Genomic DNA, 57,671 nt, shown 5'->3' on the forward strand with positions numbered 1-57,671 from the left:
GGACATAATGTCAGCATGATATACGGCAGTATGCCTCCTGAAAATAGAAAACGGCAAATAGAATTATTCAATCGCGGTGAAACATCAGTTGTCGTTGCCACCGATGCGATTGGAATGGGATTGAACTTGCCAATACGCCGCATCGTCTTTCTTGAAAATGAAAAATTCGACGGGACACGAAGAAGAAGATTGACTTCTCAAGAAATCAAGCAAATCGCAGGCCGAGCGGGTAGAAAAGGGATTTATGACACGGGGAAGGTAGCATTTACAGCAGAAATCAAAATCATGAATAAGTTGCTGGAACAGGTAGATGAGCCAGTTCAAACCTTCACAATCGCCCCAACCTCTGCTGTATTTGAACGTTTTCAAAAATATTACCGGAACCTGGGGACATTTTTCGAAATGTGGGAGAGGTTTGAGCCTCCTAAAGGCACGAAAAAGGCTTCGCTATCGGAAGAAAGGGAGCTTTACGAACTGATACGGGATACAGAAATCGAAGCTCGTTTTTCTTTAATGGATTTATATGGTTTCCTGCATATTCCTTTTTCGGCAAAAGAACCAAGTCTGATCAGACAGTGGCTGGAAACGGTCGAAGCGATTGCCGAGAACAGTGACCTTCCTGAACCGATCATCAAGACAAGGAATCTTGAGGAATTGGAGCTATCTTATAAAGCGATAGGTCTTCATCTTTTATTTTTATATCGGATGGGTAAGCGTACGGAAGCTGTTTATTGGGAGCGTATCCGTGAAGAAATCAGTGATGGCGTTCATGATCAGTTAAAAGATGAAATGTTGAATTATCAAAAAAAATGCAAGCGCTGTGGAAAAAGGCTGCCTGATGACTCACGTTTTCAAATATGTGACGCTTGTTATCATAGAGGGATTAGAAAGACGCACAGATTCAATTAAACGAATTCTTTTAATAATAACCCGAATACATTGCATTCGGGTTATTGGTGTTTGAATAAATCACTTAGTCGTTCGTTTCAGTTTAGCAATAAACGCTGCTTGCCGCTTCATTCGTTTATCCGCTTTCTTGTCATGCACCACTAGGATTGCATGAATTAATCCAGGGACATAAAAAAATAGTGTGAGGACCAAATTAAGCACAGCCTGAATGGGTTTACCGGCCAATAAAACCGCTAATGGAGGGAAAAGAATCGCAATTAAATAAAGAATGGTGAACACTCTCCAATATAATGTTTTTTAACTGACTTCGGTTTGTTTCTCTTAATGGTTACTTTACTTTAAATGAGCAGCAATTTGGTTACTGATGTTCCATTTTCCTGATGATTCCCCTTGTTATCGCCTTGATAAATATATGCTCAAGAGCCCGATTCATACCTACTGAGCAATCTGGCTCAAAGAAGCAGTCTTTTACCCCGATATAGGAGGGACATGGTTATTCATCGTTTTTGCTGCCATCGGTCAACGTGTCGCGTTTTTGTGTTAGAATAATCAGAATACTAACTGACGAAAGCGGGAGATTTATGAAAAAAAAGATAGGCTGTTTGCATGCACACTATACAAATGTAGAATACATAGAAAACGCATTCTCGAAATTCGATATTGAATGGCTTCATTTTGTAGATCCGGGATTGATGCAACGGGTGTCAACGGATGAAAATTTTAATTATTCGGATGCTCAAAAAAAGGTTAAACAACAGGTCGAATGGATTGCCGAATGTAAAGTGGATGCCATCCTGATAACTTGTACAAACTATATTGCTTTATTAAACGAAGAACAACTATCTTTACCCATGCCCATCATTAAAATCGATGAACCATATTTTGAGCAAATTTGCCAATTGCAGCAGCCGCAAATGATATTATTCACGAACCCTGCCACTGTTGAAGGAACGGTCAAACGTTTAACTGCACATGCTGAAAAATTTGGGACTGTGGATTTTGAAGTCATCATTATCGACAATGCCTTTGAATTCATTATGCAGGGATTGGGAGAAAGATATAATCAGGAAATCATGAATTATTTATCCCAGTTTAAAAACAAAAATAGACGGCTGTCTGTAGCTCAACTATCAATGGTCGAAGCGGCAAGGAGATATGAACTTCAGACAGGACAGACAGTTTTAAATCCATTGCATGCATTGGTTGATTCCATGATCGATCAACTAGAACTAAGTTCCTTGAGTGGCGTTTGAATACGAGGAAGTATTTTGCCCATGAACGGAATGATTGTTAAACTCAAAAAATGTCTTTGGGTATGAAAAATTCATGAATGATCTGGTTAAATCACAATGCAGGGATTTCGAAGATAAACTCGAAAAAAAAGCGAGTTTGACTGCCGTTTTTTATTTAGGCTCTTTTCGTAAAGATTGTTGTTTTTAAAACGAAACTATTTAAAGTTGATTGGAGCGGAAGTGCGAGACTCCTGCGGGAGCAGCGGGACAGGTGAGACCCCACAGGCGTTTACGCCGAGGAGGCTCACCGCCCGCACCAAGGAAAGCGAGCATCTGGAGGGGGAATCAACCACAACTCACTACCTGGTATAGCAACAAAGTATGTGAAAACAGCCTTTATTTAAAAAACGTTCCAGTTAATTTCAGAAATCCATTCCTTTCCGACTACTGTCTGCCAAGCCGCATCAAAGAGGCTGTGGTGTCCCGGCTAGCCAGTAACTCTACAGGAGTGTCGCAAATTTGTTCAATCCAATAAGGATTATAGTAAAAAACATGATGAAGGATAATCTAGTCTTATTATATATTTTAGGTAGAACCCCATTTTACAAACTGAAATCCCTATGCAGGGATTTTTTTATGCCTTTGTACGGATTTGTTCTCGGATGTTTTCAAGTTCTTCGAGGGATAGATCCGTGAGCGAATTTTTAATTTCTTCTTCGACCCGTTTTCGGTCAAGCTCCCTATATTCGCTCCACCAATCCCGCAGCCCTTCGGTGTTTTCGAGAAGATATTCTATATCTATTTCTTCTTGCTCATCATCTGATAAATATCGCATGACTGCACCTAATAATCGATTGAGTTTAGCTGCTTCACTTTCCTTATCAGGTGAAGCGGGGGTATCTTTCACTTCTAAATCATCTTTAGCAGGAACATTCCGAGGTGTCATAATATCCTCCTGTTTTTAATACTAGTGTGCCTAAAAAGGGTGATTTTCAATAGATGTTTTTCGTATTTGTTGAAATTTAAATAAATTTCAACAAATACCTCGTTAGAATATATAAGAAATATCATCATCCTTTAATTGGTTCAAAAAGTAGTCAGTTGGTAAGGGGGAAGGATAATAAAAGGAATAGCTAATGCTATTCCTTACAGTTTGTAGACAAAAGGGGTACGGAATTAATAAAATCTGAGCCCCTTTTGAAATTTCCTCTGAATTTCGCCTAAAGTTATGAGATTGGGGCTCTACGAGCGCACTATGTTAGGCCATTTTTGGACCTCGCCATGTTCAATTGGCCATCTTCTTTAAATTTAATGGCAGCCTCTATTTTACGAACCAAATGGTTCGGTGGCACCAGTTGATCTAAAGTAATCAATTCAAGTTGATCTCGCTGAATAGAATCATGTTTAGAAGGCATCCTCATCACCTCAGGTTTTAATACTTAAAACAAAACTCACTCCAGGCAACAGTATCTATCTAAAAGGTAAGACAAAGTTGATTGGAGCGGGTGTACGAGACTCCTGCTTAGAAAAGCGCGTCTAGGGGAGACCCCGCAGGCGAAAGCCGAGGGCCGACCGCCCGCCGAAAGCGAGCCTTACGTTTCAATCAACGTCCAAATTGTACTAGCCATAAAAATGGACAACCTCGATTTTCATCGATAATCTGAAAGGAAAAGCTAATGCTATCCTTACATCAAGCGACTATTTTTCTGCATTCTTCTGCGCATCACAAACAAGCCTCGGCACATTTTTGACACTGTTCATGATCGTGTTTTTTGCATTCATTTCCGCAGCTTTCACAAATCTTGACACAAACTTTAGCCAACCCTGAAATAAACGGGGTTCCTCTCCCTATCGCCTGTGCTAAAAAAGAGCAAGTATCTGCACATTCCCGATCCAAGCGAATGCATACCAGCATCATGTTTACATGTTCTTCTTTTAAGCATGCGTCGTAACAATGATTACACGCCCTTACTATTATCCATTAAACTACCCTTTAAACTTCATTTGGGGAAAGGTAAATGGTTCTTTAAAACTGATCGGACAAGTAATGGACTATAGGGAATGAATGAAAGGGACAATGCATAAATTTAAATGAAAGGAGTGGATATATGAAAATGTTCATTAAATTAAGTGTTGCCAGTGTCTCCGGAGCCGTCGTGTATTTGATATATAATGTCAACCAGACGCTGCGTAAAGGAATGGGAACGCTCGAAGAGACAAATAAGACACTGGAAGAGGTAAGAAATGCCGTCCATGGATTGACGCAAGAGTCCAAACAACTGATCCACTCTGCCAATCAAATTACTGCGGATGTAAAAGGGAAGATGGAAAATGTAGATCCATTGCTGGAATCCGCTCAAGATGTTGGGGAAATGATTCATAATGTAACCAATACCATGAAAGAAGCCAGTTTGGAAGGCCGCCCCAAGGATTTATCCACACCGTCAGCTCCTTCAACTCGAACTAAAGCTGGGGGGGTTCAAATAAAACTCAAATAGAATCATCATTTATCTTTAAAAACAGGCACCCCGGGATTCACTAACCTATTATAAGCAATCGTGTCTACCATTTAATTCAGAGGGGGAGCTTTATCTTGATTATTCAATATAGTGTGGCTGCAATCGCTTTAGCCTTCATTTGGTTGGTCGTATTTTTGATAAGTACACTTCATAAGGGAATGGTCACAATAGGGGAAGCCAATCACACATTGGTTGAGGTGCGAAATGCCATCCACGATTTATCCGGCGAATCGAAACAACTATTGCAAACTGCAAATGAAATCACCGAAGATGTAAAAGCTAAAATGAAAACGGTTGAACCATTATTGGATTCTGCTCAGGACGTTGGTGAAGCGATACATTCGGTTACAAACTCTGTTAAAAAAGCTACTAACGGCTTCCGTACAGAGTTTTCCCCGAAAAAAATCAATGCTATCAAACCCAAAAGCCAAATTAGATAAAAAAGAAAAAAATAAAAAAAATGAAAAGACACTGCCGGGTTTTGGAGTGTCTTTTTTGATGGTATGTATAATAGCCGTACTCTTATGCCTCATTTGGATATTGTTAGTGGTTTATATCTATAAGACCCATTTCTCTCATACAGATCTCTTAACACCCTGTATGAGAATATGGAACAAACATAAATGTTGTATGTTTTGTATGGATTGTAGGACAAGCAATTATTTTTCTGTCTTGTCACCTGTAGAGTGACTGGATGTTTTTGAATCACTGGTATGCTTGACGCCTTTACTAACATATGGTTTGGCGCTTTTTTTCTTGTTGGCACTTGTTTTCCAACGATTCCAGCCCTTCTTGCCCGTTCCAGTGCCCGTACCTTTACCCGTTCCGCTCTTAGCCTTAGCTTTACTCATGAAATCACTCCATTACTATTGTATGGTTAGTTTAAACCATTTTACTTGATTATTACCCAAGTATGTTGAAATATACAGTAACGAAGGTGATATGTACAGGGAAAGGCTCAATATTTTTAATCTAAATCTTTATAAACCAATAATAGCAAGGTTTTTTCCGTGTGCGGAACTTGCTTTTGGCTTCACTTTATCGATATCGATCTTGATTTCGTCAGTAAGATGCTTATGCCGATTTTTTTGCAAATGGTCAAGTAGTGCATGAAGGTTAATAATACCGCACCAGTGTTCATTCCTAAAATGATTCCTCCCATATTAAGAGAAGCCTGTGACCCTAGGATATACATCATTAAAAAGGCAACAATATGGGACCATACGGTATGGATGAAAGCATCTTTCACTAAACCCAGGCCGATGAGATAGGCTTGCATGGGAATGACAAAAAAATGAAAAAGGAAGTAAGGACATAATAATTTTAAATAGTATGCGGCAGAAGTTGAAGAAAAAAAGAGGGAGGTCAAAGGTTCCGCAAAGAAATAAATGAAAAACACGGCCGGAACTCCATACAATACGGTGAAAGACATCGATCTTTGCAATAAAACCCTCAATTTTTCTTTATCCTGCCTCTTGTATGCATTCGAAACATTCGGAATGAGCATGATCATTAAGGAATGCGCGATAAAGGCTGGAAAGAAGCCAATCGTCATTGCAACTCCAGTAAGCATCCCAAAATGCTCTGTAGCCACTACCGCACCGAATCCTGCCGAGAGAAGGGCAGTGTGGATCAAAAAAGGTTGGATGGCATTTGTTATCGCATGAAAGATCCTTAACCCCATGGTGGGCAGAGAAACCGCCAATAACTTTTGCCGTGCAAGTTTACCGGTTGTCCGTGAGTTTGTACCGCGCCTCATGATCCGCATTTGAAGAATCAAAAGGTTGATCAAGTAAAGAAAAACGAGGAACTCACTGCCAATCAAAACAAAAAAGGCCATCAATAATGACTTTTCCTGGTTAAAATGAAATAAGTTAAAGATGAGGAAAAGCAAGCCGAATTGAATGATATCTTTTAAAAAGTTGGAAAAGGCAATCTTCCCCATTTGCTGGACACCCATGAAATAGCCTCTTGCAATCGACGAAAAGGCAACTATTGGGATCAGTGTGATGAGCAGCCATTTAATATAGGGATGGTATTTGTCCATTATGGATGAGAAGGAAAGTATGAAAGGCATGACTACACACATTACCAATACGACGACTGCAGCCATCTTAAGTGCATGAATGATAAGATTATAATGCATGGTCTGTTTATTTTCCGCAACGAATTTTGAGATGGAAATATGTAATTCAAGGCTGGCGATCACATATATCAAAAAGAAAATTGGCAATATGGACATATAAAGCCCCATGCCCTCTTCGTGTAATTCCCTGGCTAGGAGCATGTTCACTAAAAATTCGATACATTCACCAAAAAACGCTGCGACAATCAAGATGAGCGTTCCTTTATAAAAAGATTTCATGTTGGTCCACTCCTAACAAGGTGTTTGTATAAAGATATGAGACATGCCATGGAATATTCATGAGGAACTGCAGATCACGGCTATACAAAATGCGATTATGCCTATGGCAATCCTTATTAATCGCTGTTGAAAGATAAAAAATTAAATAAGGGTAAGCTCGGGAAATGGAATGAATCGATTTGGTTACAATCATTTCTAATGGGAAAATCATTAGCCATGACATTTATCAAAAGGCTTCATACGGTGATATTCCAATCGAGGGCTTTTTTGTTGCCATGTTTCCTTTGTCGAAAGTGTCAGAAGAACATAAGAGTGGGACACGAATTTCGCTTTGAAATTCAAGCTTTATTTTGCTATCCTTTAGCAGAGGGGATGATCAATATGAAATTCACATCTATTAGTCAATCAAATATAGATGAATTGTGCATTGCGTTTGAAAGTTGTCTTACGAAACATGACATTACATTTAAATATGTAGATATGATGGAGGATAACGGAATCATATCGTTTATTTTTTGTGATGACCCGGAAAATGCGAGATCTGTCGACATGGAAAGTGAACGCTTCATTGGATTGGACACCGATTACATAGCCAAGGAAATTTTAGAGCCAATCCTGCCTAAATTAAAGGAATTTGCACAATATAAAATCATCGATTAAGATGATTTTTTTTGTTTTGATATTTGGTTTTTATTGCCCAGATGGAGCTTGAAATTTAACTTCCTATTTATATACAGGGGTGGTTAGGGGAACTAAAAAAGCTGGAAAGCGGTTCACCATTGGGTAGCTGGCAGGAATGGTGACTAAATAAAAGAAATACCCTGGGTGTGTAAACATCCAGGGTATTTCTTCTTTGAAAAGCAATCTTGATGGATTGTAAAAATCGCTTTTCACCACTTACTATACTTCGCAGCGTTCTGGATTAAATGACCATTTTTTTACCGGCATTTAATTCAACTTCCTGCTTAGGCGTTTCTATGGTCTTGTTTTTCTTCACTCTAAAGTGATAAACCGCATAACATCCAAGGAAGAATGTTCCCCCGCAATACAGGGCCATTCGCTGCTCAGGAACAAATGCTAAACTGATCATGACGATGCAGTTTGTTGCTAAAGCAAGAATGGGGATGAATGGGTATAGCGGAACTTTGAATTTCAGATTTTCTATCTTTCCACCTTGGCGGGTATATGATCTTCTAAAAGCAAGAAGACTAGCAGATATGGCAATCCAGCCAATTTGTGCACCTAATCCTGCAAGGGAGAGAAGAAAGACAAATACTGTGTCTGCAGCCACTACACTAGAAAGTAAAGATAAACCGGCAATCGCCAGTGTAATGAGCAGGGCATTAAGCGGAATTCCTCTCTTATTAACCAAACCGAGTTTCGGACTTGCCATGCCTTCCCTTGAAAGCGAGTAGAGCATACGTGTCGCAGCATAAAGGCCGGAGTTCGCCACTGACAATAGTGCTGTAAGAATGATGAAGTTCATGATGTCAGCTGCATACGGAACCCCGATACTATCCAGTACAACAACGAATGGACTTTCTGAGATACCTGCTTTTTCCCTTGGAATCATCGCCGAAAGTACAGTGACCGAAAGAACAAAGAAGAAGAGGGTTCTCCACACCGTTTGTTTGATGGATTTTGGTATGACCTTTTCCGGGTTTTCACTTTCTCCAGCGGCAATTCCGATTAACTCTGTGCCCTGGAAGGAAAAGTTCACTGTAATCATTGTGATGAGCAGGGCCGATATCCCATTAGGAAAAAGACCCTCAGCGAAAAAGTTTGAGAAAAATGGTGTCTCTTGTCCACCTTTCATATCAATCAAACCAAACATAGCAGCACCGCCAACGATGATGAACAGAATGATGGCCAATACTTTTATGCTGGAAAAAACAAATTCCGATTCGCCAAATGCCTTTGCTGATAAGGCGTTTAGTGAAAAGATGAGAAAAGCAAAGATTGCACACCACATCCAAACGGGTGATTCAGGGAACCATCTTTGCATAAGCTGGCCTGCCGCCAGAAACTCCAAGGCAACTGTAACTGCCCAACCTAACCAGTAAAGCCATCCAATGGCAAACCCGGTGCCAGGACCGATGAACTTTGTCGCATATGTCTGAAACGAACCGGAAACAGGCATCGCAACGGATAGTTCACCTAGACATAGCATCGTTAAATACATGATGAAGCCGCCGACTATGTAAGAGAGGATAGCGCCGAAAGCTCCTGCTTCATGAATGGTATAGCCCGAACCGATGAAAAAGCCCGTACCAATACATCCCCCTATTGAAATCATAAATAAATGTCTTGCTTTCATGCTCCGTTTTAATTCATTTGGTTGATTTTCTGCTGTTTTCATTGAAAAACTCCTTTACCTGATGGGTGCAAACGGTTTCATTTATGTTGGGACGTTTTTAGGGAATTTGTGTTCTTACAAGTCTAATAGCTTAGAATCTGATTCTTAGATGATGTCGAATTCCCTCCGAAAAGAGATTACTTCTGCATTAAAGAAGCATGATTCAAGGAACATAGGTACCTATGCAGAATTAATTTCGAAAGCGCCGCTTAATAAAGAAAGAGAAGCCAAGCGTCAGGAAACTAGGGATGTAAATTGATTCAAATCGATCATCCGCCAATGGAGGAAGAAGCTCATAAACGAAGTATGGGCTTTTTCCTATGGAGTATCACTTTAAAGAACTCTCTATCTTTCTATCAAAAACAAAGTGTCCGATTATTTAACTTGAGCCAATAAATCAGGAGTGATATGTTCTTCCGCTCCATAAAGTAATTTTTCCCCAAGCAATGAGCCCATTAATGCGACAGCAACTTCAGCCGTTTTATTATGCTCGTCCAATATTGGGTTTATCTCAACAAACTCTGCCGATGTAATGATATTAGCTTCAGCCAGCATTTCCATGGCAAGATGGCTTTCACGGTAACTAATGCCTCCCATTACAGGCGTACCGACCCCAGGTGCATCATCTGGATCAAGACCATCAAGGTCAAGTGATAAATGTACAAGATCCGTACGTTTTTTCAGATAGGCGATCGATTCTTCCATCACTTTTGTCATACCCATTCTATCAATCTCATGCATCGTATAGACTTTAATTCCTTTTTCCCTGATTAACTCTTTCTCACCTTGGTCTAAAGAACGGGCACCAATGATGACAATGTTCTCTGGTTTGACCTTTGGAGAATATCCGCCGATGTTAGTCAGTGCAGGGTGGCCAAGACCCAAACTTACGGCTAGGGACATACCGTGTATGTTTCCTGATGGGGAAGTTTCGGCAGTATTTAAATCCCCATGTGCATCATACCATATTACCCCTAAGTTTTCAGTATGCTTTGCTAAACCGGCTAATGTCCCGATAGCAATGCTGTGATCTCCTCCTAAAACTAAAGGAAAACGATTTGCTTGGATGACTTCATCCACTTTTTGACTCAATTTTTCATTACCTTCTGCTACATCCTGCAGATTCTTTAAATTTGTGTCACTATCACTTTGTGCTCTTTCCTGTATTTCTACTTTAATATCACCTTCATCACGGACAGTATAGCCAATGTTTTCAAGTCTTTCACTTAATCCTGCATATCTGATGGCACTTGGCCCCATATCCACTCCTCTTCTAGTTTGACCAAGATCCATTGGCACACCAATGATTGAAATTTCCTTTTTCATATGTAATTCCTCCTTCGATTTTTCTACCCTAGTATAAGGGTAAAATGATAGATGACTCAACTCGACATTTTTTTGAATATTTATACGATTGAAAAAAGGGTAAAAGTCCTGGGTTTAAATTCCTATTATTGGTTGTTTATGAATAGGATACATTACCGTGTGGGGTATGAAGGGAATTTGCTGAATTCCTTTGAAATCTGCGATTGTTAAGATTTTTATTCCAGGAATGGAAGTGATAGCGTTACCAAACTGAATCGGTGGCCGAAGGAAGATTCTGAAGATATTGAATATATTATACTGGTTACATTTATTCATCAAAATGAGCGGTTTCACCTAAAATGCATGGAAGGATTTTTTATTTTTATATTAAAAAAATTTTTTTGACGTGAGAATAAAGAACTTTTTCTCTAATGTGGTTAACCGCGAGAAACGATTCATTACCAAAAAATAGGATAGATTACTAGAGGAAAGTGCCATTTTGAAGGGTTTGTTTCACAAATACAAAAAAGGTAAAGAGCGGCTGCCTTTTACCTTCCTGTTAAACTATATGTTGGTTTTAAAACCTTTTATGCCATTCCTCATCTTCAAGTGGCACACCTTTGGTACTTATATATTCTACAATCATATTTCCATGTTCAAGAACTTTATCTTTTTTAAGGCCATTGATCATTTCGTTAAAGCGGTCTTCATCTGCATCCTGTTTCTTACGTGAAAGGGTAATCCGGATGGTAGGGGAAACTTCGTAATCTTTATAGCTGGCTGGCTTATTCGGATCAATGTTCAATTCTTTATCGATCCCCTCATCAAAGACCAAGAGTAATTGATTATAATCACCTATTTCTTCTTGAATCTTCTCCCAATCTTCGCTTTCTGCAATATTTTCCATTTCCTTGGATATCAACACGTCACCTAGTTCTTTTTCAACATATGGCCTGATTTCCTTCTCTGCATCATCTTGCCATTTATCAGATAGGAATGTATCCTCCATTTCCCCTGTTTCATCATTAAAGAAAACAAGAAAATGCGTACCATATTTTTCATGTTTCACTTTAGCTGCGTATTCAAAATAGCCCCGGTTTCCCATATTGTCGTATAGGACATCATATATTTCGGTTCCTTCATCAAAAGTTTCTTCTAAGTATCTTTCAGCTTGATCCCGGATCTTCTTTTCTTCATCGGGATCTGCTTTCATGCTCTGTGTGAATGAAAACAAAAGGATTACAACACCGACCAAGATGATTGAAAAAACACCTAATAAAGTAAGTAAAATCTTCTTTGTTTTGCTCAAGGAACACCCTCCTGTAATCACTGCTACTTTAAAATAATTCCCATATTATTCTAACATCATTATCACTCATTTTACTATGGAAATTGAGCCTATCTTTTGCCCATTGCGAAATCTAAATTACCTGCCCTCCAAAAGATCGGGATACTTTGTTACAATAAATAAATCCTTAGTACTCTAAAGGGAGAGATTGACTTGGAAACCTATCAAAGAAAAATGAACCATAATCGGGATGAATACAGAAAGTTAAGGTGGAAACAGCATCGTATACAAGTTACAGGTTTATTCGATGCCGTTTTTTCGAAAAAAGCGTTCGTAGATAAAGTGGCTATCGTCGGAGCAGGCAATTGCGATGATTTGGATATAGAGTATCTGGCAACTAAATGCAACTCCATATACCTATTTGATATTGATATGGAAAGTATGGAAAAGGGTACGGCAAATTTGCCTGAACGGACCCGGGAGAAAATTCAACTTATTGAAATTGATGTAACAGGCCTCGATAAAGTGGATTTTAATCACCACCTATCTTCCATGCTGAATCGTGGTGAAACGGCAAAGGGAATTATTCGGTATTTAAAGGATACCGAGAATCGGTTAGGTCAGCTTTCTGAACGTATTTTTGCTAATTATTATAATGATTTTGATATCGTGGCAACGTCCGCCATTTATACTCAACTATTTTATAATTGGGCAATGGAGCTTCTTTCCGATCATGCAAACCACTATCAGAAAAAAGATGCAGAAGAGATGAAGAATGGAATTTTGGATGTAAGGGATGAGATCGTTCGTACAGTGAATCACTCTATATCTAAATGTACCAAGCAAAATGGATTCTGTATTACATGGACTGATATTTTAAAAATCGAACCTGAGTATATGGATACCATTAACGAAGGGCTGAATGCCATCTTTGCATTGGCCTCGAACGTTGGATATGGGGCAGCCTTAATAGGGGTAAAAACGTTTATTGAAAAATTGGATAAAAGCGAATTAACTCTTCGATACTGGCCATGGGATTTTCAAGAAAATAAACAGTATTTGACCATTGGCATTATCGGGAGAAACAATGGGTTGTAATTGAATAATGGCGGGATAGATAAGCAAATAAGCAGCTGGATCTATCCTTTTTTGATTGGTTATAGTCCCCTTAGGAATAGAGGGGGCTGGGGCCAGCAAACCATGGGAATTAAGACGCAATTATATAAAAGGTATAAAAAAACGATGATATTTTTGACTATTTGTCTAATGATTTCACAATCTGGTGTGGATATAATGAATCTGTTGAAAACAGAATATTCCGGTAAGTGGCGGCAGGGACAGCAAATGAAGAGGTGGCAGAACTGAGGGGGAAAAATAAGGAAGGGGTGTGTTGGTTGAAAGCTGATATCGTGTTCATAAACGGCGAAGTCATAACCGTAAATCAAAAAAATGAAGTCACGGAAGCCCTGGCAATTAACGGTGATCGTATCTCGGCAGTCGGAACGAATCAGGAAATCAAGGTATTTATCGGAGAAGAAACAAATGTGATTGATTTGCAGGGAAAGTCCTTACTTCCCGGGTTTATAGATTCTCATATTCATCTTATCTTGTATGGTGTCAATCAATTGGCAGTGAGCTGTAAAGCTGAACATATCAAATCTGTAGAAGATTTGTTAATCGATCTGAAGAAGAAAGCTTCGACGATCCCTAAAGGTGAGTGGATTCGGGCTTGGGGCTTCAATGAGACCTCAGTGAAAGAAAAACGTTATCCAACAATAGCGGAATTGGATGCTATTTCAACAGACCATCCCATTATCGTGAATCGCACATGCAGCCATATAAGCGTGGTGAATAGCAGGGCGCTTGAGATTGCTAGAATTGATGAAAACTCAGAGAATCCAACTGGAGGAATCATTGAAAAGGATGGAGCGGGGAGACTTACAGGAAAACTCATTGAAACAGCAAATATGATAATGGCCGACAGAGCAAGCTATTCAGAAAGTGAACTGTTGAAGGCGGTCAAAATAGCATCGGGACATTTCATTGAAGCAGGCATTACAAGCATTCATGAAGCTGGTGCTCATGGTCCTGACAGTTTCCGTTTAATGCAGCAGGCCATAAAAAATAAGGACATTCGTGTCCGTATCTATGCGATGGTCGGTTCATTGAATAATTCTCATGAATTTGTGAATAAAATGGTAGATTCGGGAGTGATAACCGGAACGGGGGACGAAAGATTCAAAATCGGACCAGCCAAATTGTTTACGGATGGCAGCAGTACCGGTCCGACAATTGCCACTCGTGAGCCTTATACGAGTGATCCTGGTTATTCCGGGATTCTTTATTATAAAGAAGAGGAGATCCATCAAGTATTAGGTCAGGCACATAAAAGAGGCTTTCAAATCACAGTCCATGCCCAAGGAGACAGGGCAATAGAGATGTATTTAAATTGCGTGGAAAAGGCTTTGAATGAATCGCCCAGAAAAGATCATAGACATAGAATTGAGCATGCTGGAATATCTTCACCAGACTTACAAAAAAGGATGAAAGAACTTGGGGTCATCCCAATCCCGAACCCCCCATTTCCTTATGAATTCGGTGATATATATATTGAACATTACGGCAATAGGGTCAGCCATATGTACGCTGCCCGTGATTTTATTGATAATGGCATCCTGGCCGCAGCCGGTTCAGATGCTCCCGTAACTGATCACGACCCTATATTAGGCATACACGTTGCTGTTAATAGAACAAGCAGGTCTGGTATGAAAATAGGTGCGATTCAATCGATTAGCGTATTGGAAGCCATTAAACTATATACATGGAATGGCGCGTTTGCTAGTTTCGATGAAGATGTCAAAGGCAGCCTGGAGGCAGGAAAGCTGGCCGATCTAGTAGTATTGAATGATAGTATATTGAAAGTGGATTCCCAAAATATCAAGGATTTGAAAGTTGAATCGACGATTCTGAATGGGGAGATTCTTTATCATAGGGAAACAATGGTGGAAATATAATCTAGCGTGACTATTCTAAAACAACAAGACCTTCACTTACATTTTTTTGGCTTAAGCGAACGAAGAGGATTTAGCAGGTTATCTAAAAGGGGGATATTCGCTATGAAAAAGCAAAAATTATTAATTAATGGTGAGAGGCTGAGTCGTACGCTAGAGAAATTTGCTGATTTTGGACGCACTGAAAACAACGGGGTCACACGGCTATCCCTTTCCGACGAAGATCGATTAGTCCGTGATTATTTTTGCGCTTGCTGTAAAGAATTGGGTATGACCATTAAGATTGATGATATGGGGAATATTTACGCCACTTTAGCGGGACTTGAAAACAAACCACCTATTGTAATGGGATCGCATATGGATACGGTAAAAAAGGGCGGGCGGTTTGATGGTATCTTGGGTGTAGCTGCAGGCTTGGAAGTCGTGCGTACTCTGGTCGAAAACAATATCCAGCCTAAAATTCCGGTAATGATCGTCAATTTTACGAACGAAGAGGGAGCCAGATTCGAACCTTCCATGATGTCTTCGGGAGTTCTTTCGGGTAAATTCGAAAAATCCGTCATGCTGCAAAAGACGGATAGTGAAGGAACCACTTTCGAAAGTGCCTTGAGTGCCATTGGATATGCAGGGGATCAAGAGTCTCGTTTAAAAGAAGCAACGGCATTTCTAGAGTTGCATATTGAACAAGGGCCCATACTTGAACGGGAATCACTAACGATCGGTGTCGTTGAATGTGTCCTTGGTATGGTTTGCTATGAGATAGAAATTACAGGAGAATCCGATCATGCAGGAACCACCCCGATGAATATGAGAAAAGATGCTTTCTTCACCGCGAATAGTTTGATCATGGAGGCCCGTCAGAAGCTAGGCATGCTTGATGACGATTTGGTTTTTACGATGGGAAGGGTAAATGTGTTTCCGAATATCCATACGGTCATCCCTAATAAAGTGGTTTTTTCGCTTGAAGCGAGACATAAGGATTCCAAAGTCATCGAAAAGGTGGAGGAAGTCATAAAAGGCCTTACTTCTAGAGGTTCAGAAGGCGGCTGCGACATCCAAGCGAAAAAATTGTGGGACAGGGATACCGTGTGGTTCGACAAATCCATTTGCAATTTGCTCGAGCAATCGAGCAATTCATTAGGACTACCATATAATAGAATGGTAAGCGGTGCAGGACATGATGCACAGTTTATAGCCAGTTATATACCTACTGCCATGGTTTTCGTCCCAAGCATCAACGGGAAAAGCCATTGTGAAGAGGAACTTACCACATGGGAAGATTGTGAAAAAGGCGTCAATGTAATATTGGAAACGGTCCTTGCCATCCAGTCATCTTAAGCGGAAATATGGTTTGTTGTATACAGCCAGTACCGAAGGGTGCCATCAAACCATCAGTTCAGCTTGAAAGTCGGCTTGACTGATGGTTATGCATCCGTGTAAGGAAACTAATTAGGGGAGGGTATAATTTGAATGCTATTAAGCTATTGCTTTTTGTTCCATTTATAGGGTTTTTAGGTTTATTGCCCTATGCAAATAAAATAGAACCGTACATATTGGGAATGCCTTTTTTGTTATTTTGGGTTGCATTTTGGATGGTGATGGCATCGATTATATTAATGATCGTCTATAAGTTCGATCCTGATAATAAAGGGAGTGAATCTGAATGAATATCTCATTGCTCATCATTGCAATCTTCTTGGTTCTAGCACTTTATTTAGGGATTAAAGCAAGAAAAGGGAAGGATATGGATATGGAGCAATTTGCCGTAGGGGGCAGGGGCTTCGGTACATTCTTCATTTTTCTCTTGATAGCAGGTGAAATTTATACAACTTTTACATTCCTGGGCGGAAGTGGGTGGGCATACTCAAAAGGTGCCGCTGCTTATTATGTTCCCGCCTATATTTTCTTAGCTTATGTCCTATCATATTGGCTCGTCCCTAAAATATGGAGATATTCTAAACGACATTCCATTATCTCTCAGCCAGAGTATTTTGCATCTAAATATAAAAGCAGGTCAATGGGGATGATCGTTGCTGTATTGGGAAGCTTAGCCCTCGTCCCGTACATAGTCATACAGCTTAAAGGATTGGGTATCATTGTTTCAGAAGCATCATACGGAGCAATTTCACCAGTTGCGGCAAGTGTGATCGGTGCTGTGGTTGTAACTACCTATGTAATGATTTCAGGCATTCATGGTTCGGCATGGACTGCCATACTGAAAGATTTCATGATTTTGGTGGTCGTCATCTTTTTAGGGATTTACATTCCAGTTCATTACTTCGGAGGCATACAGCCAATGTTCGAGACCGTGCAAGCTGCCAAACCGGAAATGTTGGTTTTGGCAGATCAGGGATTGAGTCAGTCCTGGTTTGTGTCCACCGTTTTGCTGAATGCACTAGGATTTTATTTGCTGCCACAAACTTTCATGGTCGTTTTATCGTCCAATGGGGAAAGGACCCTTCGCAAAAATGCGATTGCGTTACCTTTATACACATTGTTGCTGCTGTTCGTTTTTTTCATTGGGTTTACAGCCATCATGCAAATCCCGGGTTTGCAAGGAGCTGATGGTGATCTCTCACTTTTAAGGCTGGCGATACAAACATTCGATCCTTGGGTGATAGGGGTTATCGGAGCTGCAGGTTTATTGACGGCCCTAGTACCGGCTTCAGTCATGCTAATGGCTGCATCGGTAGGTCTGACAAATAGCTTTTTCAAAGTCCTGGTACCTGCTGCGACTGAAACACATCAATTGATTGTCTCAAGGATAATCATTATTGGTATCTCAATCATTGCTTTAATTGTAACGGTTACAGGCGGCGAGGCTTTGGCCATCCTGAATATCATGTCTTACAGTTTAATTACGCAACTGGCCCCGTCCTTGTTTTTCAGTTTGCCAAAAACCAATATAATCAATAAGTATGGTGCGATGGCTGGAATATTGGCAGGTGTCCTGATTGTTTTATATGCGACAATTGCAGATGTGAAGGTTGCTACATTCCTGCCAAATACCCCACATGTAATTAATGATATCAGTACAGGCGTCATAGCTTTGTTGATTAATATACTAGTAACATTCCTTGTAAGTGCCCTGACTAAACAAATCTCCATGCAACAGACCGAGATGAATGATCTGGACAAGATATCCTGATTTCTTTTAAAAGTCTGGAAGACTGATAAAACATGATATGGGAGGGCTTTTGTGAAAATTAAAATAACGGCTTGCCAATTTCGTGTAGAAAAAGTGTCAAATTTCCTTGAATTTCAGGAACAAGTAGAAGACTTGATCACCCAAGTTCCCGAAAACTCGGATTATATCATTTTTCCTGAACTGTTAACTATCGGGTTATCAGCGGCCTTTGGAGAACAGGATGTCTCGTCCGTTATCAGGATCGATGAATATACCAATCAATACAAAGATCTTTTCAGGTCAATTTCAAGAAAAAGAAAACAAGTCATCATTGCAGGCACTCATCTGGAACGCCGCGAAAATGAATACTACAATATTGCTTATATTTTTGATGAAGACGGATCAGTCGTTGAGCATAAAAAGACTCATATCTTTCCTGCTGAAGCGAATTGGCATACTTCTGAAGGCGATGAACTGGAGGTTTATTCCGTGGGTCCGGTTAAGATAGGGATAGCGGTATGTTATGAAGCGGAGATACCTGAAATTTCAAGGATATTATCAGTGAACGGTGCCGACATCATTTTTTGCCCATCATACACATTTACGGAGGCTGGTTTTTGGCGAGTTCGCCATTGCGCACATGCACGTGCAATAGAAAATCAGGTATATTTTGTTCATTGCCCCACAGTTGGTGAACCAGGATCACCCTTGCCGAACGGATATGGCCGTGCCAGTATCCTTAGCCCCTGTGACAGCGCTTGGCCTGCTAATGGAATAGTGGCCGAGGCGGTAATGAATGAACATACCATCATTACCGGTACAGTGGATATGGACGAACTTTATGAGAATCGAAAAAGTGGTGCAGCAACCACCTTCAAGGATCGTAATCGCCGAAAAGATATGTATGCAAAATATGAACCATACGAAGGGCTGAAATGAAGTGTTGGATCCCGAACCATTGTCGTCCGAATGATGGTCCAATAAAGTGCGGTGGTAGGTCAAAAAATGACCCCTGAAACGAGTTCTTTAACTACACCTGGTTTTTCTTCGTGATTCTTCAGTTTGATTGGCGTATTAGTTATAGAACTTATCTATTCTCTGGCCGAAGGAATCGGGAATTGACTTAATATACAAAATATATTGTCAAATGCTTGCTATATATATTAAAATATATATAACCATTTCATATTGTAATAATATAGATAGTCACCCTATTTATACCTGTTATGATGTCTGTAATGGCAGGAGGCACAACAATCATGTTTCAACAGAATACAGTATATATAGTTGGCGAATCGAAGGCACCGTCCAATAATCCAATTACACAGCAATTCAACTGCTTTTTTATCGGGTTCGTCATTGATCGTGATACGCATGAAATAGTGGATGCGGAATGCTCGACCACGATATCGATTACATCACGATTCATTCAATCCATGTTAGTTGGTAAATCCATTCTTCGGCCCGATGAATTGGAGACAGAAATTGAGCAACGGTATTTTGGTTCATCTCAGAAAGCACTGACCGTCGCCCTAAGAAATGCCAGCATCAAATATCAGCAACTTTATAAGTTATAGCTGCTTCTTTTGTCAGTCGCAATTGAAATCCAGCTGTTAAAGAGTGCATACGCGCTCTTTGGCAGCTGGATTTTTCTATGTAGTGCCATGCAATAATTCATTGATGGGGTTAAATAAAATGGAAATTGCATTTAGTTATAAAAGATTAGGAGGTATGGAATATGATTCAAGATGGTGTAATGTTTGTCTGCTTTTTATTGGCATTTACTGCCCTGATTGCGGTTGTGGAGAAAAAGATAGGAGGAAAGTTCTTCAAGTATGTTCCTGGTATTGTCCTTATTTATATTGGAGCGGCTCTGATGAAAACATTCGGGGTCTTTTCAGATAGTGAGTCAGTCGAAAGTGCATATAGCACCATACGGGGGCTCCTCTTGCCTGCCATGTTGATGCTTATGCTTTTGCAATGCGATATGCGGAAAATCATCAGGCTTGGACCAAAGATGCTGTTAACTTTTTTTGCGGCTTCATTCAGCATTATTGGAGGGTTCACTCTTACTTACGTTTTAATGAATGGCTTTTATGCGGAAGGAACTTGGAAGGCATTCTCGGCCTTGAGCGCAAGCTGGACAGGAGGCTCTGCCAATATGGTGATCTTGCAAGGCATACTCGATGTGCCTGAAAATATTTTTGGCTATGCGTTGATCATGGATACTGTTAATTATTCCATTTGGGTCATGTTCTTGTTTTGGCTGGTGCCTCTTGCTGGAAAATTCAAAATTTGGACGAAAGCGGATACATCTTTCATTGATCAGATGACTTCCGAGCTTGAAGCGGGGGAAACCGCCAAGACGGAATTTGGATTCGTGGAATTGATCGGTTTCTTGGCGCTGGCTTTAATTGTTTCAGCAGGTGCAACCAAAATTGGGGAGAGACTGCCGGTACTCGGTGCCGCTGTGAATGGAACCACTTGGACGATCATCATCGCTTCGACCGTAGGATTAATTCTGGCTGTCACGAAGGTTGGACGTATCGCCGGTTCCATGGAAATTTCCAAAGTCATGCTTTATATCGTCATTGGTTTAATTGCTTCCCATGCCGATTTTTCACAGCTGTTTCAAGCACCTGTGTATATTATTTCCGGCTTTATGATTCTATTCTTTCATGGATTGATCATGGTCATTTTGGCCAAAATCTTTAAGTTGGATCTATTTACAATGGGAGTTGCCTCTTTGGCCAACATAGGGGGCGTGGCATCAGCCCCCATATTGGCTGGTGCATTCAACCGGTCGCTAATACCGGTCGGGATATTGATGGCAGTACTTGGCAGTCTTCTGGGCACCTATTTTGGAATTCTTACATCATATATACTCTCAAGCTTTTAAGGAAGGGTTGTTAATATGAAGATTGAAAGTTTACAAGTATCAGTGGAAACCTTGCCACTTATCAAGCCATTCAAGACTGCATTACGCACTGCAATGGAAATTGAAAACATCATGGTTTCCGTAAAATTGGAGGATGGAACGGAAGGTTTGGGGGCTGCAGCCCCTACGGTTGCCATCACAGGTGATTCTACAAAAGGAATCATGACGGTCATTGAAGAAGTAATCACACCACATCTAATTGGCCGCGACATCGAGAATATCAATGCATTGTCTCAGCTGATCCAACGATCCTGTGTAGGTAACACAAGTGCAAAAGCTGCTGTTGAAATCGCTTTGTACGACGCAGTCAGCAAACGATGGCAGCTCCCATTATATCAATATCTTGGCGGTAAATCTAATGTCCTGAAAAATGATATGACAATCAGCGTTGATGAACCTGAAGAAATGGCAAAGGCGGCATTGTCCCTTATCGAAAGCGGATTCTCTACGATGAAGATAAAACTGGGGAAGGATTGGAAGAATGACGTGGAGCGCGTTGCCTGCATTCGTGCTGCTGTTGGCGAACAGGTTATGATCAGGATTGACGCAAATCAAGGGTGGACAACAAAACAAGCGATTTCCATCATTCATGAAATCGAAGAAAGAAAGCTGAACGTTGATTTGGTGGAACAGCCCGTGCAAGCCCATGATATCGAAGGATTGAAAGAAATAAAACGCTCTGTCCAAGTGCCGATCATGGCCGATGAAAGTTTGTTTTCCCCACGTGATGCCATGAAGCTCCTGAATGAACATGCTGTTGATTTCCTTAATATCAAATTAATGAAAACTGGCGGAATTCGACGAGCACTCCAAATCGCAGATATGGCAGAAGCAGCCGGGGTGGAATGCATGATCGGGAGTATGATGGAATCATCCGTTAGTGTAGCGGCCGCGGCTCATCTGGCGACCGCCCATCCAAATATAACGAAGATTGATTTAGATGCCCCATTATGGATTAAGAATGAGCCATTTGAAGGCATTCAATTTATGAAAGATCAACTTCTCATTTCCGATAAACCTGGACTGGGAGTCAAGAGGAAATCCTCTTTTGCTCAATAAAAACAATTTCGAAAGGGTGAATGATTTGAAAAGGTTAACCGTTTTTGTTTTATCTTTATTGGCTTTTGGTATTTTAGTATTCAGTCCCAATGAAGCTAGTTCCAGGGAGAAGCAGAGAATTGCCTATGTTGATGTGAACGTGGCCACTCTTTGGACTGAGCCGGGATTATTAAGGGGAATCGATGCCCCTTCTGCATCGAATCCCGCTGATTTGAATGAATGGATCGGCTCGATGAAATATGAAGACAAGCTGTGGCTTGTAGGTAACCTGGAAACACAAGCTTTATATGGTTCTAAAGTGACGATTCTTGAAGAACGTGGCGAATGGGTGAAAGTAGCCGTTTCCAATCAACCTACACCCCGCAATGATATTGGTTACCCAGGTTGGATGCCGAAGGGACAATTAAAAGACGGACATTCTTTTGAAAAGCAATTTAAACGAGGATTTGCCCTTGTAAATGCCCCAAAGACCTGGCTCTATTCGGATTCGAAACTTCAGTCCAAATTCATCGAAGTCAGCTTCAATACCCGCCTTCCGCTATTGCAGGTGAAAAAAGATAAAGTGAAGGTGATGACACCGGGTAATGGGGCAAAATGGATGGAAAAGCAAGACGTGTCAGTCTATCAAAATGAAAATCAAATACCGGCTCCAACCGGTAAGGACATCGTTGAATCAGGAAAAGGTTTTTTGGGGCTACCTTATCTATGGGCTGGAATGTCCGGTTTTGGATTTGACTGTTCTGGATTTACGTATACGATGTATCACGCTAATGGAATAACGATCCCACGGGACTCTTCCATTCAGGCCCAGCATGGCAAAAAGGTTGAACAAGAAAATCTTCAGCCAGGTGACTTACTATTTTTTGCCCATGATAAAGGGAAAGGAAAGGTCCATCATGTCGGAATGTATATTGGTGACGGCAAAATGATCCATTCGCCTAACAGCTCAACACATGTAAGGATAGATGAAATAAAAACATCGGGATACGGAGAGGAATATGCCGGAGCAAGAAGATATATCGATTGATGCTTAACAAGCTTAAGAGCCCAGTGCTCTTAAGCTTTTTTCATATGTAAATAGATCTTTACTCAGTCTATCGAATGACATAACGATGCTCCGATGAATTTAAAAAAGAATAGTTTAGCATAACCTGGATGTTCCGGATGCCTATAGAGTGTTTTAGTTAATATTAAATGAGATTAAATTATCCATATTTCACTAGTTAAAACCTTAATTCACTATTTCCTCAGTACCTTCGAGGAAAAATATGGTATAATTATTTACAGATATTTCTCAATATTATAAAAGTAAGGGGTTGCCAATGATGATCACTTTTCCAAAACCTGATGTTGAGCAATTTTTACGAACGTTTTCCATTGCTGATTTTGCTGTAAGTCCAGATGAAAAACATCTGGTTTTCAGTACCAATTTGAGCGGCAAGTATAATTTATGGGGAATGGATTTGCCAAACTCCTTTCCTTATCCGCTTACATCCATCGATCAAAGCTGCCAAGGGCTTATATATGATAAGAAGAGCCGGTTTATCATTGCTGGTTTCGATCAAGACGGTAATGAAAATACCCAGTTTTACGGAGTTCCTTTGAATGGAGGTACAATGAAGGAAATCGTTAATCATGAAAATACACGTAATTTCATGCCAAAATTATCGAATGACAGTAAAAAGCTCTACTACACGACATCCAGAGGAAATCCTTCCTTTCTTAATTCCTATTGTTTGGATTTAGAATCAGGACAGGAAAGGCTGGTACTGGAGGGGAAAGATGCAGCGACCTATTTATTTGGCTTCAGCCCGGATGAAGAAACCTTACTTTACTATAAACACTTTGCTAATACATATACTCTTCTCTATGCAAAAAAAGGGAACGAAGATATCCTGCTCACTCCGCCGACAGAGAAACAACACACAGTGAATGATGGGGTTTTTGTTTCGGATTCGATGATATATTTATTGACTGATTATGATTCGGACTTTACCTATTTAGCTTCATACAACCTTGAAACAAACAAGTTCTGTAAAGTTAAAGAATTGGAGAATGAGAGTTTTACTGCCATTACTTATAGTAAAGAGAATCAATTATTATATATAACCAGTCAAAAGGGTGTAGAGGATCAATTATATGAAATCAATCTGCAAAATGAAAATTGGAGAAACATCCCAGTGCCATGCAGTGTCATTAATAAACTTGAAGTTGCTGCATCAGGCACGCTTTACCTATTTGGCATGAGTGCAACCAAGCCTCATAATATCTATAAAAATACAGGTGATGAGTGGGTATCATTAACTAAATATACTGTTCCTGGCGTCGATTCTAATGAATTGGTTGAACCGGACATCATTACCTACCCTTCCTTTGATGGCCGGGAGATCGAATCGTTATTTTTTAGGGCAAAAAAGGAAAATAACAATGGTGAAGTCATTTTTTGGCCTCATGGAGGACCTCAAGCGGCAGAACGGAAGTTTTTTAGAGCTTCATTTCAATTTTTCCTAAATAACGGTTACAGTATTTTCGCGCCAAACTTCCGCGGTTCTACTGGTTATGGTTTGAAATTCATGAAAATGGTAGAGGGAGATTGGGGAAATGGACCGCGACTTGATAATGTAGCCGGCCTTGATTGGCTGATAGACCAAGGGCATGCACAAAAAGGCAACATTCTTTTGATGGGCGGAAGCTTCGGAGGCTATATGGCCCTTCTGCTGCACGGGCGACATGCGGATTATTTTAAGGCGGTTGTCGATATTTTCGGCCCATCCAACCTATTCTCATTTATCAATTCCGTACCTGAAGACTGGAAGCCAGTCATGGACCAGTGGGTAGGAAATCCGGAAAAAGATAAAGAAAAACTAATCGAGTATTCGCCTATCACTTATCTAGAATCCATGATAAAGCCAATGCTTGTCATTCAAGGAGCAAACGATCCCCGTGTCGTCAAAGAGGAATCGGATCAAATCGTTCAAGCGTTGAAGGATAAAGGAAGAGATGTCGATTATATGCTTCTAGAAAATGAAGGACATGGATTTTCCAAAAAAGAAAATGAGATTGCCGTCTATCAAAAAATACTCTCCTTCTTAAAGCGATTCACAGCAGTAACAGAGAAGGTGTAATCCATATTTTTACAACTTAAGAACCCCTGCCGCTCACGTTCAAAGTGATGAAGCAGGGGTTTTTAAGTTTTGGGAGTTAGTAAATAGCTACCAATATGGCGTTTAAAAAAATCATTCCTTTAAAATTCAGAATTCCCCGAATAAACGCTAGTCACCTAGTTATAAAGTGCTATATAATATACGAAAAAGTATTTTTTGTTTAACGGAGTTGATTCGCAATGCCACAGGAATTATCGATATACTTACTCGTAGTTATATTGGCAGGTGCTTTAAGTTTGTTCCTGTGTTTATTTGCACTATTAAAGGTCAAGGATGCACCTGGAGCAAAACCGTATATTATCGTGACATTATTGTCTTCCATTTTTACTTTTTCCTATGCTTTCGAACTTTCCAGTACATCTTTGGAACAAATCTTATTTTGGTTAAGGGTCGAGTACTTGGCCTTGCCATTCATCCCAGTCTTCCTTTTGTTGATGTGCATAGAATATATAGGGCATAGCCTCAAGAAGGTATGGAAATATGCACTCTTCATCATACCGTTCATCACCATTTTCATGCATTATACAAATGATTCTCATCACTTATATTACAAATCAATGCGATTGAGAGGTGATAGTCCTTTTCCAATAATTAAACTGGTGGGCGGCCCTTGGTTTTACGTTCACTCCCTGTTTCTTTTTTTATGTGTGATGATAAGTATAATAATATTGCTAAGGCAGTTGAAAAATTCTTCATTCAGATTCAGGATGCAAATATCAATGATGGTGGCAGGTCTGCTTATTCCTATAATAGCAAATTACTATTATATAAACGGATTAAGCTCATATGGTATCGATCTTGGTCCTGTATCCATGAGTATCACGTTTATCTTTCATGGTGCGGCACTATTGACTTTTCAAATGTTCAATGTAGCACCGATCGCCAGGGAAACTGTTTTTGAAAGTATGAAAGATGGTGTCATCGTTTTAAATCAACAGGGTTTGATTGTTGATTGATAACCAAGGAATGCGCAAAGTCATACCTTTGTTGGATGAACATACTATAGGTAAAACGATTACAAGTGTGCTAAATGGGAATCATCATCTTAAGGAAATAATCAATCTTAAGCAAGACAGTGATTTTACATGCAGCATAAATGGTGATATGGTACATTACCATATTGGTTTTTCACCCGTGTTCAACAAAAGCAACCTGCCTATCGGACAGATCATTACCTTCGCCGACGTAACTGAAAGAGTGCTCATGCTGGAAAAGTTGAAACAACTTGCCAGCTTGGACGGATTAACCCAAATATTGAATAGAACATTTTTCATCAAAAAATCAGAAATTTTATTCGATGCTCTAAGCAGGAAAGGAGGCAGTGTTTCAGTCATCATGTTTGATATCGATCATTTTAAAAAAGTTAATGATAATTTTGGACATGAAGCAGGGGATGCCGTCATAATGCTTGTTGCAAATACAGCAAAAGAATATATTCGAGAAGGAGATCTATTGGGGCGCTATGGTGGTGAAGAATTTATCGTGTGTTTGCCGAATACCGCTTTATCCACTGCATATGAGTTAGCCGATGTTATAAGGGGAAAGGTTTCTGAAAGTATTGCAGAGGTTAATGGAGAGAAGATTTCCATTACCTGCAGTTTCGGTGTGACTCATGCATCAATTGAAGCTGGAGATCGAGGCCATTCCATCCAAACATTGATGCCACGGGCAGACCAAGCCTTATATGTCGCAAAGAAGAATGGCCGAAATTGTGTACAGATCATAGCCTAAGACTATATTGCCTTTCTTTTAAACCTTGAACTTGTTCTAGGTTTTTTTCATTGTGTTCAAGATTCCAGACACATCTTAAGCTGCGTTTGAGTGCCCTATTTTTTACTAGCTCTGTATACTCTATAACCGAGGCTGTTTCCGTAAGAAAAAAGGAGGCGGTAATGTTCGTCCATGACTCGTTTCAAAGATTCATTCAAAGGCTGAAGGGGGCTATTTGAAACTGAAGAATTCATTAATTGCTCTAAGGCGGTACTCGATCTCAAGATATTTACCTCTGAAAACCCGTTTTGTCGGAAGGAATTTAACCATTCGGATTGCATCAATAATTCTCTTAAATGATAAAAGTTCATGATTTCCTTTTTTGAGGCAGAATCAAGGCTGGTTTCCGCTGTCATATCAATGGATAACAAAGTTCCTTTTAGTTTTAGGACCCTGTAAAATTCACTGAGTGATTTTTGGATATCAGTGAATGCAGTCGTTGATTCGGCTATGATCAAATCAAAAGAATTATCGTCAAAAGGCAGTTCTTCTATTGAATGCTCATATAGGTCGATGCTTAAGTTAGCTTGTTGGAATCTTTTTTTTGCATGTTTCACCATTTTAGAGTGATGATCTAGCGCTGATACTCGGCAAAGGAACGTTTTTGCCAAGAAAGCTGTGGTTTGCCCTGTCCCGCATCCGGCATCAAGGATTTTTGACGTATGAGTGATTTTTTCATTTTTTAAGAGCTGCTTAGTCAGTTCAAATCCACCAGGGTGTGCCCCTTCGATGCCAATTATGGCTAGTGCGTCTTGGTATGAATGGTTCATGGAATTGTCTCCTTTGTAAATGTATAAATGTATTTTATGCTTTGGTTTTAAATAGTGATTTAACCATTGACAAGGAATATGGGAAAGACGTTTAAAGGAATGGTGGGTTTTTAAACCATGCAGGCTAGTCCCCGAATGCATACGATGTAGAATCACTAACAAGGGGAGTGTAATATGGGATATCATAATTATTATCATAAATGCAGGCAAGGTGTTGGAAGACCGGTTGAAATTCGTACAAGCAGAGGAACCGTACATCGGGGAAACATACACCGGGTTACGCCGAACCGTGTATATATTCGTCCATTTAACAGTGGCGGAAACCTTGGGGGTTTTGGTTTTGGAGGCTTTAATGCAGGTTATGGATGGGGTGCGGCAAATGGATTTGCCTTTGGCGCAATTGCATCTTTAGTCTTTCTCGCATATCTCTGGTAATGCGAATGATGAAAATTTTAAAAAACCTGACAAATCATCAGGTTTTTTTATTTTGTAGCCATTGGGTGGATTCCTGAAAAAATCAGGAGAATATGTATAGATGTACAACTAAGATAAAGCCGTGAGCTTTGAATGAATTTGGCTTGTTTGCCGAAGTTAAAAAGACCGTGCAAGACGGAATCCTAGGGAATCAATTCCTTTATTGATCAATGACGGTTTTAAAAGTTGCTTTTATTGTATGGAAGCTTTTTTCAATATGGGAATGCATTTCCTGTTCGGCTCGTACCGGATCTCTATTCTGAATTGCTATAAGGATCCGTTCATGATCATCTACAAAATCGGAAAAGTTTTTAAAATGTACTTTTAAAATGCTAGTCCTTATATATAGTATTTTCGTCTTGATAACATCGCATAATTGGATTAATTGGTGGTTGCGGGAAGCAAGATCAATGATATCGTGAAATTCCTGATTTAGTTGTGTAAGCTTTTTTGTATCATTCATATTCACGGCTATTTTAGAGTCATTTATTACTTCGACCAACTTGCTTAATTCCTCGTCCGTGATATTCTGAGTCGCTAATTTAACAGCTAAAGATTCAAGGCTAATTCGGCATTGATATACATCAATAATGTCCTGTACGCTAGGGTTATAAACTGATATGGCCTTACCTTCACGAACCAGTAGGTAATCTTTCAATAACATCTGGAAGGCTTCTCTAATTGTACCCCGGCTAACCCCGATTCTTTCAGCAACCCTGGTTTCGACCAAACGCTCTCCAGGCTGATATTCACCGTCTATAATCATACCCTTCAGAATATGATATACCTGATTATGAAGCAATTCAGTTTTTTGTATTTCTTTCATAATAGTGCCCCCTATGTAACAAATTAATATCTATTTAACAAACGGCCTTCAATTTATCAGAGTTTTTCAATACATAGATATATTTCAATAATAAAAGCTTAAATCCTACTTTAATAGCTCAAATTATAACATAAAAAATGTCAACGGTTAACCGTTGACATAATAATAAATGTCAATTATTATAAGAATTATCAAAAAATTAGGAAAGTTTTTGTTTTAATGAATTGATTTTTATAGAAAGGAAACGTTTATATTTAACCGTAATCTACCTAGATAGAAATATTAAAAAGGGGTGAATGCTCATGGGTGAAGTTATAAAACAGGGTGCGTTGAAGGGATTAAAGGTTTTGGAATTAGGTAGTTTGATAGCTGGTCCTTTTGCCGGAAGATTAATGGCCGACTTCGGTGCCGAGGTAATAAAAGTAGAACCACCAGGAAAGGGGGACCCCATCAGAAATTGGAGATTACTATATGAGGGCACATCCTTATGGTGGTTTGTTCAATCCAGGAACAAAAAAAGTATTTCATTGGACTTACGAAAAACGGAAGCCCAAGAGATCATAAGGGAATTAACAAATGAAGTCGATATTATTATTGAAAACTTCAAACCGGGGACTATGGAGAAGTGGGGGCTTGGCTATGAGGATTTAAAAAGAATTAATCCGAAGATCATTATGGTTAGGGTATCAGGATATGGCCAAGATGGACCGTACCGAAATAAGCCGGGGTTTGGAAGTATTGGAGAAGCAATGGGGGGGATTCGTTATTTAACAGGCTATCCTGATAGGCCTCCAACAAGGGTCGGAGTAAGCTTGGGAGATTCTGTAACTGCATTATATGCTGTTATGGGGGCATTAATGGCTGTATATCATAGAGACCAACCTGGGGGGGAAGGACAATGTGTTGACGTCGCTCTATATGAATCTATTTTCAGTTTAATGGAAAGTGCAGTTCCGGAGTACGACCATTACGGAGTGATTCGTGAAAGAACCGGAAGCACCCTCCCAGGAATTGCACCTTCGAATACATACCCTTGCAGAGATGGGAAATATATTGTGATCGGGGCAAATGGAGATGGCATTTTCAAGAGGCTTATGGATGTTGTTGAAAGGCCTGATTTAAGGGATGACCATAAATTCTCAACTAATGACGGTCGTGTACAGAATGCTGAGTATCTAGATGAAGTGATTGGTGGTTGGACAATCCAGCATAATTTAGCAGATGCCTTGGTATTACTTGATAATTCAGACATACCCGCAGGATCGATTTATAGTGTTGAGGACATGATGCATGATCCACATTTCCTTGCTAGGGAAATGATCTATAAAATGGATGTTGAAGGCCTTGGAAAACTAAAAGTTCCAGGTATTGTACCCAAATTGAGCAAAACTCCCGGAAGTATTAATTGGGCGGGTCCAAAACTAGGAGAGCACACAGAACAGGTTTTAAAGGGGGTTTTGGAACTAGCAGAGGATAAATATGATGAGTGGCTCGCTTCCGGGGTTATTTCAGATCATGAAACTAGTAAGCTGAAAAATAACAGTACAAAATGAGGAGATGAAATAAAATGAACTTACCAAAACGTGTTGAAATCATAGAGTCTGGACCGAGGGACGGAATTCAAAATGAAAAGATCTTTATTCCAACTGACTCGAAATTGCAATTGATACATGCACTAAGTGAGACGGGGATTAAAAGAATGGAGGCTACTTCATTCGTTTCACCCAAACATGTACCACAAATGGCAGATGGAGCCGAAGTTTTTAGAAATATCAACAAACGTGAAGATGTGCAATACATGACATTGATTCCGAATAAGCGGGGATTTGATTTGGCTAAAGATGTAGGGGCAACCAGCTTAGCCTTGTTTGTTGCGGCAAGTGAGACGTTCAATAAAAAAAATGTAAGGATGTCCATTGAAGAGTCCTTATTCCAGTTATCCTCTGTTGTAGAGGAAGCTAAGAATGAAAATATGTTCATACGGTTCCATATCTCAACAGCTTTTTATTGCCCATATGAAGGTCCGGTTCAGGAAGGGACAACCATTGGCCTTGTTCATGCATTAGAAAAATTAAATGTGGACGAAATTGTGCTTTGCGATACAATTGGCAGAGCTAATCCTAAGCAAGTATATCATTTGTTCGGTAAAACTTTGGACCTCTCACCCACAGCGAAAATAGCAGCCCATTTCCATGATACTTATGGTTTATCAAAAGCCAACTCATTAGCAGCATTGCAAGCAGGTATCACTTCTTTTGATACTTCCATAGGAGGATTGGGCGGTTGTCCTTTTGCGCCTGGAGCGGCAGGAAACGATGCAACTGAAGACTTTGTATTCATGCTCCATGAAATGGGAATAGAGACTGGTATTGATTTTGATAAACTCATGCATTGTGTAACTCTGATAAAAAAAATGACGAATCGTACATTGACTGGCCACCTCCACAAAATAGAAAATCCATACTCCCCAGAGAATAACACCAATGATATTGTAAAACAGAACTCTTAACCGTTTTTTCATACAAATAAATATCACTCCCTCCATATAAAGTGCAACTGGCGATTTCTCTTCATGACAAATAATGTAACCGTTTTCTCGGAGCGTTTAAAAGGTTTATAGAATTTTTCTTCAAACCCTTTCGTTTAAAAGATATAAAGGCTACAAATAAATCATTTACAAGGGGATATGTGAATGGCTATTTTAGGGTTTCTGATGATTGGTACATTTCTTTATTTAGTGATGTCAAAACGAGTTTCTGTTTTAATCGCATTTGCACTTGTGCCGATTATATTTGCACTTATCGGCGGTTTTGGGTTGGAAATAGGGAAAATGATGTTGGATGGAATTGCAAAAGTTACACCGACAGGTATCATGATTGGTTTCTCCATTTTGTATTTTGGTTTGATGATCGATAAGGGCTTATTTGACCCAATGATATCCCGGCTCATTCGTTTTGCAAAAGGAGACCCTCTAAAAATAGTTATGGCCACGGCTATCATAACTTTAGTTGTTGCTTTGGATGGGGACGGATCAGCAACTTTCATGATAACAGTCACGGCTTTGTTGCCAATATATAAGAGGTTGGGCATGAGCTCACTTACTTTAGCTGGAGTAGTGGCGTTGGGTGCGGGTGTCATGAATATTATTCCATGGGGAGGGCCGCTAGCTAGAGCAATGGTTTCCCTTGGGGCGGAATCCACTGAATTGTTTAATCCCATCATTCCAGCCATGTTAGCTGGGGCTGTTTGGGTAGTATTTGTATCGTATATATTTGGTAAGAAAGAACGTAAAAGAATAGGCATTATTAATATTTCGAACAAAGGCGATTCAATGGAATCGGGAGAAATCGCGGCAACACTAGAAATGTCATCGAGTCTGCCGAAACTCTATTGGTTCAACTTAATCTTAACCATTTCTTTGATTGTTGCTTTAATAATGGAAATAATTCCAGTTCCCGTCTTATTCATTATTGCGTTCGCCATTGCTTTGTTAGTGAACTTTCCCGACGTGAAAAAACAGCAAGAACAAATTGCTTCACATGCGCAAAGCATGGTTATGGTATGTACTACCATATTCGCGGCTGGTATTTTCACAGGAATTCTTTCAGGAACTAAGATGATTGACGCCATGGCTGTTTCTATGGTTTCAGCCATACCGGATTGGCTGGGAGGACATCTGCCAATCCTGGTAGCCGTGGTCAGTATGCCTTTAAGTTTAATATTTTCCCCTGATGCCTTTTATTATGGGCTGCTTCCAGTCCTAAGTGAGGCCGGGGCAGCCTTTGGAGTTGACCCAATAGAAATTGGCAGGGCTGCTTTATTAGGGAACGGGACAACGGGTTTTCCCTTGAGTCCATTGAATCCGTCTGTTTTTGTCCTCATTGGATTATGTAAGGTCGATTTGGGAGATCTTCAGAAAAAGATTTTTTTCTGGGCTTTTGGCAGTACTATCGTGATGACAATCGTGGCATTGCTTACAGGGGCAATACCTCTTTAAATAAATTAGTTTGGAAATTCAATTAGGGAGTGGTTCAATGTTACCTCTTGAGGGAATTACAGTTGTGTCATTAGAACAGGCAGTCGCAGCTCCATTTGCATCTCGGCAGTTGGCAGACTTAGGGGCACGTGTGATAAAGGTAGAGAGGCCTGGATCTGGAGATTTTGCACGAAACTATGATTCAACCGTTCACGGAATGTCGAGCCACTTTGTCTGGCTCAATCGATCGAAAGAATCCTTGACCCTTGATCTAAAACAGGATGGAGCAAAGATGGTTTTGGATAAATTGCTTTCGGAGGCGGACGTATTCATTCAAAACCTGGCACCCGGTGCTGTTGATCGACTTGGTTTCAGTTCTTCTATCCTCAAAGAAAAATATCCTCAACTTGTGATTTGCGGAATTTCTGGGTATGGTACGTTTGGTCCTTATATGGATAAAAAGGCATACGATTTACTCATTCAATGTGAGGTGGGAGTCGTTTCCATTACTGGAACAGAAGATACTCCATCGAAAGCAGGCATTTCGATTGCGGATATTGCAGCAGGTATGTATGCGTACTCTGGTATATTAACTGCACTTATTTCCCGTTTTAGGACAGGTAAAGGTAAGGTGATGGAGGTTTCAATGCTTGAGGCGTTGGGAGAATGGATGGGATATCCACTATACTATTCTGGGTATGGTGGGACGGATCCGAAGCGAACTGGGGCAAATCACGCAACGATTTATCCTTATGGCCCGTTCCTAGCAGGGGATGGAAAATTAGTATTCTTGGGCATTCAAAATGAGCGGGAGTGGGAAAGCTTTTGTACACAAGTGTTAGAAAAATCTGAATTAATTACAGATAGAAGGTTTCATAGTAATGCATTCCGCGTTTCAAATAGCGGTATTCTCAAGGAAATGATTGACGCTGTTTTTCAAAAAATGAACTCGAGTGAGATAATTGAAAAACTTGAAAAAGCAAAAATTGCGAATGCCCATTTAAATACGGTAGAGGAATTCATCAAACATCCACAATTGAAGGTCCGGGGACGTTGGCGAGAAGTCGATTCTCCTGCTGGAAAATTAAATGCACTCATCCCCCCTGTTACTTTCGATGATTTGGAGCCGGTCATGAATCCTATACCGGATGTTGGCGAGCATACAGAGTCTATCCTAAAGGAGTTTGGATTTGAAAACGAAATCATCGGAAAAATATAAGGCATTCCCTAATGATGGAAAAATGAAAAGGGGTGAAGTTATGATTACTCGGACATGGATGTTCATTCCTGGGTCTGATGAAAAGAAATTAAAGAAAGTGCAGCAATTATGTGCCGATGTATTCATTTATGATTTAGAAGACGCTGTTTCTCCAGAAGGAAAAAAAGATGCAAGAGATTTAGTAAGGAAATATATCAAGGCGAATCAGGAAAAGGAAAATTACATCAGAATAAATGGATTTCACACACCATATTTTTACGATGACTTACTTGATCTAATTGATCTCGGTTTGACAGGAATTGTATTACCGAAAGTTGAGACAAAAGAAGAAATTAGGTCTTTGGATCATTTATTAGTTGAAAGGGAATCAAAAAGGAATCTAAATAAGGGCCAAATAAAAATTGTACCTTTAATAGAGTCTGCTTTAGGATTATATAATTCTTTTGAAATCGCTTCTGCTAGTCAGAGAGTTCAGCAGCTTGCTTTCGGTTCCATGGACTATGCATTCGATATAAATGCAACCATAACGAAGAATGCCCATGAATTGCTCTATGCAAGATCCCAGTTGGTTGTTACTTCCAGGGCTGCGGGAGTTGGACCCCCTATAGACACGGTTTTTGTTGATATAAAAGATCATAAAGGCTTTCTAGCCGAAACCCAGCTTGTTAAGGAGCTTGGATTTCAAGGGAAATTAATCATTCATCCCGATCAGGTCGATCTTGTAAACCAGGTCTTTACCCCAAGTCCTGAAGAAATCGAGGAAGCAGAAAGAATTGTAAGTGCGTTCGAACAGGCATTAGTCAAAGGGGAAGGCGTTTTGCAGCTTAATGGGAAAATGGTTGACCTTCCTATTGTAGAACGTGCTAAGCGTACCCTTCAATCAGTTAATTTATATCAAGCTTGACGTCAAGTTTCGCTCAAGTTCCCACTGGTGCTTGAAGGGAGGAAGTTATTATGAAGAAGATTAGAATTGGTTCGGGTGCAGGATATGCAGGCGATCGAATTGAGCCTGCGATGGAATTAATTCAAAAAGGAAATTTGGATTACATCATCTTTGAATGCTTAGCAGAAAGGACAATAGCCCTTGCTCAGCAGGAGAAAATGAAAAATCCTGATAAGGGGTACAACCATTTACTGAAGTATCGTATGGATAAGGTCTTATCACTGTGTGTCGAGAATAATGTCAAATTAATTACCAATATGGGAGCAGCAAACCCTCTCGCAGCCGTTAAGATCGTTAAGCAACTAGCAGAGGAAAAAGGCATCGGACATTTAAAAATAGCAGCTGTAAGTGGAGATGATGTATATCCGAACATTGGGAAGTACATGGATTGCACAATAATAGAAACCGGAGTCCCCTTGAAAGAGGTGAAGTCTTCCATCATTTCTGCAAATGCCTATATCGGAATTTCAGGAATTGTTTCCGCTTTGCGAGAAGGTGCAGATATTGTAATTACGGGCCGGGTATCTGATCCTTCATTAGTAGTTGCACCACTTAAACATGAATTTGGTTGGCAGGATACAGACTATGAGCTTCTTGGTAAGGGGACAGCCGCTGGTCATTTACTCGAGTGTGGAGCCCAAGTGACCGGTGGTTATTTCGCAGATCCGGGGTATAAGGATGTTCCTGACTTATGGAATGTCGGTTATCCGATCGCCGAAGTACAGGAAAATGGGAACTTTCTTTTAACCAAGCTTGAGGTTTCGGGAGGCATGGTTACTGCTGCTACCGTAAAGGAACAGGTTGTATATGAAATTCATGACCCAACCCGATATCTAACTCCGGATGTTATCGCTGATTTTTCTCAAATAGAAGTGATAGAAAAGGAAACAAACCAAGTGCATATTAAGGGAGTGTCTGGAAAAGAGAAGAGCGGTTACTATAAAACGAGCATCGGCTATTTGGACGGATACATAGTTGAAGCAGAAATCAGTTACGGAGGTTCGGGTTGTTTGGGAAGGTCAAGACTGGCGGAAGAAGTAGTGAGACACCGGTTAATTCAGGCAAATATTGAGATTCAAGAAATGAGATTCGATCATATTGGTTCTAATTCGCTATATGGATCTTCTATATCGGAACCGTTGTATAACAGAGAAAAACTATCGGAGGTACGATTAAGGGTTGCAGCCAGGACAGCTGATAAAGTAGGCGCTAACTTAATCGGCCAAGAGGTGGAAGCTTTATATACTAATGGGCCTGCTGGAGGCGGTGGTGTTCGGGTTAATGTCCAAGAGGTTGTATCCATTGCTTCAATTCTTATTCCTAGCGAAGATATTACAATCGACGTAACGTACGAGGAGGTAGACAAGATTGAAACTCAAGCAAGTCGCTCACTCTAGAACAGGGGATAAAGGAAATATTTCAAATATTTCCGTCATTGTCTATCATATGGAGGATTTTGAGAAAGTAAAAAAACAGGTAACTGCAGCAAAGGTTAAGGATTACTTTCATGAAATAGTGAAGGGTGATGTGGTTAGGTATGAACTGCCGAAAATTGGCGCATTGAACTTTGTCATGCAAAACGCTTTAGGCGGAGGAGTCACAAAATCACTTGCTTTGGATAGACATGGAAAAAGCATGAGCTCAGCCCTAATGGATATGGAAATCGATATGGAAGCTGATGTACATGACCCAAATTATTAATTTTCTTATGAAGGCGAGCCAAATATTCAAGGGCTCGTTTTTTGTATTCCGATATTTTGAGGAAATATTCTTTTGGTATCCACCCTAACATATAAGCTGACACTTCGTTATACATCATTTGATCAAACAATCCGATCGCTACGATAGGATATATGGGTATAGCAAGTGAGGAAGCATTCAAATGCTGCTTGGTTAGTATAAGTTGATGAGCAAAGGGGTGCAGGGCCCCTTTCGCTTTCCGTAAAGTAAGATGGTCATTTAATAAAAATTTGCTGACCTTTGTTCATTTTTTGTTCATAAGTATTTCCTTATAGGAATAAAAATAATAAGTGTTTTAGATACTTTAAATTATGGGGGAGAGCAAATGAACGAGTTTTTGGAGAAAACAGCAAGATTCGAGCATCGGTTTTGGCTGCAAATCTTAGGAGACCATGCCAGGTTCATCCACGAGTCTTTAGCTCCGGTCGAAGTGGAATACATTGAAATTGCCTCAGAATTCATTCAAATTTTTGATACTCTCCTTGGTAAAGCCAATTCGGAAGAAATTTCGCAACTTACTGCCACAGCAGAACAAGAAACATTAAGATTTCGGGAGTTTAAGCTATGTCTTTTAAAAGAGCATCTGGTAGGTAAAATTAAAATACATCTTTCACCTTCATTCATTAATCATATGGTGAACGAATTAGAAGAATATTTAAGATTATTGAAATATTTCAATGCAAATCAAATGCCGCCGGTTTTTCATGAACTTCATCATCATTTGCTTTGGCTGCTAGATGCAGCAGGGCATGCAGGTACAATATCATCCAATATGGATGATGTTGAAAAAAGATTAAAAGAGAAAAGTGAGCAATATAAAAAACATTTTAATGATTTTTATTTAAAAGCTGTTGAAATGGCTGGATTTTTACGAACCAATCTGTCAACATTCCCAGCATTGGAAAAAATGAATGCGGACGTCACATTGGAAATTAAATTCTTCCAGCACTTCCTGCTTGAATTGGAGGAGCTTGACCTCAGTGCGCAGGCTCTTGGAACTTTTTCGCCATTAATGGCCGATCATATGTGGCGTGAAGAATGTTATTATTTAACGAAACTCGCTGAATCGACAGACATGGAAAAGCCAAACTGCGATCCAGCGAAACCGAGGCTAGTCGAATAAAAAAGTACCTCATGGAGCCCTTTCTTTAAACGGGCTCTTTATATGTGCTTTCATTAATGGATGTGATTTATAAAGGAAGTTAATTCCTATCCTTATGTTATACTAGAAGAACTAAAATTAATTATAGAAGTATAGGAGTGCTGAAAGATGTTTGGAAATGCTTCCAATTTGACAGATGGCATTTATTTTGGAGAATCGTTACCACAACAAATCGCTAAACACATTTTAAAAAAAATCATTGAAGGTGAAATAGAAGCTGGAGAGAAAATCGTCGAAGAAGACATTTCCAAAGAATTGAACACTAGCCGTGCACCCGTACGCGAAGCCCTTTATTTATTGCAGGTTGACGGTATTGTTGAGAGGATGCCGCGGCGGGGAACGATCGTCAAGCCATTTTCACAAAAGGAAATCATTGAATATAATGATGTTACGATCGGGTTGATCCAGATGGGCATTGATTTTTCCCAAGGGAAGTGGCATGCAGAAAATAAGCAATCATTACAAAGGCATTTGGAAAGTGCAACCGATGAGTGTGAAAATAGGAATGTAATCGAGTATCAAAAAAGGGCAACACAGATATTTCGCTATATTTTTTCAATCGCTAATAATAAAGCATTATCAAGATTTTTTGAAGAAGCCAGTCATATCCTTATGGTTTTTGCCCAAAGTCAATGGAATACGGAAACGATGGAAAACTTCCATTTCAGATTAAAAATGTCCATTGAGGCCATTCTAGAAGATGATTTCGTTAAAGCAAAAAATGAAATTCATGAAGCCTTGAGTCGTGGAGTGATGTAGAGTCTTTGACTCTAAAACCAAATTGTCGACAATCGACAAAATTAATGTTATGATGTAATCGTATTCAAACAAGAATATCTTCAGCAAGATTAAAGGGAGAAAGGGAGAATATTATGCAAGCATTCGATTTTACAGAAAAAGTAGCAATTGTTACCGGCGGCGGCGGGGGGATCGGCCGGGCAGCATCTATTACACTTTCAGAAAATGGAGCCAAAGTGGTTGTTGTAGACCTTTCCGAAGAGGCTGGCATGCTAACGGTAAATAAAATCAAAGAAAACGGCGGCGAAGCGAAATTCGTAAAAGCCGATGTTACAAAGGAAGCCGATATTAAAAATTATGTCCAAAAAACGATAGATTCCTATGGGAAAATCGATATTTTCTTGAATAATGCCGGGTGGGAAGGCAAAATAATGCCCCTTATCGATTATCCTACTGAGGTTTTCGATCAATTAATGACAATAAATGTACGCGGCGTTTTCTTGGGCTTGAAACATGTATTGCCACATATGATTGAACAAAAAAGCGGGGCAGTCGTGAATACAGCTTCTGGAGCGGGTTTACTGGCAACGCCAAACATGATGGCGTATGGCGCAAGTAAACATGCGGTTCTTGGAATGACGAAAACAGCTGGTGTCGAAGTTGCTCCACATGGTGTCCGGGTGAATGCGGTCTGCCCAGGTGTCGTCAATACAGCTATGATGCGGTCGATTGAAAGCGGATTTGGTCAAGGTGATTCCGCGGCAGCAGAAACGGCTAGAAAACAGTTGGAAGCAACGACTCCGGATGGACGGTATGCTGAGCCTCAGGAAGTTGCAAATCTAATGATGTACTTAGTATCCGATCTTTCCAGCCACATTACGGGTCAAGAACTTGTAATCGACGGAGGGGCCATTTTAATCTGATTAGCAAAAAACATTATTAAAGGGGGACACATACATGAGTTTAAAAGGAAAAGTCATAATAATTACAGGAGCGGGCAGCGGAATTGGTAAGGAAACGGCATATAAATTAGCTGATCAGGGAGCTATTGTCGTAGCGGCTGATTATAATGATGTTGCCGCTAAGGAAACGGCTGAATCTATTCAACAAAAGGGAGGCACGGCATCTTTTGTGAAAGTGGACGTAGCTAAAGCGGAAGAAGTGGAAGCGATGGTCGAAGCAGCAATTGCCAACCATGGCACCATCAATGGCATATTCAACAACGCTGGAATTGGGCTAGTAAAACCATTTTTGGAAATGGATCCAGAATCATACCACAGAGTCGTTGATGTTGACCAACACGGCGTATATTATGGCATGTATTATGCAGCAAGGAAGATGGTCGAGCTTGGTGTAACTGGGGCAACGATCGTTAATACAGCTTCTATATATGGGACGATGGTTTCAATTGGCAGCTTTAATTACCATGCCGCAAAAGCTGCAGTCATCGCCATGACTAAATCCGGTGCCATTGAACTTGCGCAATATGGGATTCGTGTTGTCGGCGTTGCACCAGGTTTCATCGAAACGCCGATCATTGGTGAAGATCAAGAGTTCCTGGACAGTTTGGCACAACTTCATATGAGGAAAAAATTGATTCAGCCAGAAAAAGTTGCTGAAGTTGTAACGTTCTTGTTCTCTGAAAAAGCGGACGCCATTAATGGACAAGTCATCCCTGTTGATGATGGATTCTTAAGCTTTAAAGGATAATAATAATCAAAGGATTTTCGAGATAACTTAAAAAAGGGAGTTTTGACAAATGAGCGAACGATTCGATGACAAAGTTGTAATCATTACTGGGGCAGGATCAGGGTTAGGACAAGCAGCCGCATTGGAATTGGCTAAAGAAGGGGCTAAACTTTCATTAGTTGATTTAAACGATGCATCTTTGGAAGTGACAAAAAAATTAATCTTGGAAATTGCACCAAAATCGGACGTGCTTCTGGTCACTGCAGATGTATCGGATGAAGAAGCAGTAAAGAACTATGTAGACCAAACAGTCAGCAAATATGGCAGAATCGATGCATTTTATAATAATGCGGGTATCGAAGGTAAACAAGCCCCTATGGCTGAATACGATAGCAAAGTTTTCAACAAAGTGACGGACATCAATATCAATGGTGTGTTCTATGGTATGAAATACATTCTGCCAATCATGAAAGAACAAGGATCAGGGGCAGTGGTGAACGTGGCTTCCGTAGGTGGAATTCGTGCTGTGCTTAACCAAAGTGCTTACGTTGCGAGTAAGCATGCTGTTGCAGGCTTAACGAAAACAGCTGCCATAGAATATGGTCAATATGGAATCAGCATAAATGCCATTGCACCAGGAGTTATCTTAACGGCAATGGTAGAAGGTTCATTCAGGCAAATAGGCGGGGAAAATTGGGAAGAAGCAATGGCGGATTTCGTCAGTGTGAATCCTAAGAAACGCTTTGGTAAACCTGAAGAAGTCGGCCGTTTAGTCGCTTTCTTATTATCAGGCGAATCAGAATTCATCAACGGGGTAGTCATTCCGATTGATGGCGGACAATCATCACAATACTAATTAAGTAAAGGGAGTGACAGTATAGGTCACTCCCTTTTTAATCGTATCCTTTTATTTTATGACCAAATGAATTCAAATTTTAAAAATCAGTACATTTATGAAACGATGTGAACCATTAGAATAGTAACGGAACTCATAAAAAACGCCATATTAAGGCGCTTAACAAACATTAAAGAAACCAATCGTTACTTTTCTTTATCATGAAGCTTATCTTCATATTCAGTTTCCAACATACCATACAGACCATTCATTTCTTGTTCATCCGGATCTGCCCCAAACTCGTTTCTATATTTTTTCTTTTTATCATCAAGGATTTCTTCTTTTTCATTCTTCTTGTCCATACATATCACCTCCAACCAATAGGGTGTCTCATTGCTTGATAAAATATGCATGGTAATCTCATTTGCAAAACGTTTTATTGGGTATTCTAAATAGTTATTAGTCTTACTATTTGTTAAGATATAAATATATTAACTTAGAGATATCGGAGAGGGAATGTGAAGAAGAAGAAACGTAAGAAATCAAAGAAAGTTTTTACCATTTTCATCCTGATTTTTGGATTTTTGCTCATTAAGGAGATCATGAAAACCCCCTATTCCGAAAATGTTTCCACATCAGTAAATACGCTTGATTCTTTCGCGAACGTAAAAAAGTATAGCTCACTCCTTCAAGGGGAGTTGGCTAAATACGGACTTGAGGAGCATACTTCGACATTGATTGCTTTGATGCAGCAGGAAAGCCGAGGAAGGGGCGGTGACCCAATGCAGGCATCTGAGTCAGCGGGTCTTGATCCAAATACAATCACAGATCCAACGGAAAGCATTAAGTATGGGGTGAAACATTTTAAGAGGATCAATGAATATGGCAATGAAAAGGGTGTGGATTTTGCCACGATCATTCAAGCATATAACATGGGTATTGGTTATATTGATTTCGTGGCGAATGAAGGGGGCAAGCATAATGAAGAGCTTGCGAAGAAGTTCTCCATGCTTCAGGTCGAAAAGAACCCCAAGCTCTATGATTGCGGCGGGGACAAGGATAATTTTCGGTACCCATATTGCTACGGTGACTACTCATACAGTGCAAAGGTATCTAAGAACATTGAGGAGCTTGGTAACAGTATATCGGCTCAAGCTGATGGTGAGTGAGGGGATCAAAAAGCCTACTGAATGAAGTAGGCTTTTTGTTCATGGGAATGCTACCTCTTTTGCGGAGTTCAAAGAATCAAAACGATTGTCATTTATTTTTCAACCATGGAAGGAGGTCGTTATGTTTATAGCGTTTCCCGGATTCCTCAATGATTTGTGAAAGAAGGATATCAATGGAATCAAGTAAAGAGTTTAAGGCTTGTTTAACAGAACCACTCTCAAATTGCTCCAAGGGCACAGGTAACTCTTCCTCGTCCAAAATAAAATGTGACCCATCCGGAAGCACCATGATATCAATGATCAAATCCTCAAAGGATAACAACTTATCCGCCATATATGTATTTTTTACAATATTAAAATAGGAACCTAAATAATTGCCTTCATTATCTCTCCAAATGTATAAATTATAAGGGCGGTCTTTCCAATAATAAGCTATCGTATAACTTCCAATGGGTATGTTTAATTCTATGGAACCCGCTTTCATCGTGAACGCATCCATGATTTCATGAAAAAGCACGACATGATGATTTTGTGCGTTTAATAGCATACAGGTATGTTCTACAACTAAAGAGTCATAGCGGATTTTTCTTTCAATTATTTCTTTGCCCAGTTGAAGTGGTGTTGTATATATTTTGTCCATCATTTTATTTCTCCCTTAAAAACCATCTAGATCATTATGCGATCATTATGCCATTTGTTTCTTTTCTACTTTGGTAAATATTAAAACCTAATTTCACAAGTACCGAGAAATTAGGCTTTAACTATTTCAAAATCGTTCACTCTTCTGCCTAATCAGAATGTTGTTTATTGGAACTTATCCTTGATACGCCTGCTCTAAAGTTTTAATGTCAATTTTCTTCATTTGGAGCAACGCCTTCATCATTCTTTCCGATTTTTCAGGATTGGAGTCGTTCACCATCTCGGTTAGACTTTCTGGGATGATTTGCCATGACACACCAAATTGATCTTTCAGCCAACCGCACACTTGCGCCTTTTCATCTCCGCCTTCCGAGAGTTTCCCCCAATAATAGTCCAATTCTTTTTGATCCTCGCAATGGATGATAAATGATATTGCCTCTGTGAATTTGAATTGAGGACCGCCATTTAATGCTACGAATGTTTGTCCTTCCAATTCAAATTCCACGGTCATCACAGAACCCATTGTCTTTCCATGAATTTGATTTCCTTCATTTCCATAGCTGGTGATTCTTCCGATCTTAGAATTTTCAAAGATGGATGTGTAGAACTTCGCAGCCTCTTCGGCTTGTGAATCAAACCAAAGGTTAGTGGTGATTTTTTGAATTTTGTTTTTCATGATTTTTCTCCTTTATTGTTTTCATCCTTGCTATTATGGTCAGGAAATGAGAATTGATTCGATAAGATAAGATAAGATAAGATAAGATTAAATACCTGGAAAGTACCCTTTCACTATACACCTTTTATCCTGAACCAAGATAATGCTGTAAAGTTAGGTTGTGTTTTGTGTTTTCCAACCGATCATTTAACTAATCCCCTTAATCCTTTGCTTGTTACAATATCCTTCTCATGGTGATGGAAATACAAAAGGATATAGAAACTTTTCAACCGTGAAAAGTCCTATATCCAAATTCCGTTTCTCAGCTTTCGAAGTTAAATTGCCATTTGATTCCGAATTTATCGGTTAACTGACCGTAAATTTTACTCCAGAATGTTTCCTGCAGCTCTAGACCAACCGTGCCGCCTTCACTTAGTTTGTTAAAGATCGATTTAATTTCCTCCACATCATTACCGACATATGCCAGGCTGATATTATTTCCTTCTACAAAAGGCATACCAGGAAAAGTATCTGAAAACATGATATTGCTACCATTAATAGTAAGCCTTGTATGCATGACTAAATCTTTCGCTTCTTCTGGAAGGGGAAATTCCGGATTAGGCGGTGTTTCCCCAAAGGTCATGATATTTGGTTGTTCCGTTCCAAAAACCTCTGCGTAGAACTCTACTGCTTGTCGACAATTCCCATTAAAATTAAGATATGCATCAACTGACATGTATCCCACTCCTATTTTCTTATTTATTTTTCAATGCTCCCAATTTATTACTTAATGCATGATTACCTTACGAAAAATTCCGGTGGTTCAATTCCAAGGGTTCTAAGATAAATATAACCCTGTCCCCTATGGTGGATCTCATTTTCCAAGGCATATTGAAGTCTATCAAAGTGGCTTTGTGAGGGACCGAAAAAAGGATCTTTTTCAACCACTTCAAGCGTTTCCTTGGTCATTTCCTCCCACAATTTCCTCGTCTCATCCCTTACTGTTTCGCATGTAGATACAAGTTCTTCTTTGGTGGAAATTCCGGCAAAGGAATCTGGAAACTCCCAAACACCCAGTGCAATTCCACGCATATATCCAGTTTCAATGTTCATGATTTCTTTAACCATCTCTGCAAAAGGGCGAAGCTTCCCGGCCGGTGTATAATGAAACAATTCCTTTTCAGGGAAAGCTTCAACCACCCGCAACGTCAAGCTCCTGTTGCCTTCCAATATATTTAACAAACCCTCTTTCGATAGAACCACCATTTTCACTCTCCTTTGAGAAATACTCTGTATAGAAGTTCTGTGAAAAATAGAAAAGTCCTGCAAATTTCTGTATATAAAGATTGCATAGCTTTTTTTAATAAACAATGGAGCAATTCCATTAATGTATAATTAACCAAAAGATAAAGTAAAGGGGAAATGTCATATGTTCGGTTCCTTAAATAAAACTAAATTAATAAAAAATGATTTAAAAGGCATCGCGAAATTAATGTATCAGGATGTGTCAGATGACACTTGGGATCAAGAGAACCTAACAAAGAGAAATTTAGATTTTACTATTGAAAGCACTCGTTATATAGATGCTTATACAAAAAGATTAAGCACTACTCAAATGGGTAGGGAACTTTTAAAGAATCATTTTGATAATTTTGTGGTAAGGATAGGTGCGTATATTGGAGAAGTTATAAAAAGGAATATAAATCAAGATTATAAATGGTATGAATATGATTCTGTATATCATTTTTCTTCTGCACTTGATGAAGTGAATAGGGGCATTAAAACAGAGACGGTTCTTTACTCCAAAAAGAGAGATAGAGTTATAATGCCATTGACTGTGGTAGCTCAACATCTGGAAGGGAATCCGGCACATACAGATTTCTTGGAATATGTAGAAGAAACAATTAAGCAAAGTTCGTAAGAGATATCCGCTTCCCATAGACAATTGTGTTGGTTTTCAAAAACCTTCCCAAAAGAGGAAAAATTCAATTTTTGTAAATATTGATTAAATCTTTCATTTATTATACGATTTAATCAGTTATATTTTCCCAACCAGCCTGATGCTTATACATAAATGATTCAATTAATAACGGAACCAGCAGAAAGGGAGTGAAGCCAATGATTAATAAAGTCGGTCAAATTATGTTATACGTTAATAACCAAGATGAGTCATTGAAATTTTGGACGGAAAAATTCGGATTTAGTGTAATTTCTGAAGAAGATAACGGCCAAGGGTTAAGATGGATTGAAATAGCACCAACAAAGGATGCACAAACGAGTATCATCCTGCATAATAAGGAATTCATTGCTAAAATGCAGCCTGAATTAAATCTTGCTACACCTTCATTAATGTTTTACTCGGATAATCTTGATGAATTATATAAAGACTTTTCGGAGAAGAATATCAAAGTGGGAGAACTTGTAAATATGCCATCTGGAAGAGTCTTCAATTTTGCTGATAATGAAGATAATTACTTTGCGGTCATGGAAAAGAAGTAAATCATTTAGCTAAAGATAAAAAACATCAAAACGACTAGAAAAAATATTTTTAGTCGTTTTGATGTTTTTTGATCAAACTACACTCTTTATGAAACATTTAGTCTTCAGGCCTTGGTCCAGCAGGAAGTCCAGAGTTCTCAACCGTTTTGATCGGCCGAATGGTTATGTCTCCATTCACGTAAATTTGACAAGATAAACGCAAATGATCTTCCATTCCTTTTTCCTCAAAGACCTTTTTTTCTTTATGTGTAACCTCCAAAAAATCACCTGCCAATATTTCCACTCTGCAAGTTGTACACTTAGCTTTCCCACCGCATCGGTGGAGAATATTTATCCCGTTATCTTCCAATGCCAATACTAATTTTTTTCCCATTTCAACTTCAAACGTTCCTTGGTCAAATACTGTTACATAAGGCATCTAATACCACCTCTTATTATAGGATATCTATCAACAGGTCATTAATATATCTATTCTCTTACCTTGTCCATATGACATAAAAAAATGTGAAGTCACTGCTGATTGATAGTAAAGATGAATAATTAATTATCGTGAAGACAAACTTTAAATACATTCATAATTATTAATGTAAAAAGTGATAAATAGAGCTAGGGAAAATAAGCATGGTCTTTTAGTGGGAATTAAGGTCCATTGAATAATTAAAGGGAGGTGCATGCCTGTGAATAATGGACATTGTGATTTTTTACCAATGAAACAAACGTTAAAAGAGGAGATACGCCAAGTAATATCGGCATTACAGGAAAACTTAGAAGCAATGGGTGATGAAAATTATTGTCTTCTTGGGAATTTTGAGAAAATAAAGGATAAATTCATATACATTGATATGAAAGCAGCAACATTTTATTTAAACTGTTATTTGTCACCATTTACTGACAAATATCCCGAATTATCAACTTGCGTTCAAAATTTATCGAATTTGAGACATGGCGGGTTGATTGTGATTCAACGGGGAGATCCCCTTGATTCATTGATTCAACCCGGTATTTCTATAGGGGCGGAGTTAACCCATTCTTTATTGGAATCGATTTTTTTTCCTGGAAATCCACTGCATGATGGTGCCGTTTTGGTTAGTCAAAATCAGATTGTTTCCGCAGCAAATGTCCTTCCGCTTTCAGACATGTCAACAGGGGGAAAGAAACTGGGAACACGCCACCGCTCTGCTTTGGGTTTATCTGAACGGAGTGATGCCCTTGTATTGGTAGTATCAGAGGAAACAGGAAGAGTTTCATTTGCAATGAATGGGAAACTGTACCCAATTAATACACACGGGCCTATATAGAATTATTTAGACAATAAGTCACAGGGTAATTATCATGTTCTAGGTAATTCACCCCTGGAATATTCAATTGCGTAAATAAGTAATCGCTGGATCCTTTTTAGGCTTTTGTAATTTTGCTTATTTTATCAGAATGACAGGTACAGAAAATTTCATGAATTAATCAACCCGGTGATTTTTACCGGGTTTTTGGTTGCTTTTTATATAAAAAAAGGCATATGATAAATAAGGAGTCTCAAGCAGATAAGTTATAAAACGAAAGAGGATTTTACATGATAACCATTAAAAGTGAACGAGAAATAAATTTGATGCATGAAGCGGGCAAACTTCTTGCTGCGACGCATAGAGAAATTGCAAAAATGATAAAACCGGGTATCACGACTTGGGAAATCGAGGAATTTGTCGATCAATATTTGGCAGAGCATGGTGCTACACCTGAACAAAAGGGTTATAACGGTTATAAATATGCAACATGTGCTTCAGTGAATGATGTGATTTGTCACGGGTTTCCGCAAAAGAAAGCCTTAAAAGAGGGAGACATCGTCACGATCGATATGGTGGTGAACCTTAACGGCGGTTTGGCGGATTCAGCTTGGACATATGCAGTCGGAGAAGTTTCCGAAGAAGCTCAGCGCTTAATGGATGTAACCAAGAATGCTCTATATAGAGGCATTGAAGTTGCACGGGCAGGAAATCGTCTCGGGGACATTGGGCATGCAATCCAGTCTTATGCAGAAGGTGAAAAGTTTTCTGTTGTCCGCGATTTTACAGGACACGGAATCGGCAAAACCATGCACGAGGACCCTACCGTCCTACATTATGGTAAGCCAGGTAAAGGTGCCCGTTTAAAAGAGGGCATGGTCATCACGATTGAGCCTATGCTGAATGCAGGAACATGGCATATGAAAATGGACCAAGACGGCTGGACGGCGAGAACGGCAGATGGAAAGCTTTCCGCCCAATATGAACATACCCTCGTCATTACAAAAGAAGATCCGATCATTTTAACGGAACAGTAAGCAAAAAAGAAACGGCCTTATCATAGGCCGTTTCTTTTTTTGTTTTAAACTATTTCACAATAAACCTCGACAGAATATTCGGAATTCTCCTATCCCACAATAGCTCGAATCCAAAAAATTAGTACTAGGCAGTTTGGCATTAAAAACTTTACTATTATGTGGCAGCACAGGATAATAAGGGGAAGGAAGAAATATTTAATTATATACAGTATTAAGGGGGGAATGACTGTGAAGAAAGGGGAGAAACTGTCTGCGACGGTAGAAACCGTGGGGTTGAGCCAGCGCGAATTTTTAACGATTTTCTTACTTCACTCTTTGAGGATAAAAGCGAATTATCCAAGGGCGATTCATCAGGACCTGAAAAATACGTTCACTGGAAAAGTGCATAGCTATGACTATTTATGTAAAATATCGAATACGCTAGTCGAATCCAATCATTTATCATTATATACGAATAAGGGAAGAAATTATTATCAAATAACGGAAAAAGGCAAAGAGCTTTACATATGGTATCAAGAAAATTTCCTGGAACGGTTTTCCGAAGTGAAAAAGGTCATTGATCGCTTCATGTTCGATTTAAGGGGATCTGGTGAAAACCCACCGGTTGTAAATGAGCTTCCAGAAGAATACAGGTCTTATTTCTCGAAAATAATATCGGTGAAGGACCTTGTCCGTTATGTAACTTTAAAAGCCGCTTTCACTAAGAAACCCATTTATATGGGGGAAATTGGCGATTTGCTTAAAAATCAGTTCGGCTGGATCGCTTCAAATGGCTATTTATACGATTTATCTCATGAAATGGAAGAGAACGGCCTACTTGTCGGCAGGTGGGAAAGTGAAAAACGAACTAAACGGTATTTACGAATAACCGATGAAGGACAGCATCATTACAAACAGATTGCGGATTCTGCGGCCTTTCAAGTCCAGGAAATTCAAAAATACATGGCCAGTGTCGTCATGTTCTTAAAAGAAAAGAGTTAAATGATTAGACCAAAATGGAGCCCCTTAATTTGCAAGGAGAATGAAGTTACATGCTTAAATTGAATCGTTCAAGGGTAAATGTTACTTAATATACTTCTTAAAAAGGGGGAATGAGTGATGGCGGAAAAACAAGATGAAATGGGAAGCATATTCAGTTTCATTAAAGGCCAGGTAGATAAGCTCCCAATTTCACAATCGAAAAAGACCAAAATGCTCGACCAGCTCTTAAAGCTTAAAACGATGACTGTGGATGCAAGGGAACCGCGAATTGCTCTTGTCGGAAGAAGAGGGTCTGGAAAATCCTCACTGATCAATGCGATGTTTGGTCAGGAACGACAATATGTCAGTTCCGTTAAATCTGGAACGGGTAAGGGGAAATGGTTATGGTACCCGAGTGATGCCGAACCCAAAATTCGTTTGCTGGACTCACGCGGGCTGGGTGAGAGTGAAGCTCCTACGGAAGAGTTCGAAGAAGATACACCATTGGATGAATTGATAAAAGCGGTGACTGAAGAACAGCCTGATGTGTTTCTTTTCTTGATTAAAGCGAAAGAAGCGGATTCACGTATTGAAGAAGATTTACAAGAATTGGATAAGCTGCGCAAGATTGTTAAAGAGAATCACCATTATGATGTACCTGTCATCTGTGTGGTCACACAAGTGGATGAATTAGATCCGCCACATTATAAACAAGTACCTTTTGATGCCAATCCTAAGAAAAAAAAGAATATTGATGAAGCCATCGCTTTGATGTCAAAACGATTTAAAGAGAGTGAAATACCACTTTTGAACATTATCCCTACTTGTTCGTATATTGATTTTGATGAAAGCGGAAATATTGAATATGATATGCGTTGGAACATAGATTTGCTTTCTGATTACTTAATTGAGGCCTTACCCAGTGAAGCGAAGCTGAAAACTGCCAAAGCGATGCAGAGCCAATTCGTTAAGAAGAAATTCGCGCGGACGATAGTGGGAACGTTTACGGCAATCGCAGGTCTAATCGGTGCAGAGCCAATACCTTTTGCCGATTTTCCCATTTTGACCGGCATTCAGGGTTTGATGATTGTGGTGATTGGTTTTATCGCGGATAAAGAAATCAATACGAAAACGGCAAGTGAATTCATCGCAGCGTTAGGAATCAATGTTGGCATCGGGCTCCTTGTCAGGGAAGGTGTCAGGGCTGCAGTCCGTTTCATTCCAGGAGCTGGTCTAGTCGTTTCCGGTGCGGTAGCGGGTGCCGTCACTTATGGAATCGGGCAAGCCGCGATAGCTTACTTTCTCGAAAACAAGAATATTGATCAGGCGAAGGAGGCATACAAGAACGCGAACAAAGAATATAAAAATGAAGACATTGACTCTTAATGTGCAGATTCGAACCATAAACTACACTAAGGTGATATGATAAAGTGGAGTTAGCAGTTCTGTATCTGCTGCTGGATGGTTCAAGATTTTTGTTTACTAGAGGAGGGATGATCTTCATGTCGTTTTTTCAATCACAGAAGCAAAAAGACTATATACAAAAATTAGAGGATGCGATTCAGTTGTTTTCCGGCCGATCTGAGGCACTTGATGATTCAAAGGGGTTTCCTTATGAAAACATTCAGGAGTTAAAGGAATTCGGATACCCCCAATTAACTTTAGCTAAAGAGCATGGCGGATATGGCGGTTCCTTATATGATTTTCTCCTATGCCAAGAAAAAATAGCTCAATATTGCGGCCCAACAGCCTTAGGAATAGGCTGGCATGTCGGAACGGTACTTTCCTTATCGGAGAAGAGACCTTGGGAAAAAGGAGTCATGAAAGAATTGTATGATGAGGTGTCGAAAGGTGCACTAATCAATACGGCAGCATCTGAGGCTGGAACGGGGAGTCCGACGCGCGGAGGCCGACCGGAAACCATCGCGATCAAAAAGGGTAATCAATGGAATTTGAATGGCAGAAAGACTTTTACTACACTCTCTCCTGTCCTTGATATTTTTCTCGTAACGGCATGGGTTCCCGAGGATGAGCGACTTGGCACATTTTTAGTTCATCGTGAGGTAAAGGGTGTAAGTATAGAAGAAACTTGGGATATGATTTCCATGCAGGGGACAGGAAGTCATGATCTGGTGTTAAATGATGTCAGCCTGCCTGAAAAGTATTATGTCATGAAAAGCAATCCTGGTGAAAAAAGAAAACCTGAAGCGTGGCTATTACATATACCGGCTTGCTACTTGGGAATCGCAGTGGCTGCCAGAAATTACGCAGTCGAATTTGCGAAAACCTATTCTCCGAATAGCTTGCCAGGACCAATCAGGGACCTTCCGAATGTTCAACGTACAATCGGGGAGATGGAACTGGAATTGGGTGAAGCACATCATTTCCTCTACTCTGTCGCAGAAAAATGGGTGCGGCAGCCTGAAGATCGTGATGAATTATCGAAGCAATTGGGGGCAGTTAAGTTATCGGTCGTCAACAAATCGATCTCCATCGTCGATAAAGCGATGAGAGTCGTCGGAGCCAAAAGTTTACAAAGAAACAATCCCCTGCAACGCTACTATAGGGATGTACGCGCAGGACTCCATAATCCTCCGATGGATGATGCGACAATCACCACGCTCGCAAAATCAGCTCTTTATTAATTCTTATTCAAATATTTTTTGATGGCACTGAAATGATCGTTTCAGTGTTTTTTCCTGTTCTTTTTCTAACATAAATTTGTGTTTTCGTTTTAAGTGCATGATTAGGTGTAGTCTTTTTTTCGTACACATGTAAGACTTCTAGAGTGTGGGGAAAACTAGAACAAAACATTTACATGGATTCAATTGCAAAATAAAAAGAGGCACGAAAAGTACTATTCACTCGTAATCAAAGGGAAGGTGCCCTGCCACCCTAGTTGAAAGCTAACTGATGAATTGAAGTAAACTCTGTGGAGATGAGTCTCAACAGAGTTTTTCTTCATTTTTCTTATTTTGTGCCGCTAAACCATATTCCAATTCTCTGTCACTTATAGAACCTTTATTTTTTCTGGAATTCGGGAGAAAATAGGATTAGAAAGTACCTGAATCGGCGCTTGGCTTTTTTATGTTTTATGGCAAGTGCAATAAACCGATTGAAGGTAGTGTAGAGAAAAGAACCGTTGAAGTGGAATTTAATCCAGACATGTACCATAACATTAAAAAAAGAACGTGCGAATTGTAGCACGATTTCTTTTAGAGTAACATATACTTTACCGGGGTATGGTTTATATTTTGTATGGTTTATCATTACCCTGGCCGTTGATTGTTTCCATACATCCTGTGGAAAAAGGAAATGGCGTTTATACTCTGAATTTCTACCTGCCTGAATACTCTTATGATGCGTTTGTTGATAGTAAACCCGGAAACCTTGTCATCAGGTTAGTCCGATAGAGTTTGAGGTTGATAAAAATATGAGGAGAATTTAAGTTTTATGATAAAGTCAATAGCTATCCATTTGCTATAGAGGTCAAATAATAAGGAAATGGGGAATTTATATGAACTTAGATGGGGTTAGCAAACATCTATTAATTTGCAACGGGAAAACATGCACGAAAAATGGAGCAGAAGAAGTAACAGAGACGATTAGGGGGGAATTGAAAAACTTAGAACTACAAAAGGAGATTCACACAACAAAAACATTATGCAACGGCCAATGCAAGCATGGTCCGATCGCTATTCTATATCCACAAGGAACCTGGTATAAAGAAATGGATAAAACAAAAAGTAAAGAGCTTATTCATAAATTGAAAGAAAATGACAATGTTCATCTAGGCTCTGAACTTTATTATCATGATGGGAAAACATTCAAGAACCAGAAGAGTGAATGAACTGTAACATCTCACTTCTATATCTAAAAAGGGTTTCTGTATATGACGCTTTTCTGAAAGAAAAAAATTGCGATATTCAGTGGACTGATCATTTTTACCCATCAGTCGATAATTTAATCAATAGAGTTTACATCTCCCCATTAATCCTAATTGAAAATTGTTCTCTTAGAAAATTCAACAGTTTTACCAATATGAAAAAAATACCCGTTCTTTAAGAACGGGTATTTTTTATATAACATTACCTCAAATTCTTTCCTGGATGGCGGAAGAGGTAACTTTTATTTACCTCATAATAATTTAACTAGCTTATCATTATCTATCTTGATATGATTGATATGCCTGTCTAAATCTTCGAAAAATATCGAAAGTTCGGTGTAAAAATGAATCTTATGACCAAAGATTTACTGATTAACTTTTTACTTATCCTTTTTCCGATCTTTTTATTGCAAATGAGCTATCTAGTGAAGTACGTATACCGTTTAGATGCATTAAAAGGATCCTTCCTATCTATTTTCCCTATTCTTTCACTTGTTCTATGCATGCTATTTCCCGTTGTTATAGAAGAGGATTTTGTTTGGGACCTTAGATGGATCCCTTTTCTGTTAGGCGGTTTATATGGAGGCTATCGGTTAGGAATCATATTGATAGTCATCACTCTTGTTATCCGCTATTTATCAGGGGGTGATAATGGATTTTATATATCATGCATCACTTTTCCACTAGTGGGTGTTTCCTTGTTTTTTATATCTAAATACTATTTGAAACTCTCTGTCAGTAAAAAAATTATCATCGGTATATCATTAATCTTCATTGTACATATTCTCACGCAGTTTATTTCAACAGTAGTATTTGAACTTACTATCGGTATAAGTCTATGGAAACAATACTTCACGATCCAAGTCATTGGAATTGTTGTTGTAATCTTACTATGGGAGGTCATCCTCACTAATTTTCAGGTTCTCGAAAAATTAGTGAAAGCGGAAAAGTTGCAAATCGTTAGTCATCTGGCTGCTAGCATATCTCATGAAGTCAGAAATCCCCTTACAGTTACCAGGGGATATATACAAATGTTAAGCGAAGACGTTTCTTCCCATACAAAGGTCAGATATGCAAATATTGCACTTAAGGAATTGGATCGGGCCACGGATGTCATTAATGATTATTTGACATTTGCTTCCATAAGCCCTGAAAACACGGAGCGATTAAGGGTATCGGAGGAAATTCAGCATGTCGTGAACAGCATAAAACCCCTTGCTAACAATAATGGAACAGAATTGAAGTTATCACTAATCGAAGATGGAGCTTATTCTATCATGGGGGAAAGGGAGAAATTCCAGCAGTGCTTGTTCAATATCCTAAAGAATGGCATAGAATCGATGGACCATGCTGGCGAAATATACATAGATTTAATTCGTGCTGCTTCCACCATCCAAATTAAAATCCAAGATCAGGGAATTGGAATGACACAGGAACAGATATACCGTTTAGGTGAGCCTTACTTCACGACAAAAAATAAAGGGACGGGGTTGGGCATGATGGTTTCATATAGCATTATCAAAAGCATGGATGGTACGGTACATGTGTCGAGTGTACAAGGGAAAGGGACATGTTTCTCCATTAACCTGCCCATACATCAATACGAGCCTAATTGAGTTTAGTGTAAATTGACAGTTTTGAAACTCATAGATTACAATTTAAGTAAACTACCATTATTATGAAATGATTCAATGACGCATTTGATACCTAAGGGAGATGATTGCATGAAATCGCTTACAGATGGACAAATCATTTGGGAACCGACAAAGGAACAAATCGAGCAAACAGTATTGACTCAATATGTGAAATGGTTAAAAGAAAAGAAAGGTTTAACATTTCATGACTATCATGAATTATGGAAATGGTCGGTAGATGAACTGGAGCAATTTTGGGCTTCAATTTGGGATTATTGTGATGTAAAAGCCGGCAGGACATATGACAGGGTTTTAGCGGAGCAATCCATGCCAGGTGCGAAATGGTTCGAGGGGGCAAGGCTTAATTATGCTGAAAATGCATTATTGAATGATCAAGAAGAGAAAACGGCGATTTTTTTTCGTTCCGAACATATCAGGCAGCAAGAGGTTAGCTGGAAAGAGCTGAAAGAAAAAGTGGCATCTGTCGCCCATTCATTAAGGAAACTTGGTGTGAAATCAGGTGACCGTGTTGTTGCCTATATGCCAAACATACCCGAAGCGGTGATAGCTTTCTTGGCAACAGTGAGCATAGGTGCCATCTGGTCCAGTTGTTCACCTGACTTTGGGGCAAGAAGCGTCATAGATCGTTTCAAACAGATTGAACCAGTTGTATTACTGGCGGTTGATGGATATCAGTACAATGGAAATGTATATGATAAAACATCGGTCGTCTCCCAGCTTAAACAGGAATTGGTCTCTGTCAAGCATACAGTGCTGGTTCCTTACATAGAAAAAAAGATTTTGGAAGTGAATCTGGCAGATACAGTTCCTTGGGATGACTTATTAAAAGAAAAGGCAGAATTATCTTTTGAAAGTGTTCCTTTCGATCATCCGCTTTGGATTCTCTATTCATCAGGTACAACCGGGATGCCAAAACCGATTGTACAAGGGCATGGCGGTATATTATTGGAGCATTTCAAATCAACAAGAATCCATCAAGGCATGACTTCCGAGGATACCGTATTCTGGTTTACGACGACAGGCTGGATGATGTGGAATCTCCTTATGGGTGGTTTGCTTAATGAAGGGACCATCGTCCTTTATGACGGCAGTCCTTCTTTTCCGAATATGGATGTTCTTTGGGAATTGGCGCAAGATACAGGCATGACTTTCTTTGGAACAAGTGCACCATTCCTTACGAATTCCATGAAGTTAGGAAACAAGCCCCTGGGAAAATATGATTTATCGAAATTGAGGGCTCTTTTTTCAACTGGAGCTCCATTATCTGGAGACGGTTATAAATGGGTGTATGAAAATGTCAAGAAGGATATCTGGCTCAGTTCATCCAGTGGCGGGACCGATGTATGTGCCGGATTTGTGGGCGGTGTTCCAACATTGCCCGTGAGGATCGGAGAGATACAAGGAAGGGCATTGGGTGTTTGTGCGGAAGCCTTTGATGAGCATGGTCAAACATTGATTAATGAAGTCGGTGAATTGGTCATTACGAAACCGATGCCGTCCATGCCGCTTTATTTCTGGAATGATCAAGATGGGAAAAGATACTACGAGAGTTATTTCGATACGTATCCTGGCATATGGAAACATGGTGATTGGATAAAGATCGACGACAAGGGCAGCTGTATCATTTATGGACGTTCCGACTCGACCATCAATCGTTCTGGTGTACGGATGGGAACTAGCGATATCTACCGGGTCGTCGAAGCGATAGACGAGGTAATGGAAAGCCTAGTCATTGATAGGGAAGTGCTTGGCCGCGGTTCCTCACTGCTGTTGTTCGTAGTCCTTAAGCCCGGAGAAAGTCTGGATGCAGCATTGACGGCAAAAATCAAGGAACAAATCAGAGGGCATGTATCCCCTCGCTTTATCCCTGACCAAATCCATGTGGTTGGACAAATTCCTAAAACGTTGAACGGAAAGAAAATGGAAGTCCCGATACGTAAAGTATTATTAGGTTTCGAGTTTGATAAAGTAGTGAATGCAGACTCCATGGGAAATCCAGAATCGCTACAGTTTTTTAAAGAATTGGCACTCGAGTTGAATGAGAAAAAAATATTCTAGAATTCAGGCGGAGCAAAAAGCTTCATCTCAAACTGTAGACAATCTCGATGAATATCGAGTTTATCTACAGTTTTTTTAGTGTTTTGTGTAATTTATACGTTGATTTCCACTCAAGGCACTTGCTTTCCGCGGGCGGTCCGGGAGCCTCCTCGGCGCGATTGCGCCTGTGGGGTCTCCCCTGGACTCGCTTTTCCCGCAGGAGTCTCGTACCTTCCGTTCCCAATCAACTTCTTTGTTTTAATTTTTAAATAGACCCCTTTTGTCTACAAACTGAGGAGGAGCAAAAAGCTCCGTCTTTTTAAATTTCTCTTGATTGAACTTAGAGATGATTCTCCAACGAGCAACTTCTCCATTTCTGGATACTGGTTTTTGATTTTAGAAGGTTATGCCATATGCCATCCATGACTCTCATACGTATAGT

59 protein-coding genes (1 of these 59 running past the window's edge) are annotated in these 57,671 nt (G+C 39.6%); 42 read left to right on the forward strand and 17 right to left on the reverse strand.

Going from position 1 to position 57,671, the window contains the following annotated elements; genetic code table 11:
- Nucleotides 1-909 carry the final stretch of a DEAD/DEAH box helicase gene (locus tag AC2YHV_RS03460; protein WP_487372590.1) on the forward strand. 1,662 nt of this gene lie to the left of the window's left edge, so 909 of the gene's 2,571 nt are visible here — the last part of the coding sequence; its start codon lies beyond the left edge, outside the window; the stop codon is at nt 907-909.
- Between the two features lie 60 nt (nt 910-969).
- On the opposite strand, the gene AC2YHV_RS03465 is transcribed toward AC2YHV_RS03460, so the two are convergent.
- Nucleotides 970-1,179, reverse strand: coding sequence for a YqaE/Pmp3 family membrane protein (locus AC2YHV_RS03465; protein ID WP_034315248.1), 210 nt, complete (start codon nt 1,177-1,179; stop codon nt 970-972).
- 311 nt (nt 1,180-1,490) lie between these two features.
- On the opposite strand from AC2YHV_RS03465, the gene AC2YHV_RS03470 reads away from it, so the two are divergent.
- Complete coding sequence (locus AC2YHV_RS03470) at nt 1,491-2,162, forward strand: hypothetical protein (RefSeq protein ID WP_487372591.1); 672 nt, start codon at nt 1,491-1,493, stop codon at nt 2,160-2,162.
- Between the two features lie 613 nt (nt 2,163-2,775).
- Here the strand turns inward: AC2YHV_RS03470 and AC2YHV_RS03475 are convergent.
- From AC2YHV_RS03475 to AC2YHV_RS03485, 3 genes are all read right to left on the reverse strand, one after another.
- Nucleotides 2,776-3,087, reverse strand: coding sequence for a hypothetical protein (locus AC2YHV_RS03475; RefSeq protein ID WP_034312065.1), 312 nt, complete (start codon nt 3,085-3,087; stop codon nt 2,776-2,778).
- 307 nt (nt 3,088-3,394) lie between these two features.
- Complete coding sequence (locus tag AC2YHV_RS03480) at nt 3,395-3,556, reverse strand: hypothetical protein (RefSeq protein WP_487372678.1); 162 nt, start codon at nt 3,554-3,556, stop codon at nt 3,395-3,397.
- A 308-nt stretch (nt 3,557-3,864) separates the two neighbouring features.
- Entirely contained in the window at nt 3,865-4,119 is a 255-nt protein-coding gene (locus AC2YHV_RS03485; RefSeq protein WP_082609350.1) for a four-helix bundle copper-binding protein, read from the reverse strand.
- A 130-nt stretch (nt 4,120-4,249) separates the two neighbouring features.
- On the opposite strand from AC2YHV_RS03485, the gene AC2YHV_RS03490 reads away from it, so the two are divergent.
- Nucleotides 4,250-4,639 (forward strand): DUF948 domain-containing protein, encoded by a 390-nt coding sequence (locus AC2YHV_RS03490; RefSeq protein WP_054395906.1) that lies wholly within the window; start codon nt 4,250-4,252, stop codon nt 4,637-4,639.
- Between the two features lie 95 nt (nt 4,640-4,734).
- Complete coding sequence (locus AC2YHV_RS03495; protein WP_487372592.1) at nt 4,735-5,100, forward strand: DUF948 domain-containing protein; 366 nt, start codon at nt 4,735-4,737, stop codon at nt 5,098-5,100.
- A 219-nt stretch (nt 5,101-5,319) separates the two neighbouring features.
- Here AC2YHV_RS03495 and AC2YHV_RS03500 read toward each other — a convergent pair whose 3' ends face one another.
- Together AC2YHV_RS03500 and AC2YHV_RS03505 are read right to left on the reverse strand one after the other, a co-directional pair.
- Entirely contained in the window at nt 5,320-5,511 is a 192-nt protein-coding gene (locus tag AC2YHV_RS03500) for a DUF3934 family protein (protein WP_487372593.1), read from the reverse strand.
- A 182-nt stretch (nt 5,512-5,693) separates the two neighbouring features.
- On the reverse strand, nt 5,694-7,025 hold the full coding sequence (locus AC2YHV_RS03505; protein ID WP_487372594.1) for an oligosaccharide flippase family protein: 1,332 nt from the start codon (nt 7,023-7,025) through the stop codon (nt 5,694-5,696).
- Between the two features lie 381 nt (nt 7,026-7,406).
- On the opposite strand from AC2YHV_RS03505, the gene AC2YHV_RS03510 reads away from it, so the two are divergent.
- Nucleotides 7,407-7,685, forward strand: coding sequence for a hypothetical protein (locus AC2YHV_RS03510; protein WP_034312053.1), 279 nt, complete (start codon nt 7,407-7,409; stop codon nt 7,683-7,685).
- A gap of 262 nt (nt 7,686-7,947) precedes the next feature.
- Here the strand turns inward: AC2YHV_RS03510 and AC2YHV_RS03515 are convergent, their stop codons facing one another.
- From AC2YHV_RS03515 to AC2YHV_RS03525, 3 genes are all read right to left on the reverse strand, one after another.
- Nucleotides 7,948-9,384 (reverse strand): amino acid permease, encoded by a 1,437-nt coding sequence (locus AC2YHV_RS03515; RefSeq protein ID WP_057277697.1) that lies wholly within the window; start codon nt 9,382-9,384, stop codon nt 7,948-7,950.
- A 372-nt stretch (nt 9,385-9,756) separates the two neighbouring features.
- Entirely contained in the window at nt 9,757-10,707 is a 951-nt protein-coding gene (gene rocF, locus AC2YHV_RS03520) for an arginase (protein ID WP_487372595.1), read from the reverse strand.
- Nucleotides 10,708-11,263: 556 nt separating this feature from the next.
- Nucleotides 11,264-11,995, reverse strand: a complete 732-nt coding sequence (locus AC2YHV_RS03525; protein ID WP_487372596.1) for a hypothetical protein — start codon at nt 11,993-11,995, stop codon at nt 11,264-11,266.
- 192 nt (nt 11,996-12,187) lie between these two features.
- Here AC2YHV_RS03525 and AC2YHV_RS03530 point away from each other — a divergent pair, with 192 nt between their 5' ends.
- The 13 genes from AC2YHV_RS03530 to AC2YHV_RS03590 all read left to right on the forward strand — a co-directional run bounded on the left by AC2YHV_RS03530 (nt 12,188) and on the right by AC2YHV_RS03590 (nt 27,004).
- Nucleotides 12,188-13,072, forward strand: a complete 885-nt coding sequence (locus tag AC2YHV_RS03530) for a hypothetical protein (protein WP_487372597.1) — start codon at nt 12,188-12,190, stop codon at nt 13,070-13,072.
- A gap of 296 nt (nt 13,073-13,368) precedes the next feature.
- On the forward strand, nt 13,369-14,988 hold the full coding sequence (locus AC2YHV_RS03535; protein ID WP_487372598.1) for an amidohydrolase: 1,620 nt from the start codon (nt 13,369-13,371) through the stop codon (nt 14,986-14,988).
- Between the two features lie 102 nt (nt 14,989-15,090).
- A complete protein-coding gene (locus AC2YHV_RS03540; RefSeq protein ID WP_487372599.1) occupies nt 15,091-16,323 on the forward strand; it encodes an allantoate amidohydrolase in 1,233 nt (410 codons plus the stop codon).
- Nucleotides 16,324-16,451: 128 nt separating this feature from the next.
- Nucleotides 16,452-16,652, forward strand: coding sequence for a DUF3311 domain-containing protein (locus AC2YHV_RS03545; protein ID WP_063576267.1), 201 nt, complete (start codon nt 16,452-16,454; stop codon nt 16,650-16,652).
- Nucleotides 16,649-18,133 carry a sodium:solute symporter family protein gene (locus AC2YHV_RS03550; protein ID WP_034312033.1) on the forward strand — a complete coding sequence of 495 codons (1,485 nt, stop codon included), beginning with the start codon at nt 16,649-16,651 and terminating at the stop codon, nt 18,131-18,133. Before AC2YHV_RS03545 ends, AC2YHV_RS03550 begins: the two co-directional genes overlap by 4 nt.
- Before the next feature lie 51 nt (nt 18,134-18,184).
- Entirely contained in the window at nt 18,185-19,051 is an 867-nt protein-coding gene (locus AC2YHV_RS03555; protein WP_487372600.1) for a carbon-nitrogen hydrolase family protein, read from the forward strand.
- Between the two features lie 320 nt (nt 19,052-19,371).
- On the forward strand, nt 19,372-19,689 hold the full coding sequence (locus tag AC2YHV_RS03560; RefSeq protein WP_034312026.1) for a DUF3870 domain-containing protein: 318 nt from the start codon (nt 19,372-19,374) through the stop codon (nt 19,687-19,689).
- 161 nt (nt 19,690-19,850) lie between these two features.
- On the forward strand, nt 19,851-21,011 hold the full coding sequence (locus tag AC2YHV_RS03565) for a DUF819 family protein (RefSeq protein ID WP_487372601.1): 1,161 nt from the start codon (nt 19,851-19,853) through the stop codon (nt 21,009-21,011).
- 15 nt (nt 21,012-21,026) lie between these two features.
- Complete coding sequence (locus AC2YHV_RS03570; protein WP_487372602.1) at nt 21,027-22,109, forward strand: dipeptide epimerase; 1,083 nt, start codon at nt 21,027-21,029, stop codon at nt 22,107-22,109.
- 25 nt (nt 22,110-22,134) lie between these two features.
- Nucleotides 22,135-23,136 (forward strand): C40 family peptidase, encoded by a 1,002-nt coding sequence (locus tag AC2YHV_RS03575; RefSeq protein WP_400449492.1) that lies wholly within the window; start codon nt 22,135-22,137, stop codon nt 23,134-23,136.
- A gap of 298 nt (nt 23,137-23,434) precedes the next feature.
- Entirely contained in the window at nt 23,435-25,234 is a 1,800-nt protein-coding gene (locus AC2YHV_RS03580; protein ID WP_487372674.1) for a S9 family peptidase, read from the forward strand.
- A 218-nt stretch (nt 25,235-25,452) separates the two neighbouring features.
- Nucleotides 25,453-26,229 (forward strand): histidine kinase N-terminal 7TM domain-containing protein, encoded by a 777-nt coding sequence (locus AC2YHV_RS03585; RefSeq protein ID WP_487372603.1) that lies wholly within the window; start codon nt 25,453-25,455, stop codon nt 26,227-26,229.
- On the forward strand, nt 26,222-27,004 hold the full coding sequence (locus AC2YHV_RS03590; protein WP_487372604.1) for a GGDEF domain-containing protein: 783 nt from the start codon (nt 26,222-26,224) through the stop codon (nt 27,002-27,004). The genes AC2YHV_RS03585 and AC2YHV_RS03590 overlap by 8 nt, the downstream gene beginning before the upstream one ends.
- A gap of 95 nt (nt 27,005-27,099) precedes the next feature.
- Here AC2YHV_RS03590 and AC2YHV_RS03595 read toward each other — a convergent pair whose 3' ends face one another.
- Complete coding sequence (locus AC2YHV_RS03595) at nt 27,100-27,813, reverse strand: class I SAM-dependent methyltransferase (RefSeq protein WP_487372605.1); 714 nt, start codon at nt 27,811-27,813, stop codon at nt 27,100-27,102.
- Nucleotides 27,814-27,987: 174 nt separating this feature from the next.
- Here AC2YHV_RS03595 and AC2YHV_RS03600 point away from each other — a divergent pair, with 174 nt between their 5' ends.
- Nucleotides 27,988-28,248, forward strand: a complete 261-nt coding sequence (locus AC2YHV_RS03600; RefSeq protein ID WP_487372606.1) for a hypothetical protein — start codon at nt 27,988-27,990, stop codon at nt 28,246-28,248.
- A 199-nt stretch (nt 28,249-28,447) separates the two neighbouring features.
- Here the strand turns inward: AC2YHV_RS03600 and AC2YHV_RS03605 are convergent, their stop codons facing one another.
- Nucleotides 28,448-29,113, reverse strand: a complete 666-nt coding sequence (locus tag AC2YHV_RS03605) for a GntR family transcriptional regulator (protein WP_053534993.1) — start codon at nt 29,111-29,113, stop codon at nt 28,448-28,450.
- A gap of 302 nt (nt 29,114-29,415) precedes the next feature.
- On the opposite strand from AC2YHV_RS03605, the gene AC2YHV_RS03610 reads away from it, so the two are divergent.
- The 12 genes from AC2YHV_RS03610 (at nt 29,416) to AC2YHV_RS03665 (ending at nt 41,436) form a co-directional block, all read left to right on the forward strand.
- A complete protein-coding gene (locus AC2YHV_RS03610; protein WP_268936993.1) occupies nt 29,416-30,666 on the forward strand; it encodes a CaiB/BaiF CoA transferase family protein in 1,251 nt (416 codons plus the stop codon).
- Between the two features lie 14 nt (nt 30,667-30,680).
- Nucleotides 30,681-31,622, forward strand: coding sequence for a hydroxymethylglutaryl-CoA lyase (locus AC2YHV_RS03615; protein ID WP_095678402.1), 942 nt, complete (start codon nt 30,681-30,683; stop codon nt 31,620-31,622).
- Nucleotides 31,623-31,805: 183 nt separating this feature from the next.
- Nucleotides 31,806-33,110: a CitMHS family transporter gene (locus tag AC2YHV_RS03620; RefSeq protein ID WP_487372607.1), complete on the forward strand. Its 1,305-nt coding sequence runs from the start codon at nt 31,806-31,808 to the stop codon at nt 33,108-33,110.
- A 37-nt stretch (nt 33,111-33,147) separates the two neighbouring features.
- Complete coding sequence (locus AC2YHV_RS03625) at nt 33,148-34,308, forward strand: CaiB/BaiF CoA transferase family protein (RefSeq protein WP_487372608.1); 1,161 nt, start codon at nt 33,148-33,150, stop codon at nt 34,306-34,308.
- Entirely contained in the window at nt 34,280-35,212 is a 933-nt protein-coding gene (locus tag AC2YHV_RS03630) for an HpcH/HpaI aldolase/citrate lyase family protein (RefSeq protein ID WP_487372609.1), read from the forward strand. The genes AC2YHV_RS03625 and AC2YHV_RS03630 overlap by 29 nt, the downstream gene beginning before the upstream one ends.
- A gap of 50 nt (nt 35,213-35,262) precedes the next feature.
- A complete protein-coding gene (locus AC2YHV_RS03635; RefSeq protein WP_487372610.1) occupies nt 35,263-36,648 on the forward strand; it encodes an acyclic terpene utilization AtuA family protein in 1,386 nt (461 codons plus the stop codon).
- On the forward strand, nt 36,620-36,952 hold the full coding sequence (locus AC2YHV_RS03640) for an AtuA-related protein (RefSeq protein ID WP_487372611.1): 333 nt from the start codon (nt 36,620-36,622) through the stop codon (nt 36,950-36,952). Before AC2YHV_RS03635 ends, AC2YHV_RS03640 begins: the two co-directional genes overlap by 29 nt.
- Before the next feature lie 364 nt (nt 36,953-37,316).
- Nucleotides 37,317-38,114: a DUF2935 domain-containing protein gene (locus AC2YHV_RS03645; protein ID WP_098187615.1), complete on the forward strand. Its 798-nt coding sequence runs from the start codon at nt 37,317-37,319 to the stop codon at nt 38,112-38,114.
- A gap of 147 nt (nt 38,115-38,261) precedes the next feature.
- Nucleotides 38,262-38,912: a GntR family transcriptional regulator gene (locus tag AC2YHV_RS03650; RefSeq protein ID WP_098865803.1), complete on the forward strand. Its 651-nt coding sequence runs from the start codon at nt 38,262-38,264 to the stop codon at nt 38,910-38,912.
- 113 nt (nt 38,913-39,025) lie between these two features.
- A complete protein-coding gene (locus AC2YHV_RS03655) occupies nt 39,026-39,814 on the forward strand; it encodes a glucose 1-dehydrogenase (protein WP_063576254.1) in 789 nt (262 codons plus the stop codon).
- Between the two features lie 34 nt (nt 39,815-39,848).
- A complete protein-coding gene (locus AC2YHV_RS03660) occupies nt 39,849-40,601 on the forward strand; it encodes an SDR family NAD(P)-dependent oxidoreductase (RefSeq protein WP_034312008.1) in 753 nt (250 codons plus the stop codon).
- A gap of 49 nt (nt 40,602-40,650) precedes the next feature.
- Complete coding sequence (locus AC2YHV_RS03665; protein WP_487372612.1) at nt 40,651-41,436, forward strand: glucose 1-dehydrogenase; 786 nt, start codon at nt 40,651-40,653, stop codon at nt 41,434-41,436.
- Between the two features lie 185 nt (nt 41,437-41,621).
- On the opposite strand, the gene AC2YHV_RS03670 is transcribed toward AC2YHV_RS03665, so the two are convergent.
- Nucleotides 41,622-41,777: a DUF4021 domain-containing protein gene (locus tag AC2YHV_RS03670; RefSeq protein ID WP_082609346.1), complete on the reverse strand. Its 156-nt coding sequence runs from the start codon at nt 41,775-41,777 to the stop codon at nt 41,622-41,624.
- A 156-nt stretch (nt 41,778-41,933) separates the two neighbouring features.
- On the opposite strand from AC2YHV_RS03670, the gene AC2YHV_RS03675 reads away from it, so the two are divergent.
- Complete coding sequence (locus AC2YHV_RS03675; protein ID WP_034311999.1) at nt 41,934-42,584, forward strand: lysozyme family protein; 651 nt, start codon at nt 41,934-41,936, stop codon at nt 42,582-42,584.
- A gap of 88 nt (nt 42,585-42,672) precedes the next feature.
- Here the strand turns inward: AC2YHV_RS03675 and AC2YHV_RS03680 are convergent, their stop codons facing one another.
- From AC2YHV_RS03680 to AC2YHV_RS03695, 4 genes are all read right to left on the reverse strand, one after another.
- Nucleotides 42,673-43,224 (reverse strand): ribonuclease FAU-1 family protein, encoded by a 552-nt coding sequence (locus AC2YHV_RS03680; RefSeq protein WP_057277936.1) that lies wholly within the window; start codon nt 43,222-43,224, stop codon nt 42,673-42,675.
- A 174-nt stretch (nt 43,225-43,398) separates the two neighbouring features.
- Complete coding sequence (locus AC2YHV_RS03685) at nt 43,399-43,899, reverse strand: VOC family protein (RefSeq protein ID WP_089362193.1); 501 nt, start codon at nt 43,897-43,899, stop codon at nt 43,399-43,401.
- Between the two features lie 301 nt (nt 43,900-44,200).
- Complete coding sequence (locus AC2YHV_RS03690; RefSeq protein ID WP_057277670.1) at nt 44,201-44,614, reverse strand: VOC family protein; 414 nt, start codon at nt 44,612-44,614, stop codon at nt 44,201-44,203.
- 62 nt (nt 44,615-44,676) lie between these two features.
- On the reverse strand, nt 44,677-45,144 hold the full coding sequence (locus tag AC2YHV_RS03695) for a DinB family protein (RefSeq protein WP_487372613.1): 468 nt from the start codon (nt 45,142-45,144) through the stop codon (nt 44,677-44,679).
- A gap of 163 nt (nt 45,145-45,307) precedes the next feature.
- Here AC2YHV_RS03695 and AC2YHV_RS03700 point away from each other — a divergent pair, with 163 nt between their 5' ends.
- Together AC2YHV_RS03700 and AC2YHV_RS03705 are read left to right on the forward strand one after the other, a co-directional pair.
- Nucleotides 45,308-45,799, forward strand: coding sequence for a hypothetical protein (locus AC2YHV_RS03700; protein WP_063576248.1), 492 nt, complete (start codon nt 45,308-45,310; stop codon nt 45,797-45,799).
- Nucleotides 45,800-45,996: 197 nt separating this feature from the next.
- The gene (locus AC2YHV_RS03705) at nt 45,997-46,377 is read left to right on the forward strand and encodes a VOC family protein (protein ID WP_053535009.1); all 381 of its coding nucleotides are present in this window, start codon (nt 45,997-45,999) and stop codon (nt 46,375-46,377) included.
- Between the two features lie 97 nt (nt 46,378-46,474).
- Here AC2YHV_RS03705 and AC2YHV_RS03710 read toward each other — a convergent pair whose 3' ends face one another.
- Entirely contained in the window at nt 46,475-46,795 is a 321-nt protein-coding gene (locus AC2YHV_RS03710; protein ID WP_048686384.1) for a 2Fe-2S iron-sulfur cluster-binding protein, read from the reverse strand.
- Nucleotides 46,796-47,054: 259 nt separating this feature from the next.
- On the opposite strand from AC2YHV_RS03710, the gene cdaS reads away from it, so the two are divergent.
- From cdaS to AC2YHV_RS03750, 8 genes are all read left to right on the forward strand, one after another.
- Complete coding sequence (gene cdaS, locus AC2YHV_RS03715) at nt 47,055-47,675, forward strand: sporulation-specific diadenylate cyclase CdaS (RefSeq protein WP_487372614.1); 621 nt, start codon at nt 47,055-47,057, stop codon at nt 47,673-47,675.
- A gap of 269 nt (nt 47,676-47,944) precedes the next feature.
- Nucleotides 47,945-48,691: a type I methionyl aminopeptidase gene (gene map, locus AC2YHV_RS03720; protein ID WP_063576246.1), complete on the forward strand. Its 747-nt coding sequence runs from the start codon at nt 47,945-47,947 to the stop codon at nt 48,689-48,691.
- Between the two features lie 228 nt (nt 48,692-48,919).
- Nucleotides 48,920-49,672: a PadR family transcriptional regulator gene (locus tag AC2YHV_RS03725; protein WP_052137416.1), complete on the forward strand. Its 753-nt coding sequence runs from the start codon at nt 48,920-48,922 to the stop codon at nt 49,670-49,672.
- 117 nt (nt 49,673-49,789) lie between these two features.
- Nucleotides 49,790-51,037: a GTPase family protein gene (locus AC2YHV_RS03730; protein ID WP_098865810.1), complete on the forward strand. Its 1,248-nt coding sequence runs from the start codon at nt 49,790-49,792 to the stop codon at nt 51,035-51,037.
- A gap of 116 nt (nt 51,038-51,153) precedes the next feature.
- Entirely contained in the window at nt 51,154-52,296 is a 1,143-nt protein-coding gene (locus AC2YHV_RS03735; protein ID WP_487372615.1) for an acyl-CoA dehydrogenase family protein, read from the forward strand.
- An 872-nt stretch (nt 52,297-53,168) separates the two neighbouring features.
- On the forward strand, nt 53,169-53,501 hold the full coding sequence (locus AC2YHV_RS03740; protein ID WP_098865813.1) for a (2Fe-2S) ferredoxin domain-containing protein: 333 nt from the start codon (nt 53,169-53,171) through the stop codon (nt 53,499-53,501).
- 461 nt (nt 53,502-53,962) lie between these two features.
- Complete coding sequence (locus tag AC2YHV_RS03745) at nt 53,963-55,153, forward strand: ATP-binding protein (protein ID WP_487372616.1); 1,191 nt, start codon at nt 53,963-53,965, stop codon at nt 55,151-55,153.
- 108 nt (nt 55,154-55,261) lie between these two features.
- Nucleotides 55,262-57,250 (forward strand): acetoacetate--CoA ligase, encoded by a 1,989-nt coding sequence (locus tag AC2YHV_RS03750; RefSeq protein WP_239861242.1) that lies wholly within the window; start codon nt 55,262-55,264, stop codon nt 57,248-57,250.
- Nucleotides 57,251-57,671: the final 421 nt, after the last annotated feature.

It is taken from the genome of Peribacillus sp. SRI_006 (assembly GCF_057586375.1).

Bases quoted from the DNA above. Each gene is read 5' to 3' on its own strand.
- AC2YHV_RS03470 (WP_487372591.1), top strand. From the start codon at position 1,491: ATGAAAAAAAAGATAGGCTGTTTGCATGCACACTATACAAATGTAGAA.
- AC2YHV_RS03475 (WP_034312065.1), bottom strand. From the start codon at position 3,087: ATGACACCTCGGAATGTTCCTGCTAAAGATGATTTAGAAGTGAAAGAT.
- AC2YHV_RS03480 (WP_487372678.1), bottom strand. From the start codon at position 3,556: ATGCCTTCTAAACATGATTCTATTCAGCGAGATCAACTTGAATTGATT.
- AC2YHV_RS03490 (WP_054395906.1), top strand. From the start codon at position 4,250: ATGAAAATGTTCATTAAATTAAGTGTTGCCAGTGTCTCCGGAGCCGTC.
- AC2YHV_RS03500 (WP_487372593.1), bottom strand. From the start codon at position 5,511: ATGAGTAAAGCTAAGGCTAAGAGCGGAACGGGTAAAGGTACGGGCACT.
- AC2YHV_RS03505 (WP_487372594.1), bottom strand. From the start codon at position 7,025: ATGAAATCTTTTTATAAAGGAACGCTCATCTTGATTGTCGCAGCGTTT.
- AC2YHV_RS03510 (WP_034312053.1), top strand. From the start codon at position 7,407: ATGAAATTCACATCTATTAGTCAATCAAATATAGATGAATTGTGCATT.
- AC2YHV_RS03515 (WP_057277697.1), bottom strand. From the start codon at position 9,384: ATGAAAACAGCAGAAAATCAACCAAATGAATTAAAACGGAGCATGAAA.
- rocF (WP_487372595.1), bottom strand. From the start codon at position 10,707: ATGAAAAAGGAAATTTCAATCATTGGTGTGCCAATGGATCTTGGTCAA.
- AC2YHV_RS03540 (WP_487372599.1), top strand. From the start codon at position 15,091: ATGAAAAAGCAAAAATTATTAATTAATGGTGAGAGGCTGAGTCGTACG.
- AC2YHV_RS03550 (WP_034312033.1), top strand. From the start codon at position 16,649: ATGAATATCTCATTGCTCATCATTGCAATCTTCTTGGTTCTAGCACTT.
- AC2YHV_RS03560 (WP_034312026.1), top strand. From the start codon at position 19,372: ATGTTTCAACAGAATACAGTATATATAGTTGGCGAATCGAAGGCACCG.
- AC2YHV_RS03565 (WP_487372601.1), top strand. From the start codon at position 19,851: ATGATTCAAGATGGTGTAATGTTTGTCTGCTTTTTATTGGCATTTACT.
- AC2YHV_RS03570 (WP_487372602.1), top strand. From the start codon at position 21,027: ATGAAGATTGAAAGTTTACAAGTATCAGTGGAAACCTTGCCACTTATC.
- AC2YHV_RS03580 (WP_487372674.1), top strand. From the start codon at position 23,435: ATGATCACTTTTCCAAAACCTGATGTTGAGCAATTTTTACGAACGTTT.
- AC2YHV_RS03585 (WP_487372603.1), top strand. From the start codon at position 25,453: ATGCCACAGGAATTATCGATATACTTACTCGTAGTTATATTGGCAGGT.
- AC2YHV_RS03595 (WP_487372605.1), bottom strand. From the start codon at position 27,813: ATGAACCATTCATACCAAGACGCACTAGCCATAATTGGCATCGAAGGG.
- AC2YHV_RS03600 (WP_487372606.1), top strand. From the start codon at position 27,988: ATGGGATATCATAATTATTATCATAAATGCAGGCAAGGTGTTGGAAGA.
- AC2YHV_RS03605 (WP_053534993.1), bottom strand. From the start codon at position 29,113: ATGAAAGAAATACAAAAAACTGAATTGCTTCATAATCAGGTATATCAT.
- AC2YHV_RS03610 (WP_268936993.1), top strand. From the start codon at position 29,416: ATGGGTGAAGTTATAAAACAGGGTGCGTTGAAGGGATTAAAGGTTTTG.
- AC2YHV_RS03615 (WP_095678402.1), top strand. From the start codon at position 30,681: ATGAACTTACCAAAACGTGTTGAAATCATAGAGTCTGGACCGAGGGAC.
- AC2YHV_RS03620 (WP_487372607.1), top strand. From the start codon at position 31,806: ATGGCTATTTTAGGGTTTCTGATGATTGGTACATTTCTTTATTTAGTG.
- AC2YHV_RS03625 (WP_487372608.1), top strand. From the start codon at position 33,148: ATGTTACCTCTTGAGGGAATTACAGTTGTGTCATTAGAACAGGCAGTC.
- AC2YHV_RS03635 (WP_487372610.1), top strand. From the start codon at position 35,263: ATGAAGAAGATTAGAATTGGTTCGGGTGCAGGATATGCAGGCGATCGA.
- AC2YHV_RS03645 (WP_098187615.1), top strand. From the start codon at position 37,317: ATGAACGAGTTTTTGGAGAAAACAGCAAGATTCGAGCATCGGTTTTGG.
- AC2YHV_RS03650 (WP_098865803.1), top strand. From the start codon at position 38,262: ATGTTTGGAAATGCTTCCAATTTGACAGATGGCATTTATTTTGGAGAA.
- AC2YHV_RS03655 (WP_063576254.1), top strand. From the start codon at position 39,026: ATGCAAGCATTCGATTTTACAGAAAAAGTAGCAATTGTTACCGGCGGC.
- AC2YHV_RS03660 (WP_034312008.1), top strand. From the start codon at position 39,849: ATGAGTTTAAAAGGAAAAGTCATAATAATTACAGGAGCGGGCAGCGGA.
- AC2YHV_RS03665 (WP_487372612.1), top strand. From the start codon at position 40,651: ATGAGCGAACGATTCGATGACAAAGTTGTAATCATTACTGGGGCAGGA.
- AC2YHV_RS03670 (WP_082609346.1), bottom strand. From the start codon at position 41,777: ATGGACAAGAAGAATGAAAAAGAAGAAATCCTTGATGATAAAAAGAAA.
- AC2YHV_RS03680 (WP_057277936.1), bottom strand. From the start codon at position 43,224: ATGGACAAAATATATACAACACCACTTCAACTGGGCAAAGAAATAATT.
- AC2YHV_RS03685 (WP_089362193.1), bottom strand. From the start codon at position 43,899: ATGAAAAACAAAATTCAAAAAATCACCACTAACCTTTGGTTTGATTCA.
- AC2YHV_RS03690 (WP_057277670.1), bottom strand. From the start codon at position 44,614: ATGTCAGTTGATGCATATCTTAATTTTAATGGGAATTGTCGACAAGCA.
- AC2YHV_RS03695 (WP_487372613.1), bottom strand. From the start codon at position 45,144: ATGGTGGTTCTATCGAAAGAGGGTTTGTTAAATATATTGGAAGGCAAC.
- AC2YHV_RS03700 (WP_063576248.1), top strand. From the start codon at position 45,308: ATGTTCGGTTCCTTAAATAAAACTAAATTAATAAAAAATGATTTAAAA.
- AC2YHV_RS03705 (WP_053535009.1), top strand. From the start codon at position 45,997: ATGATTAATAAAGTCGGTCAAATTATGTTATACGTTAATAACCAAGAT.
- AC2YHV_RS03710 (WP_048686384.1), bottom strand. From the start codon at position 46,795: ATGCCTTATGTAACAGTATTTGACCAAGGAACGTTTGAAGTTGAAATG.
- map (WP_063576246.1), top strand. From the start codon at position 47,945: ATGATAACCATTAAAAGTGAACGAGAAATAAATTTGATGCATGAAGCG.
- AC2YHV_RS03730 (WP_098865810.1), top strand. From the start codon at position 49,790: ATGGCGGAAAAACAAGATGAAATGGGAAGCATATTCAGTTTCATTAAA.
- AC2YHV_RS03735 (WP_487372615.1), top strand. From the start codon at position 51,154: ATGTCGTTTTTTCAATCACAGAAGCAAAAAGACTATATACAAAAATTA.
- AC2YHV_RS03740 (WP_098865813.1), top strand. From the start codon at position 53,169: ATGAACTTAGATGGGGTTAGCAAACATCTATTAATTTGCAACGGGAAA.
- AC2YHV_RS03750 (WP_239861242.1), top strand. From the start codon at position 55,262: ATGAAATCGCTTACAGATGGACAAATCATTTGGGAACCGACAAAGGAA.